At 36.6% G+C, this 57,671-nt stretch carries 54 protein-coding genes and 1 riboswitch (1 of these 55 running past the window's edge); of the genes, 51 read left to right on the plus strand and 3 right to left on the minus strand.

The annotated features are described in order from the left end of the window. Nucleotides 1-272: 272 nt before the first annotated feature. Nucleotides 273-1,571 (plus strand): HD domain-containing protein, encoded by a 1,299-nt coding sequence (locus CW357_RS04780; RefSeq protein ID WP_124217474.1) that lies wholly within the window; start codon nt 273-275, stop codon nt 1,569-1,571. A gap of 22 nt (nt 1,572-1,593) precedes the next feature. Beyond that, complete coding sequence (locus CW357_RS04785; protein WP_119414047.1) at nt 1,594-2,100, plus strand: YwgA family protein; 507 nt, start codon at nt 1,594-1,596, stop codon at nt 2,098-2,100. 53 nt (nt 2,101-2,153) lie between these two features. On the opposite strand, the gene CW357_RS04790 is transcribed toward CW357_RS04785, so the two are convergent. Further along, a complete protein-coding gene (locus CW357_RS04790; RefSeq protein WP_124217475.1) occupies nt 2,154-2,339 on the minus strand; it encodes a 2-hydroxymuconate tautomerase in 186 nt (61 codons plus the stop codon). 67 nt (nt 2,340-2,406) lie between these two features. Between CW357_RS04790 and CW357_RS04795 the strand changes: the two genes are divergently transcribed. After that, nucleotides 2,407-2,919 carry a YwhD family protein gene (locus CW357_RS04795; RefSeq protein WP_119414049.1) on the plus strand — a complete coding sequence of 171 codons (513 nt, stop codon included), beginning with the start codon at nt 2,407-2,409 and terminating at the stop codon, nt 2,917-2,919. Between the two features lie 331 nt (nt 2,920-3,250). On the opposite strand, the gene CW357_RS04800 is transcribed toward CW357_RS04795, so the two are convergent. Next, entirely contained in the window at nt 3,251-5,305 is a 2,055-nt protein-coding gene (locus CW357_RS04800; protein ID WP_119414050.1) for a transglycosylase domain-containing protein, read from the minus strand. A gap of 295 nt (nt 5,306-5,600) precedes the next feature. Between CW357_RS04800 and CW357_RS04805 the strand changes: the two genes are divergently transcribed. From CW357_RS04805 to CW357_RS04915, 23 genes are all read left to right on the plus strand, one after another. Next, nucleotides 5,601-6,041 carry a YwiB family protein gene (locus CW357_RS04805; protein WP_119414051.1) on the plus strand — a complete coding sequence of 147 codons (441 nt, stop codon included), beginning with the start codon at nt 5,601-5,603 and terminating at the stop codon, nt 6,039-6,041. Beyond that, on the plus strand, nt 6,038-7,705 hold the full coding sequence (argS, locus tag CW357_RS04810) for an arginine--tRNA ligase (RefSeq protein ID WP_119414052.1): 1,668 nt from the start codon (nt 6,038-6,040) through the stop codon (nt 7,703-7,705). The genes CW357_RS04805 and argS overlap by 4 nt, the downstream gene beginning before the upstream one ends. A gap of 837 nt (nt 7,706-8,542) precedes the next feature. Then, nucleotides 8,543-8,733, plus strand: a riboswitch (cobalamin riboswitch). Between the two features lie 111 nt (nt 8,734-8,844). Next, entirely contained in the window at nt 8,845-9,804 is a 960-nt protein-coding gene (locus tag CW357_RS04815; protein WP_119414055.1) for an ABC transporter substrate-binding protein, read from the plus strand. Beyond that, nucleotides 9,801-10,796, plus strand: a complete 996-nt coding sequence (locus CW357_RS04820) for a FecCD family ABC transporter permease (protein ID WP_119414056.1) — start codon at nt 9,801-9,803, stop codon at nt 10,794-10,796. Before CW357_RS04815 ends, CW357_RS04820 begins: the two co-directional genes overlap by 4 nt. A 2-nt stretch (nt 10,797-10,798) precedes the next feature. After that, a complete protein-coding gene (locus tag CW357_RS04825) occupies nt 10,799-12,274 on the plus strand; it encodes an adenosylcobinamide amidohydrolase (RefSeq protein WP_119414057.1) in 1,476 nt (491 codons plus the stop codon). A gap of 1 nt (nt 12,275) precedes the next feature. Beyond that, entirely contained in the window at nt 12,276-13,232 is a 957-nt protein-coding gene (cbiB, locus tag CW357_RS04830; RefSeq protein WP_119414058.1) for an adenosylcobinamide-phosphate synthase CbiB, read from the plus strand. After that, nucleotides 13,219-14,298: a pyridoxal phosphate-dependent aminotransferase gene (locus CW357_RS04835; protein ID WP_124217477.1), complete on the plus strand. Its 1,080-nt coding sequence runs from the start codon at nt 13,219-13,221 to the stop codon at nt 14,296-14,298. The genes cbiB and CW357_RS04835 overlap by 14 nt, the downstream gene beginning before the upstream one ends. Next, on the plus strand, nt 14,280-14,858 hold the full coding sequence (locus CW357_RS04840; protein WP_119414065.1) for a bifunctional adenosylcobinamide kinase/adenosylcobinamide-phosphate guanylyltransferase: 579 nt from the start codon (nt 14,280-14,282) through the stop codon (nt 14,856-14,858). The genes CW357_RS04835 and CW357_RS04840 overlap by 19 nt, the downstream gene beginning before the upstream one ends. A 14-nt stretch (nt 14,859-14,872) precedes the next feature. Further along, complete coding sequence (gene cobS, locus CW357_RS04845; RefSeq protein ID WP_119414066.1) at nt 14,873-15,646, plus strand: adenosylcobinamide-GDP ribazoletransferase; 774 nt, start codon at nt 14,873-14,875, stop codon at nt 15,644-15,646. After that, nucleotides 15,619-16,218 carry a histidine phosphatase family protein gene (locus CW357_RS04850; protein WP_119414067.1) on the plus strand — a complete coding sequence of 200 codons (600 nt, stop codon included), beginning with the start codon at nt 15,619-15,621 and terminating at the stop codon, nt 16,216-16,218. Before cobS ends, CW357_RS04850 begins: the two co-directional genes overlap by 28 nt. Further along, nucleotides 16,170-16,568: a bifunctional adenosylcobinamide kinase/adenosylcobinamide-phosphate guanylyltransferase gene (locus CW357_RS04855; RefSeq protein ID WP_119414142.1), complete on the plus strand. Its 399-nt coding sequence runs from the start codon at nt 16,170-16,172 to the stop codon at nt 16,566-16,568. The genes CW357_RS04850 and CW357_RS04855 overlap by 49 nt, the downstream gene beginning before the upstream one ends. A 94-nt stretch (nt 16,569-16,662) precedes the next feature. Beyond that, nucleotides 16,663-17,256, plus strand: coding sequence for a cob(I)yrinic acid a,c-diamide adenosyltransferase (locus CW357_RS04860; protein ID WP_124217478.1), 594 nt, complete (start codon nt 16,663-16,665; stop codon nt 17,254-17,256). A 53-nt stretch (nt 17,257-17,309) separates the two neighbouring features. Further along, entirely contained in the window at nt 17,310-17,987 is a 678-nt protein-coding gene (locus CW357_RS04865; protein WP_124217479.1) for an alpha-ribazole-5-phosphate synthase, read from the plus strand. Nucleotides 17,988-18,661: 674 nt separating this feature from the next. Beyond that, the gene (locus tag CW357_RS04870) at nt 18,662-19,225 is read left to right on the plus strand and encodes a GNAT family N-acetyltransferase (RefSeq protein WP_124217480.1); all 564 of its coding nucleotides are present in this window, start codon (nt 18,662-18,664) and stop codon (nt 19,223-19,225) included. 309 nt (nt 19,226-19,534) lie between these two features. After that, complete coding sequence (locus CW357_RS04875; RefSeq protein WP_124217481.1) at nt 19,535-21,682, plus strand: (Fe-S)-binding protein; 2,148 nt, start codon at nt 19,535-19,537, stop codon at nt 21,680-21,682. A gap of 198 nt (nt 21,683-21,880) precedes the next feature. Continuing rightward, nucleotides 21,881-23,089: an acetyl-CoA C-acetyltransferase gene (locus tag CW357_RS04880; RefSeq protein ID WP_119414072.1), complete on the plus strand. Its 1,209-nt coding sequence runs from the start codon at nt 21,881-21,883 to the stop codon at nt 23,087-23,089. Further along, on the plus strand, nt 23,086-23,946 hold the full coding sequence (locus CW357_RS04885) for a 3-hydroxybutyryl-CoA dehydrogenase (protein WP_119414073.1): 861 nt from the start codon (nt 23,086-23,088) through the stop codon (nt 23,944-23,946). The genes CW357_RS04880 and CW357_RS04885 overlap by 4 nt, the downstream gene beginning before the upstream one ends. Nucleotides 23,947-24,079: 133 nt before the next feature. Next, nucleotides 24,080-25,210, plus strand: coding sequence for an acyl-CoA dehydrogenase (locus tag CW357_RS04890; protein WP_119414074.1), 1,131 nt, complete (start codon nt 24,080-24,082; stop codon nt 25,208-25,210). Between the two features lie 78 nt (nt 25,211-25,288). Beyond that, entirely contained in the window at nt 25,289-26,425 is a 1,137-nt protein-coding gene (locus CW357_RS04895; protein WP_119414075.1) for an acyl-CoA dehydrogenase, read from the plus strand. A 2-nt stretch (nt 26,426-26,427) separates the two neighbouring features. Further along, on the plus strand, nt 26,428-27,054 hold the full coding sequence (locus CW357_RS04900) for a TetR/AcrR family transcriptional regulator (RefSeq protein WP_119414076.1): 627 nt from the start codon (nt 26,428-26,430) through the stop codon (nt 27,052-27,054). A 141-nt stretch (nt 27,055-27,195) separates the two neighbouring features. After that, nucleotides 27,196-30,447: a fused isobutyryl-CoA mutase/GTPase IcmF gene (gene icmF / locus CW357_RS04905; RefSeq protein ID WP_119414077.1), complete on the plus strand. Its 3,252-nt coding sequence runs from the start codon at nt 27,196-27,198 to the stop codon at nt 30,445-30,447. A gap of 1,302 nt (nt 30,448-31,749) precedes the next feature. Next, nucleotides 31,750-32,313, plus strand: coding sequence for a DNA-directed RNA polymerase subunit delta (gene rpoE / locus CW357_RS04910; RefSeq protein WP_119414078.1), 564 nt, complete (start codon nt 31,750-31,752; stop codon nt 32,311-32,313). Between the two features lie 170 nt (nt 32,314-32,483). Then, a complete protein-coding gene (locus tag CW357_RS04915) occupies nt 32,484-34,076 on the plus strand; it encodes a CTP synthase (RefSeq protein ID WP_119414079.1) in 1,593 nt (530 codons plus the stop codon). 158 nt (nt 34,077-34,234) lie between these two features. Here CW357_RS04915 and CW357_RS04920 read toward each other — a convergent pair whose 3' ends face one another. After that, nucleotides 34,235-34,753: a DUF2529 family protein gene (locus CW357_RS04920; protein WP_119414080.1), complete on the minus strand. Its 519-nt coding sequence runs from the start codon at nt 34,751-34,753 to the stop codon at nt 34,235-34,237. A 139-nt stretch (nt 34,754-34,892) separates the two neighbouring features. Here CW357_RS04920 and CW357_RS04925 point away from each other — a divergent pair, with 139 nt between their 5' ends. The 25 genes from CW357_RS04925 to atpE all read left to right on the plus strand — a co-directional run. Beyond that, nucleotides 34,893-35,252: a response regulator gene (locus CW357_RS04925; RefSeq protein ID WP_119414081.1), complete on the plus strand. Its 360-nt coding sequence runs from the start codon at nt 34,893-34,895 to the stop codon at nt 35,250-35,252. Between the two features lie 94 nt (nt 35,253-35,346). Beyond that, nucleotides 35,347-36,201 (plus strand): class II fructose-bisphosphate aldolase, encoded by an 855-nt coding sequence (locus CW357_RS04930; protein WP_119414082.1) that lies wholly within the window; start codon nt 35,347-35,349, stop codon nt 36,199-36,201. Nucleotides 36,202-36,290: 89 nt separating this feature from the next. Continuing rightward, a complete protein-coding gene (gene fsa, locus CW357_RS04935; RefSeq protein WP_119414083.1) occupies nt 36,291-36,938 on the plus strand; it encodes a fructose-6-phosphate aldolase in 648 nt (215 codons plus the stop codon). A gap of 15 nt (nt 36,939-36,953) precedes the next feature. Continuing rightward, nucleotides 36,954-38,240, plus strand: a complete 1,287-nt coding sequence (locus CW357_RS04940) for a UDP-N-acetylglucosamine 1-carboxyvinyltransferase (RefSeq protein WP_119414084.1) — start codon at nt 36,954-36,956, stop codon at nt 38,238-38,240. Between the two features lie 147 nt (nt 38,241-38,387). After that, nucleotides 38,388-39,356 carry a class II fructose-bisphosphatase gene (gene glpX, locus CW357_RS04945; protein WP_119414085.1) on the plus strand — a complete coding sequence of 323 codons (969 nt, stop codon included), beginning with the start codon at nt 38,388-38,390 and terminating at the stop codon, nt 39,354-39,356. Between the two features lie 132 nt (nt 39,357-39,488). Beyond that, nucleotides 39,489-40,772, plus strand: coding sequence for a transcription termination factor Rho (rho, locus tag CW357_RS04950; RefSeq protein ID WP_119414143.1), 1,284 nt, complete (start codon nt 39,489-39,491; stop codon nt 40,770-40,772). A gap of 187 nt (nt 40,773-40,959) precedes the next feature. Then, nucleotides 40,960-41,160 carry a 50S ribosomal protein L31 gene (gene rpmE / locus CW357_RS04955; RefSeq protein WP_119414086.1) on the plus strand — a complete coding sequence of 67 codons (201 nt, stop codon included), beginning with the start codon at nt 40,960-40,962 and terminating at the stop codon, nt 41,158-41,160. Nucleotides 41,161-41,355: 195 nt separating this feature from the next. Then, nucleotides 41,356-41,952: a thymidine kinase gene (locus tag CW357_RS04960; protein ID WP_119414087.1), complete on the plus strand. Its 597-nt coding sequence runs from the start codon at nt 41,356-41,358 to the stop codon at nt 41,950-41,952. A 517-nt stretch (nt 41,953-42,469) separates the two neighbouring features. Further along, complete coding sequence (prfA, locus tag CW357_RS04965) at nt 42,470-43,549, plus strand: peptide chain release factor 1 (RefSeq protein ID WP_124217482.1); 1,080 nt, start codon at nt 42,470-42,472, stop codon at nt 43,547-43,549. Further along, nucleotides 43,533-44,399 (plus strand): peptide chain release factor N(5)-glutamine methyltransferase, encoded by an 867-nt coding sequence (gene prmC / locus CW357_RS04970; protein ID WP_124217483.1) that lies wholly within the window; start codon nt 43,533-43,535, stop codon nt 44,397-44,399. Before prfA ends, prmC begins: the two co-directional genes overlap by 17 nt. 44 nt (nt 44,400-44,443) lie before the next feature. Then, nucleotides 44,444-45,049: a stage II sporulation protein R gene (locus CW357_RS04975; protein WP_164489541.1), complete on the plus strand. Its 606-nt coding sequence runs from the start codon at nt 44,444-44,446 to the stop codon at nt 45,047-45,049. Nucleotides 45,050-45,150: 101 nt separating this feature from the next. Further along, complete coding sequence (locus tag CW357_RS04980) at nt 45,151-46,179, plus strand: L-threonylcarbamoyladenylate synthase (RefSeq protein ID WP_124217485.1); 1,029 nt, start codon at nt 45,151-45,153, stop codon at nt 46,177-46,179. Between the two features lie 94 nt (nt 46,180-46,273). Further along, the gene (locus tag CW357_RS18170) at nt 46,274-46,444 is read left to right on the plus strand and encodes a hypothetical protein (RefSeq protein ID WP_164489542.1); all 171 of its coding nucleotides are present in this window, start codon (nt 46,274-46,276) and stop codon (nt 46,442-46,444) included. Between the two features lie 230 nt (nt 46,445-46,674). Continuing rightward, nucleotides 46,675-47,172 (plus strand): manganese efflux pump, encoded by a 498-nt coding sequence (locus tag CW357_RS04985; protein WP_124217486.1) that lies wholly within the window; start codon nt 46,675-46,677, stop codon nt 47,170-47,172. A gap of 53 nt (nt 47,173-47,225) precedes the next feature. After that, complete coding sequence (locus tag CW357_RS04990) at nt 47,226-47,666, plus strand: low molecular weight protein arginine phosphatase (RefSeq protein ID WP_119414093.1); 441 nt, start codon at nt 47,226-47,228, stop codon at nt 47,664-47,666. Between the two features lie 2 nt (nt 47,667-47,668). Then, nucleotides 47,669-48,961 carry a methyl-accepting chemotaxis protein gene (locus CW357_RS04995; RefSeq protein ID WP_119414094.1) on the plus strand — a complete coding sequence of 431 codons (1,293 nt, stop codon included), beginning with the start codon at nt 47,669-47,671 and terminating at the stop codon, nt 48,959-48,961. A 419-nt stretch (nt 48,962-49,380) separates the two neighbouring features. Next, complete coding sequence (rpiB, locus tag CW357_RS05000) at nt 49,381-49,827, plus strand: ribose 5-phosphate isomerase B (protein WP_124217487.1); 447 nt, start codon at nt 49,381-49,383, stop codon at nt 49,825-49,827. A gap of 21 nt (nt 49,828-49,848) precedes the next feature. Next, nucleotides 49,849-50,397: a TIGR01440 family protein gene (locus tag CW357_RS05005; protein WP_119414096.1), complete on the plus strand. Its 549-nt coding sequence runs from the start codon at nt 49,849-49,851 to the stop codon at nt 50,395-50,397. A gap of 21 nt (nt 50,398-50,418) precedes the next feature. Continuing rightward, on the plus strand, nt 50,419-51,681 hold the full coding sequence (glyA, locus tag CW357_RS05010; RefSeq protein ID WP_124217488.1) for a serine hydroxymethyltransferase: 1,263 nt from the start codon (nt 50,419-50,421) through the stop codon (nt 51,679-51,681). A 97-nt stretch (nt 51,682-51,778) separates the two neighbouring features. Then, nucleotides 51,779-53,941, plus strand: coding sequence for an EAL domain-containing protein (locus CW357_RS05015; RefSeq protein ID WP_119414098.1), 2,163 nt, complete (start codon nt 51,779-51,781; stop codon nt 53,939-53,941). A gap of 75 nt (nt 53,942-54,016) precedes the next feature. After that, nucleotides 54,017-54,646 carry a uracil phosphoribosyltransferase gene (upp, locus tag CW357_RS05020; protein ID WP_119414099.1) on the plus strand — a complete coding sequence of 210 codons (630 nt, stop codon included), beginning with the start codon at nt 54,017-54,019 and terminating at the stop codon, nt 54,644-54,646. A 24-nt stretch (nt 54,647-54,670) separates the two neighbouring features. After that, nucleotides 54,671-55,795: a non-hydrolyzing UDP-N-acetylglucosamine 2-epimerase gene (wecB, locus tag CW357_RS05025; protein ID WP_119414100.1), complete on the plus strand. Its 1,125-nt coding sequence runs from the start codon at nt 54,671-54,673 to the stop codon at nt 55,793-55,795. A gap of 492 nt (nt 55,796-56,287) precedes the next feature. Further along, nucleotides 56,288-56,659 (plus strand): ATP synthase subunit I, encoded by a 372-nt coding sequence (locus CW357_RS05030; RefSeq protein ID WP_119414101.1) that lies wholly within the window; start codon nt 56,288-56,290, stop codon nt 56,657-56,659. Between the two features lie 28 nt (nt 56,660-56,687). Continuing rightward, nucleotides 56,688-57,401, plus strand: a complete 714-nt coding sequence (atpB, locus tag CW357_RS05035; protein WP_119414102.1) for a F0F1 ATP synthase subunit A — start codon at nt 56,688-56,690, stop codon at nt 57,399-57,401. 82 nt (nt 57,402-57,483) lie between these two features. Beyond that, nucleotides 57,484-57,671, plus strand: partial view of a F0F1 ATP synthase subunit C gene (atpE, locus tag CW357_RS05040; protein ID WP_066791746.1) — the 5' portion only. It continues 25 nt past the right edge of the window; only the first 188 of its 213 coding nucleotides appear in the window; its start codon is at nt 57,484-57,486; the stop codon falls past the right edge of the window.

Genomic DNA, 57,671 nt, shown 5'->3' on the forward strand with positions numbered 1-57,671 from the left:
TGTAACCAAAACCAAAAAGATTTATACAAAGTTACCTCACAACAGGTAGCTCTGCTTTCTTATTGGCTTTTTTAGGTCAATTAAAGGATTACCATAACTAATCAAGAATATTCACATACCGCAGGGATTATATATTTTCACAGAAAAAGTATCATAAATTTTTCTTTTATACGACTTTTTCCACCTTTTAATAAGGTGGTTTTTTCGTTTATAATGTTGAAATATAAAAGGTATGCAAGAACTTTAAAACAGGGTTAGTGGAGGTGCTTAAATTGAGTTATGCGACAAAAAAGTTAGCTGAAGAGAAAGTATTCAAAGACCCGGTGCATCGCTATATACATGTACGAGATCAAGTGATTTGGGATTTAATCGGTACTAGGGAGTTCCAACGGTTACGCCGTATTAAACAGCTAGGAACGACGTATTTGGTGTTTCACGGTGCAGAGCATAGCCGCTTTAGCCACTCTTTAGGAGTTTATGAAATTGTACGTCGGATGGTCGATGATGTGTTCAAGGGTAGACCAGAATGGGATGAAGGCGAACGCCTCGTTGTACTTTGTGCAGCTTTATTGCACGATTTGGGTCACGGCCCATTTTCGCATGCATTTGAACATGTTTTTGACTTAGACCATGAAGCATTTACTAGAGCTATTATCAAAGGTGACACAGAAGTAAACGAAGTATTAACTCGCGTGGCACCAGACTTTCCTCAGAAAGTTTCGGATGTTATAGCTAAAACGTATGTAAACAAACAAGTGGTTAGTATGATTTCAAGCCAAATCGATGCAGATCGCATGGATTACTTACAAAGAGATGCGTATTTTACAGGTGTTAGTTATGGGCACTTCGATATGGAAAGAATACTTCGCGTTATGAGGCCTCAAGAAGACCAAGTAGTGATTAAATCTAGTGGTATGCATGCAGTAGAAGACTATATTATGAGTCGCTATCAAATGTATTGGCAAGTCTATTTCCACCCTGTTTCCAGAAGTGCTGAAGTTATTTTAACGAAAATCTTGCATCGCGCAAAAGAGTTAAGTAAAGAAAACTATCAATTTTTACAAGAACCTACGCCATTTATCGCGTTTTTCAATAACCAGATAGAGTTGGAAGATTATATATCTTTAGATGAAAGTATATTGTTAACGTATTTTCAAATGTGGACAAAAGAAAAGGATCCTATATTAAGTGATTTGAGTCGCCGCTTTATTAATAGAAAGTTATTCAAATATATCGAATTTGATCCGGCAAATGAGTATCAAAAACTAAGAGATTTAGAGGACTTGTTTATCCAAGTAGGGATTAACCCAAAATATTACTTAGTACATGATTCTATTTCTGACTTACCATATGATTTCTATCGCCCTGGTGAAGAAGAGGAACGTGTACCGATTCAATTATTAATGCCAAATGGAGAGATAAAAGAATTATCACGTTGTTCTCAAATAGTAGATGCTATATCAGGTAAACGTAGATCAGATCACAAACTGTATTTTCCTGAAGATGCATTATTGCAAAACGGGAAACAAAAAACATTACGAAAACAAATACTAAATGTGTTGAGAGGATAAGCCTTCTCGAAAGGAGAAAATCGTGCTAGAAGAACATGCTAAAGTCGTACAATTCGTGTCATTAGCAGGACAAGTCACTGGTCGCAAAAAGTTACAGAAGATGGTTTATATAGCTAAGAAGATGCAATTTCCATTCCATGAAAAATATCATTTCCATATTTATGGACCGTATTCAGAAGAACTTACATTACGTGTTGAGGAACTATGTACAATGGGCTTTTTAACTGAACAAATGGAAGACAAGGGATCCTATGTTCAATATTGTTATGAAGTAACAGATAAGGGGATAGATTTTTCAAAAGCTTTATGTGAAGAACAACAAAATTTAAACGAAGTTGTTCATATTTTGAATAGTAAAAGTGCGAGATTTTTGGAATTGGTATCAACACTATTATACTTTGGAGAATTATCAAGAGAAGAGCAAATCGAGAAAGTCCATGTTGTAAAGGGAAAACTGAATTTTACAGAACAAGAAATAAAGGACGCCTTCGAACTAATTGACATGCTCTCAACATTTAAAGTGAACTAATATTAAATCACAAAAAGTGTATTCGACTTTTCTACCGAATACACTTTTTTATATTACTGTTCGCTTTTACGAACGCCACCGATTGCATAATGTTCTTTTTTCATTTCTTCAATAATAATTGTAATATTTTCTTTAGGGGCATTAACCGTTTCTGAAATAGCACCGGTCACTTTTTCGACTAGATTGTGTTTTTGTTCGTCAGTACGTCCTTCAATCATTTTAATCGTTACTACAGGCATTCTAAGTCCTCCTCATGTAAAATATAGTGTATATTCGTTATAATAACAGAACGGAGGGATTTAGCGTATGACAAATGAAGAAAAACCAAAAAAAATGGAATTTACCATTATAAAAAACAATCCGACTGACGGTCACAAAGGGTTTGGTATTGGAACTCTATCACTTGAAAATGTATCACCTGTTATTATTGATATTGAAGAAAAAACGGCTGAAGTTGATATTGGGGCCATGCATGCTCGAAGTGCAGTAGAAAAGGGCATAAAATTCACCACTGATCGAGCTGATTCAGAGGGCGGAAAACCATATTGGTTAGTTTGGGTGACAATTGAGCAAAAACCAGAAGGCGCATATTATGCAGGTGTAACAGCATGTGAAATGGTTGTTAATCGTGAAAAACGCCGTGGTTATAAAATTCTTGCAGACCATGTCAATAAAATGGACAAATCGATGAAAAGACATATCATTGTAGAACATATGGATGATTCATCAAAACACGTTTTAGGGGAATTCTTGAAGAATTTCAATAAAGAAATGTGGGAAAACAGTGATACTCAATTACACACTGATTTAGGATTTTAGGAAACCAAAAATTGAAAAATCTGTGACATTTCCTAAGTGTTTTCAGAAACATAGTTGAAACTGACATGGAAAGACGATAAACTGAAGGTAAAGCTTACAAAAGTAAAGTAAGCTAGGACAAATGCTTATTGACTTTTAAATGAGTATTATTTGGCATTTTGTATGGACCAAGCTTAATGCTTAATAATTCTTATACTTTAGTAAGCGAAGAGGCTTTCATTCCAATGGATAACGGACTTCATTGGAATGAAAGTTTTTTAGTGCATAAAAAAACTCGCATTGTTTTAGGTTTAACAAACCTTAAAAACAATGCGAGTCAGTTTAAAATATATTATTCAAAAAGAGAAAAAGGGAAAAGGCTCCACGAATCGTCTGTTTCTCTTGTCAAATCTTTTACAATAGAAGGATCTGTACATTTTTTCTTGGGTACATCCTTTTTCTTTACATAAACAAGACGTTGTCTGCTACAGCTTTTTGTTGCTATACCACCAGTTTCAACATCAACGATAGCTGCTTCTACTCCATTAGGTGCTATGAACGGTTCACTAGGTAAATCTTTGTGAGCACTTTCCATAAAGTCTATCCAAATTTGTTTAGTCGCACGGCTATCCGCTTCACTTGTCATTTGCTTTCCTTGATCGTAACCATTCCAAACACCAGCAGTTAATGTAGGGGAGAATCCTATCATCATTTGATCGGTGAGAGTGGTACCTGATTTTGCTGCATACGGGCGTGTTTGTTTGTTTCTAATGCTAATACCTGTTGCCGGTGCATAATCATTAAATACTGGGTCGAACATACCTGTCATTAGTTGAGTCAAGATAAAATTATCGTCTTTCTTCAATACTCTCTTAGATCCTCTTTGTTTTTTCACTTTGTAAAGAACTTTTCCATCTGAATCTTTTATAGAGAGTACTGAAATAGGTGTTCTCTTAACACCACCTGCAGCAATCGTATTATAAGCTGATGTTATATTTTTTAGTGTTACTTCAGTTGTACCTAATGCTACAGAAGGTGTATTTTGTAAAGTTTCACCTATACCAAAACGATCTAACATTTGTTTGAATTTACGATAACCGATTTCTTCATATGTTTTTACAGCATATATATTATCGGATATCGCAAGTGCTTGTGCCAATGATAGTGGATGGTTAGCATACTTTCCATTCACATTTTTAGGTTCATATTCAGAACGTCCACCATCATAAGTGAAAATTGTTTTTTCTGCATCCATAAATGTTAAAGGCGAAAAATTATCCTCTAATGCAGTTGCATATAAGAATGGTTTAATGGCTGAGCCTGGTTGTCTCTTAGCTTGGGTCACACGGTTAAATGGACTTTTTGCATACTGACTACCACCGACTAATGCTGTAATGTATCCAGTCTTTGGATCCATACTAATAAAGCCAACTTGTAAACCTGAATTAGGTAAATTCTTTTCAATTGCTTCTTCTGCAGCTTTTTGATGGGAAGTATTTAACGTTGTTTGAATTGTCCATCCTCCCTCTTCAATACTACGTCCATTCTTTTCTAATATTTTCTGTGCTTCTGCCCATACTGTATCGATAAAGTACGGTGCGCTTGTTTTTCCACTATCCCATTCATCATATTTGAAGGAGAGTCTTGTTTGTTGTGCTCGTTCTTTAGCCTCTTTAGTAATTATATTTTGTTTCTGCATAAGTGCTAGAATAAGTTGCTGTCTATCATGATTTTTTTCTTCATTTGCAAGAGGCGAATAGATACTTGGACCTTTTGGAATTGCTATTAACGATGCAGCCTCTGGAAGAGTTAGATCTTTTGCTGATTTTGCAAAATAATATCTACTTGCAGCCTCTACACCATACATTCCGTGACCAAAATATACGGTATTTAAATAGCCTTCTAATATTTGATCTTTACTATAAAAAGTTTCTAAGCGATAGGCATATAATGCTTCATTTATTTTTCTTAACCATGTTTTATCATGTGATAGATATAAGTTTCTAGCATATTGTTGTGTAATTGTGCTAGCACCCTCGACTTTTTTCATTGCCTTTATATCCTTAAATAAGGCACCGGCAATTCGTGTATAGTCAAATCCGTTATGGCTATAAAAGTCTTGGTCCTCCGTGGCAATAAGCGCCTTCGTTACAAAAGGAGAAATCTCATCTAGATCTACCCAATATCGACGCTGTTGTGCAAATTTATCTCCTAATTGTGCTCCATCTGCATCTAAGAAAACAGTTGCTTTTGGAACCGTCAAGGAAGGCGCACCTGTAATTTGTGCATATATTCGAAGTGATAACAGGGCAGATGCAACTGCTGAGCCACATACGATAACCCAAATGACGATTTTCTTTAGACGTTGTTTTCTTTTCCGTTGCCGTTGATGTTCAGCTCGGTTCATCTAATCGCTTCCTTTCACATTGATGAATCTAGTATGTGAAGTCTTTAGATAAACTAAACGAAGGAAAAACACTAATTTTGTCGAAAAATTAGAAGTTTGCATCCATATCAATATTTGAGAGAAGAGGGTCCATGTAACGGTTGTCTACTAGAATAGTATTTGGGGTGAACGGATGAGTTCGTTTCAATCTTATTATCAGAAAAATATTCTATATTCATGTTGTATCTTGAAAATAGGTATATTCCTATCCTATAATAAGAAGGTTATATTAAACGGAAAACGGAGGCGTCTTAAAATGTCAGATGTATTGACAGCACCCGTAAAATTAAAAATCATAACAACGATTACCCAACCAGGCACAGAAACTGAGAAATTTGAACTGTGGTCTGAAGGGGAAATTATGCAAAAGAATGATCAAATCTATTTGCAATACGAGGAAATACAAGAAGATCAACGTATGAATACGACTCTTAGATTTGGCCAAGAAGATGCCATTATCATGCGCAATGGTGATGTGAAAATGCGAATGCCATTTGTACTTGGACAAGTAAGAAGAGGTCATTATAATAGTGAATATGGTCAATTGCCTATTGTAACAAAAACGAAAGAAATGAAATTTGAACCGTCCGAAACTATTCAAAACGGTCGATTTTATTTGCAATATGAACTAATAATCGGTGAACAATCTGTCGGAGACTATTGTTTAGAACTGAACTATACGGAGGGAAACAAATGAACGCAGTAGAACAAGTTCAACAATCTATTAAAGAAGCACTTGTTGCAGCAATCCAAAAAGCAAATCTTGTAGAAGATACAACTGCTTTGAACATTCATTTAGAAACACCAAGAAACAAAGAAAACGGCGACTACGCAACTAATATCGCTATGCAGCTAACAAAATTAGCAAAAAAACCACCTCGTGCAATTGCTGAAACGATTTTAGAAAATCTTGAAACTGAAGGCACAAATATTGAAAAAATTGATATTGCAGGACCTGGTTTTATGAATATTATTTTACGCAAAGATTACTTAGCTGAAGTAGTGACAACAGTTCTTGAACAAGGTTCTAACTATGGACGTACAGATGCCGGTAAAGGTGAAAAAGTTCAAGTAGAATTCGTCTCTGCTAACCCAACTGGTGACCTTCACTTAGGTCACGCTCGTGGTGCTTCTGTTGGTGATTCTTTATGTAATGTTTTAGATTTCGCAGGATTCAATGTATCACGTGAATATTACATTAATGATGCAGGTAACCAAATCACAAAATTAGCAAAATCTCTAGAAGCGCGTTATCGTGAAGCGCTAGGTTTAGATTTTGATATGCCTGAAGATGGCTACCATGGTAAAGATATCATTATCATTGCAAAAGAACTTTCTGCTGAATACGGTAAAGACGTATTAGAAAAATCTGATGAAGAACGTTTTGAATTCTTCCGTGAACATGGATTGAAACATGAATTCGGTAAACTTCAAAAAGACTTAAAAGACTTCCGTGTAGATTTTGATGTTTGGTTCTCTGAAACTTCTTTATACAAAGAAGGAAAAGTTCAAACTGCATTACAAAAACTAAAAGAAAACGGTCATGTATTTGAACAAGACGGCGCAACATGGTTCCGTTCTACTACATTTGGTGATGACAAAGACCGCGTATTGATCAAAACTGATGGTTCTTACACATATTTAACTCCTGATATCGCATATCACGAAGATAAATTACGTCGTGGTTTCGATAAGCTTATCAACATTTGGGGAGCTGACCACCACGGTTACATTCCACGTATGAAAGCGGCTATCGAAGCACTTGGTTATGATCGTGATACATTAGAAGTAGAAGTAATTCAAATGGTAAACCTTCTACGTGATGGTGAAAAAGTTAAAATGTCTAAACGTACTGGTAACGCAGTAACTCTTCGCGAACTTGTAGAAGAAGTAGGTTTAGATGCTGTTCGTTATAACTTTGCAATGCGTGCAGGCGATACTCATTTAGACTTTGATTTAGACTTAGCTGTAAAACAATCAAACGAAAACCCAGTGTACTATGCACAATATGCACATGCACGTATTTGCTCAATCTTACGTCAAGCATCAGAAAAAGGCTTTGCAGCTTCAACTGAACATCTTGATACATTATCATCTGAAAAAGACATTGAAGTATTGAAAAAAGTTGGAGACTTCCCACAAGTCGTAGCGGATGCTGCTCGTGTACGTGCGCCACACCGTATCGCTAACTACATCCAAGAACTTGCTGCAACATTCCACAGTTTCTATAATGCAGAAAAAGTTTTAGATGAAGAAAACAAAGAACGCTCTGAAGCACGTATCGCATTAATCACAGCAGTACGTACAACATTAGCAAACGCACTAAAACTAATAGGCGTATCAGCACCAGAAAAAATGTAATATTAAGTGCTGAGGGCGCTCGTTCAGCTGCGACAAGCGCTGGAGGGCTCGAATCGAAAGCGTGTTTTCAGCTTTCGACCGAGAGACCGAAGCGACTCGAGCAGCTAGCGCCCGAAGCCGGATAAAGTTAAATGCTGAACGCGTCCGTTTAGCCCCGACAAGCGCTGGAAGGCCCGAATCAAAAGCATGTTTTCAGCTTTTGACCGAGGGACTGAAGCGACCTCGAGGGGCTGGCGCGAGAAGCTGGATAAAATTAAATGCTGAGGCGGCTTGCTCAGACCCGAAAATCACAAAAGCTTTCGAATCGAAAACGTCATTTCAGTTTTCGACCGAGAAAGCGTTGTGACTCGAGGGACTAGCCGCAGAAGCTGGATAATTTAATTGCTGAACGCGCTCGCTAAGAGGAAGATAGCCTAAAAGCGCAACATCGTGTCGCAACGGCTATCTGACCCATATCCTGTGGGCTCCCGACAAGCGCTGGAAGGCCCGAATCTCAAAAAATAAGCAAGGGCATCGTATATTTTGTGTGAAAATATGCGATGTCCTTTTATTTTGCTTAGCTTTTTTACGTAGGAAAGAATTAGGGGACATGTAAGCTCCATCGACTAAAATTACTCAATCGAAAGAAAAAATAAGAGATACATAGCTTCAAGTATAAAATTACCGAGAGTATAAAGTTAGGAAACTCGCGCCCTGTTTAGCACAACTCAGGCACCAATTAGCACAACTCATAAGAATTATACCCCCACTCAATAGGTCAAAACTATTCCGTAAAACTTTAATTATTTTAAGGTACCTTCCATAAAAACAAAATATTCGGTATAATGATAGACAATTCAATAGTTAAAAAAGTACGGTTCTTAACATTCGGTAAAATGTTAAGTGAAAAGGGAAATCGGTGAAAATCCGATGCGGTCCCGCCACTGTAAGTGTGAGTAACTCGTATAATTGCCACTGAAAAATTTTCGGGAAGGCACGAGAAGCGTTGAACACAAGCCAGGATACCTGCCGTATTTAAAGACACCAGTTTAACTACGAGGATAGGATGGGTGCCAGTATATTTAATATTTACTGGATTCATGATGCCTCTCGAAAAAATAGAGAGGCTTTTTATTTTGCTGAAGGAGGCACTTCGATCAATGAAAAGAATATGGCAATTAGCAATAATGCTCACAATGGTATTTGCTTTACTTGTAGGATGTGGACAAGGAGATTCGCAAAAATCATCTAGTGACAAAACAAATTCTACGCAAACAACAAAAAATACGTCTACATATCCAATGATGGTAAAAGATGCACTCGGTAACAATGTGGAATTTAAAGAAGCCCCTAAAAAGATAGTTTCTTTAGTCCCTAGTAATACAGAAATATTATTTGCGCTAGGTTTAGACGACAAAATTGTAGGTGTAACTGATAACGATAACTATCCAGAAGCTGCTACTAAAAAGGAAAAAGTGGGCGGCATGGAATATGATATTGAGAAAATACTAAGTTTAAAACCAGATGTAGTGTTTGCGCATGAATCCAATGCCAAATCAGTAGAGGCAGGATTACAACAACTAAAAGATGCAGGAATTACTGTTTTTGTAGTAAAAAATGCAACAAACTTTGAAGAAACATATAACACGATCGAACAAATTGGCCAAATTACAGACAAAGGGCAAAAAGCAGATCAAATTGTTGAAGATATGAAAGCAAAAGTACAAGAAGTTCAAGATAAAGTAGCAAATGTGAAACAACGTTCTGTTTTTGTAGAAACTTCAGATGAACCGGAAATTTATACAGCAGGTAAGGATACATTTATGCAAGAAATCTTAGACCTAGCAAATATCAAAAATGTTGTAGATGATCAATCAGGTTGGTTTAAAATCGATTCAGAGCAAATTGTTAAACGTAATCCAGATACAATGATTGTAATGGAAGATGTTCCGAATATCGTAGAAAAAGTAAAAAAACGTCAAGGATTTAATAGTATTACAGCAGTCAAAAATGACGCAGTTGTACAAGTGAATCAAGATTTAACAGCTCGGACAGGCCCTCGCCTTGCTGATGGTCTAGAAGAAATAGCAAAAGCAGTTTATCCAGAGGTATTCAAATGAGGAAAATAGTAGTGGGGTATATTGTAGCCATATTCATCTTGTTACTGAGTATATGGCTCGGTATATCTGTAGGTTCTGTAAAGGTACCACTAAGTACGTTATGGGATACAGAAGCTGATGAAATGGCAACAAATATTTTATGGAATATTCGTATGCCACGTGTTTTATTGGCTGGACTTGTTGGAGCAGCATTAGCAATTGCAGGTGCTGCTTTTCAAGGCTTATTAAAAAATCCACTTGCTGATCCATATACGTTAGGAGTGTCATCAGGTGCCTCAGTAGGTGCAGTGATGACGCTTTTTTTCAATATTTCAGCCCCTATTTTAGGGATATTCACTTTACCTACATTTAGCATGGTAGGAGCAATGCTATCTCTATTTGCAGTGATTGGATTTGCTAAATTAGTTGATCGTACGATGAAGATGGAAACACTTATTTTAACAGGAATAATCATGAGTTCATTTTTAAGCGCTGTTATATCATTAATGATTGCGCTAACAGGAGAAGAACTTCGACAAATAATTAGCTGGTTGATGGGAAGCGTATCGATGCGTGGGTGGCCTTATGTGAAGATGGTATGGCCATTCATCCTTATAGGGGCATTGATGTTATGGTTTAATCGCCGTGAGCTAAATGCTATGTTGTTTGGAGAAGAAAGGGCAAAGTATTTAGGTGTTAATGTGAAAAGAAGTAAACTTATGCTTCTACTTGGGGGTTCAATGTTAACTGGTTCGGCGGTCGCGGTTTCAGGAACGATTGGCTTTATCGGACTAGTTGTCCCACATATGACTAGATTACTATTTGGTGCAGATCATCGTCATCTATTACCATTATCTTTTATCAATGGAGCATCATTACTGATTGTATGTGACTTGGTCGCCCGTATAATCATTGCACCAACAGAATTACCTATCGGTGTTATAACATCCTTTATTGGCGCGCCGGTTTTTGCTTATATTTTCTTCCGTCAACGTAGAACGAAGGGAGCATAGGAATGCTTAATGTAAAACAACTTAGTGGTGGATATGATCCTAAAAAACCTATTATAAAGGATATTTCATTTAAAGTAGAAAAAGGGCAATTTGTTGGCATTTTAGGCCCTAATGGAAGCGGGAAATCTACACTTATAAAAGTAATTAGTGGAATACTTGCTGAAACAAGTGGTTCAGTTCTGATTGATGGAAAGAATCGTAAAGACTATTCAACGAAAGAATTAGCACGCAAAATGGCTGTTTTACCTCAGTTACATGCACATGCCTTCTCACATTCAGTTCGTGAGACTGTATCAATTGGCCGTTATCCTCATCAAAATAGTTGGTTTCAAACATGGTCAAAAGATGATGAAGAGGCAGTTGCTACTGCAATGGATCAAACAGGGATTACACAATACACAGATCAACAATTGGATTTTCTTTCCGGTGGGGAGCAACAAAGGGCGTTTGTTGCACAAGCTTTAGCGCAGCAAGCCGATTTACTACTATTAGATGAACCAACTAATCATTTAGATATCGAACATCAACGGAAACTGATGGATATGATTCGACATGAGGTTGTGTATCATGATTTAACGGTGATTTCGATTTTTCATGATATGAATTTAGCTTCACTATATTGTGATCAATTGATTTTACTCGAAAATGGACAAATTAGCTCTATTGGTGAACCACATGAAGTGTTAAAAGAGAAGCATGTGATGGAGGTCTACCATACAAAAGTTTCAAGCTATCCACACCCTGTGATGCCGAAGCCACAGGTAACGTTAATCCCTGATTTTCAAGAAGAAGGGCAAGCATCAATGACCATCACATCAAAGCAAATAAAGGTTAAAGATGAATTTGTGGAGTTACAAACAATGTTTCCGTTAAAAACAATTTCTTCAGCTGTTCATAACGCAGGTTTTGGATGGTTTCAATCATTTATCAATCGTTCAGTTGATAAGAATTATATGTGTGAGAATGCGCATGAAGAACTAAAACAGTATCTTGAAAAACACGGCTTTTCACCATCTAATACAGTAGCCATGATGACTGCAGTTGCATCAAAACACGTCGTAATCAGGGAGTATTCGTCTCAAGTAGGCAGTATTGTAGTAGCGGTTACAGCAGGTGTAGGGAACGCAGTAGATGTTTCACAAGCTTATAAACGTGTTGAAACAACTCATGTTGGGACGATTAATACATGGGTGTTCGTCAATGGCACTTTAACAGATGAGTCCTTTATGCAAGCAATGATTACTGCAACAGAAGCGAAAGTAAAGGCATTAGCAGTAGAGAATATTCAAGATAATATATCTAATACAACTGCAACCGGCACATCTACAGATAGTGTTCTTATTGCTGCTACACAAAACGGTCCCTTTTTTGAATATGCAGGAACTATTACAGGGATAGGTAAACTAATTGGCCGTGGGGTATTTGAAACAACTCGCATTGCACTACAAGACTATAAACGTGCAAAAGGGGTGTTGTAAGATGCTGGCACATTTAATCGCCTGTACGCTTGGGGTAGTACTAGATCGTTTTATCGGTGATCCGCCCAAAATGCCGCATCCTGTAAGATGGATAGGTAATCTAATTCAATGGCTTACTATTCACTTGAATAAGGGCAAATTTCGAAAGTTAAAAGGATTACTTCTTGTTATGATAGTTGTTGGAATATCAACTGTTGTAAGCTACGCCATTGTTATTGCTGCTTATACGGTGGGAACGATCTTCGGCATATTAGTGGAAGGCATAATGATTGCCGTAGCTCTAGCACAAAAGAGTCTCCAACAAGCTGCGATGGACGTTTATACGCCACTCGTTGGAGGAGACTTAAAAGAAGCACGCGTAAAGCTTTCATGGATTGTCGGTCGAGACACTGAAAAGTTATCTGTACCAGAAGTGACGAGGGGTGTAGTAGAAACGGTATCTGAAAATACAAGCGATGGCGTTACAGCTCCGTTATTCTGGGCATTCCTATTTGGTGCAACAGGAGCCTGGATGTACAAGGCTGTCAATACACTTGACTCAATGGTTGCTTATAAGAATGAAGAATATGGAGATTTCGGATATGTTGCTGCACATACAGATGATGTTTTTAATTACATACCGAGCAGAATAACTGGATTTCTTATGTTAATCGGGACAAAAAAAGAGTCTTTGCATTCATTTTCATATCGTCTTAAAGGATGGTTAAGAGATGCTAAACAACATCCAAGTCCTAATAGTGGATTTTTAGAAGCAGCAACAGCCTATCAACTTGGTATTCAACTAGGCGGAACAAATCGTTATAAAGGAATTATTTCTGAACGAGCAAAAATGGGAGAACCAGAAACAGAACTTGCACCAAAACATATTAAACTAGCAATTGAACAAATGCACACAGTGACAACTTGGTTTTGGCTAATAGGTGTAGTAATAGGAGGAATTTATATTGTCATTACCTAATCATGGCGCTAATCCACATCGTTTATATGAACAATTATCCATAAAAAAACCTATGGAAATGATTGATTTTAGTGAAAATGTAAATCCTGCTGGACCACCATCTTTCATTCGAGAAAAGTGGGATGACTTATTTCCACTAATTTCACGTTATCCAGATCCACAAGGACAACCTTTTTTGGCTGCTATAGCAAAGTTTCATAATGTTGATGAGGAACAAGTGTTATTGGGAAACGGAGCTGCAGAGATATTCTCATTATTGGCAACCATATTTCAACGCAAAAGGGCTATCATTATTCATCCAACATTTTCTGAATATGAAGCAACTTTGGCAGCTAATCATGTTGAAATGGTTCATATCGAGGTCGATGACATAACAACTTGGAAGTTACCGATTGTTCAAATTATTAAAGACATGCAACAAGCTGATATTTTATATCTTTGTACACCCAACAATCCTACAGGTGTGTTGCCACCGAGAGAAGAGCTGCAACTACTGATTGATGAGGGGGAAAAGGCCAATTGTCATATTGTGTTGGATGAAGCCTTTATCGATTGGATTGGCGAAGAAGCGTCAATGATTCCTTATATAAATGAACATCCACATATTATGATTGTCAGGTCGATGACGAAGATGTATGCAATAGCTGGTGTTCGATTAGGATATATGATTGCAGCACCCGAAATGATTCAAACATTACAAAGAAAAGCTTCACACTGGCATATTAATGGGTTGGCCGCTGAGATTGGTGCATCTTGTTTAGAAGAAACTGAATTTCGAAATCAGTCTATTCAATACGCACAAAAATGTAGGGAACTTTTTACGGCATTCTTGCATCAATCTGGGTGCAAGACAACGAAAAGTATTACGAATTATATCTGTTTTCAATTACCCAAACCGCAACAATCCAAAGCATTTTTCCATGCGATGTTAGAGAAAGGTATGGTACTTCGACATACAGAAAACTTTAAGGGAATGAATGGCGAATGGTTTCGAGTAGGGATGAAAGATGAAAAATCTATGAAGTCATTGCAAAAGGAGATGACTTTATGGCTGAAACGGAACTAATTTTCATCACTGGTGGTGTGAGAAGTGGCAAAAGTGCTTTTGCAGAGCAGCAACTACAATCATTAGCTAAAGCATATCAAGCACAAAGACTCATTTACGTAGCTACTGGAGTCGCATTTGATGATGAGATGAAAAAACGGATAGCTCGACATAAGCTAGATCGAAAAAAGCAAAAACAAAATTGGGTTACAGTGGAACAACCAACAAATTTACAGCAACTTCTTTTAATGATCCAAAAAGGAGATGTTGTACTTTGGGATTGTGTTACAACATGGCTGACGAACGAATTTTATGAAGGATTTGAAACAGGTATTTGTAATTGGCAACAGCCTTTAAAACTTACTGAACGAATCGCTGAAATGAAAAAGACCATTCTTACATTACGCGCAATGCAAATTCCTCTTGTAATTGTTTCTAACGAAGTATTAGATGAGCCTATATCTAAATTTACTGAAGTTAAGTTATATCAAAAATATTTAGGACAACTTCATCAATGGTTTGTACAGCAGGCAACAACCGCGATTGAGATGGAATACGGCTATGCACATAGATGGAAGTAGAGGAGGATGTTGCGATGAAAACGGTCTTAAATGGGATACTACTAGCATTTCAGTTTTTTACAGTAGTACCGATTAATAAAGAATTACCATTAACAAAGAAAACAATTACTGCCATGTTCTCCTTTTTACCATGGCTTGGAGCGATTATGGGTGCTGTGATGACAGCTATATTTTACTTGCTCCAAACATATACCGATTTAAGCTCAATACTTACAGGTTTTCTCCTTGTGTTTGGCTATGTGATTTGGACAGGGGGATTACACTTAGATGGCTTTGTAGATATGGGTGACGCTTATTTTTCATATCGTGATATAGATAAGCGTATAGAGATATTGGACGATCCACGTATAGGTGCTTTTGGTGCAATGTCTTTAGTTTTTTTAGTGTTAACAAAAATCTTTTTCCTTTCAGAATTAGTAGGACAACAAGATTTTAATTGGATCTGGTTAATAGCCGTACCATTCTATTCTCGTCTAGGGATGTCTGTGTATTTTATTCAGACCAAAAGTTCAAAGGAAAAAGGGTTAGGGTTTTTCTTTAAACAACATCTGAATCTTAAATATTGGCTAATAAGTACAATCATTTCGACGATTATTGGGACTACGTTTTTGTTCTGGTTAAGTGGTCAATGGCAGTTAATTATCTTACTTCTAATAGTAATTGTTACTGCATTCTTTTATAAATGGTGGACAATTCGTAATTTCCGTGGGAGCTCTGGCGATTTGCTAGGTGCATTTATCGAAGGTATGGAGGGAGTATTATGGATTGCTCTATTACTATTTACTTAATGCGTCATGCAAGAACAAAAAGCAATATTGAGCATCGTTATTTGGGCTGGACAGATGAAGACATTTTACCAAATCAAAATTTACCTGTTGTAAATAAGAAGTGTAAAGTGGCTTTTGGAAGTGATTTGAAGCGCTGTGAGCAAACGGCAAAAAGCTATTTTCCTAATGCTACATATTACGGAGATATTGGGTTTAGAGAAAGTAACTTTGGCGAGTTTGAAGGGAAAACGTATGATGACTTAAAAGAATGTCCTCTGTATCGAAAGTGGATTGACAATCCTAATCATATAGCACCTCCAGCTGGTGAAACTTTAATAGAAGTGACCAATCGTTGTATAGATGCTTTTAGAAGATTACCAAAAAACCTTCGTGAGTATCCTCTTATTTTACATGGTGGTACGATTCGGGCATTACTTGTTCGATTGTCTCCTGAACCTAGTGACTTTTGGGATTGGCATGTATCACATGATGAATTATTCAAGCTTCAATGGGATACGTCAGAAGCGTTTAAGGAGGGGAAACGATGCACACTTTTATCGGTGGTGCCTATAACGGAAAGCATGAATATGTAAGACGTTGGTTAAAGGAACGAGGGATTGAAGATGTCGAATGGTATGTAGGGCAACTTCCGAAAACCCCAACTAGCCACACGGTAGTAGTATCCAAACTTGAGGAAGTGATTAAACCATTTCTTGAGGAGGATGAAGTAACACTAGCAATTAAAATTGTTGAACAGCTACAGTTATTAGAAAAGCAACATCAGGTGATTATCATTGCAACAGAAATGGGAAGAGGTATCGTACCAATCGAACAACAAGACCGACAATTAAGGGACACTCTTGGAAGATTATATCAACAATTATTTGCTATAAGTGACCACGTCACAAGAATTTGGTATGGGATAGCTGAAGAGATAAAGTAAATTCCTATTAATGAGAAAAGGGAAAAGTAGATTTATATTGAAAAGTAATTATAGATAAAGTGTAACCAAATATAAAAGGAAAGAAGGAAGAAAGATGAATTTATACACACGTACAGGTGACAAAGGGAAAACAAGTATTATTGGCGGCAGAGTAGACAAAGACGACTTCCGAGTAGAAGCCTATGGCACAATCGACGAACTTAACTCATTTATAGGTAAAGCTGTGACAGAATTAGATAAAGAAATATTCAAAGACATCTTACAAGACTTAGAAAATATTCAAAATGAGTTATTTGATTGTGGTGGCGATTTAGCAAATGTCATGAAAGACCGCCATTATAAAATGACAGATGAGCCAATTGAAGCAATGGAAAAACGAATTGATCTATTAATGGATGAACCACCTTTACTTGAGAAGTTTATCTTACCTGGAGGATCACCCGCTGCTGCAACATTGCATATTGCTCGTACCATTGCAAGAAGAGCAGAACGCCAAACAGTCACATTATTGAAAAACGCAGAAGAAGGGGATGTCCCAACAGTAGTCCAACGTTATTTAAATCGTTTATCGGATTATTTATTTGCTGCAGCTCGTGTTGTAAATGCACGTTTAAATGTATCAGATATTGAATATATTCGCAGTGCAAAAGTATTCAGAAACGGTGGTAGAAAAAAGGAAAAGGACTAGGTGTGCAGTATGAAATTAAAGATATTAACACTAACAGGAGAGGCACATGAATAATGAGAAATGCACTATCCTTATCGAAGGGTTTGATCGTAACAACTGATAATTCAGGTGCAATTGGTCAAAAGGAACAAGATGTAGTGAACGTCCCAGATGATATGACAAGTTATTTTTCTGGGCGTGTCACATTACTCGAACAATGGGCAGCCGGCGCTGAACCAGAAGCAATCATTTTACATAATTTTAGTGGAGAAGAAGCTTGGAATCGATATGTAGCAGGCATACAAAGGTTATTTGATGAAATCGGAATAGAAACCCCAAAAATTACTGGGAGCACAGAGACCAATATAAAAACATTACAATCATGCATTGGAATAACGATAATAGGAAATTTCGTTAAAGAACTCCCTTCTGCAACAGATCTTCAATGGTTTACGTATGGTAAACCTTTGGTTGGAGATCAAGTTGTAGCAGAACCAGAAAAGATAGCTAATCTAACAATGATTTATAGAGCCATGCAACAGAAATTGATTGAACGTATTTGGCCAGTAGGGTCAAAAGGTATTGCAAAAGAAATCAGAGTTTTACTTGGAGATAGATCATTTAAATGCGATTGGGATATGCAAGCATCTGCAGGCCCTTCAACAGTTATTCTAATTGGAATATACAAAGAAAAAATTCAACAAGCCCAAAATCTATTTGGAGAATTACTAAAAACAATAGAAATCATTTGATAACTTGTATAATAAAAAACAATAGTCCGGACAATGTGAAATTTAAAATTCCACATTATAGTTCGGATTTTTCATTAGCTAAAATTTTTCCGTCCCAGTTTTTGTGTATAAATCAATTTTCGTAGTTAAAATTCCATTTTAAACACCTGATGTTACTGGAGTTATTTCTACTATTGAATTACTTTGCTTTCTCTTAAAAAGTATAAAATTGACACCATCTTTCTTGGCCCATTTATTTATATTTATGAATCTGTATGTTGATTGGAGTGGATGGCGGCGACTCCTGCGGGAAAGCGAGACAGGTGAGACCCCGGAACGAAGTGAGGAGGCTCACCGCTCGCCCGCGGAAAGCGTCCGCCAGTAACGGAAATCAACAGATTAGTACCGGATAAAATTTATAGTATTTCGGATATAGAACAAAACATCTTATGCTTTTTGTACATCACCTTCTTAAAACATCGTGAATCTAAAAGTCAAATGGATAGTTAGATGACAGCTATACTTAGCTGTAAGGAGATACCTAAATATTTATGGTGCTAAAATTGAGTGTATTAAAAATAAATTAACACCTGTTTTAGTAGAAAGGAAATAGAAAGGGAAAATCACGATTAAAAAGGAATTTGTTAAATCTCTCTAGAATAATATTAGGAAAAGGTAGGAAGGTGTTGTGATATATGACAAAAATTTTATCAGAAGTACCAACACATATTTATACAGATCGATTATTATTAAGAATTCCACAACGCAATGACGGAAAAGTAATGAATTTAGCAATCAGAGAATCCATTCAAGAATTGAAACCGTGGTTACCATTTGTCCAAACACTTCCTTTGCAAGAAGAAACAGAACTTAATTTAGAAAGCGCTCATGATAAATTTTTAAAAAATGAGAGTTTTCGTTTTCTCATATTTACTAAAGAAACAGGAGAATTTGTTGGGGTAACAAGCCTTCAGTCTATCGATTGGGATATTCCTAAATGTGAAATTGGATATTGGGCAAATAGCAAATATGTTGGAAATGGTTATATGACAGAAGCTGTTGATGCTATTACTAAATTAGGGATACATACTTTACGTTTTAAACGTATTGAAATTCGTTGTGAAAGTGAAAATATAAAAAGTCGTGCAATTCCTGAAAGACTCCATTTTACATTAGAAGGTATTTTAAAGAATGAAGATTTATCAGCAGATGGAAAACATGTAACTGATACGTGTATTTATGCAGTTACTCAACATTAAGTGTGTTTGTATGAATGTACATTTTTAAACTCAAAAGCAATTTTAAAAATTTTACCAAGAAATATATTTAAAATGGTTATAATAATATATCAGTTGAATATATTAAATTAATAGAATTTTAAAGCAACTTTTAATATTGTTTTCTAAACAGAAATATTAATGTTTTTAGAGAAAATATTATGTTTTTATTAGAAAACAGATTGACTGAATGCTCATTCATATTTTACAATGATAGCAACAAAAGTATTTTCTAAGAAAATACCAATGATCAAAACAAAGGGAAAGAAGCAGCTAAGAGGGGGGAAAGAAATGAACGTACTATTAATTATTAATTGGATTTTATTTTTAGCTGTAGTAGCTTATGCATTAGGATTATTCACGTATTTAGTGAAGACACGTTATCAATTTATCAAGATGGGGAAAAAAGTTGAGTTTGATAATGATGTCAAAGCAAGGTTACAGAAAATTTGGGTGTATGTTTTTGGACAAAAGAAGTTATTGAAGGATAAAAAGAGTGGTGCCATCCATGTAATGTTCTTTTATGGATTTATATTAGTTCAGTTTGGCGCGATTGATTTTATCTGGAAAGGTCTAAAACCGGGGTCACATCTACCGCTTGGACCATTGTATCCTTACTTTACATTCTTCCAGGAAATTGTAACATTAGTAATTTTGGTTGCTGTAGTATGGGCATTTTATCGACGGTATATTGAAAAACTTGTACGCCTAAAACGTGGCTTGAAGTCTGGGCTTGTTCTTATCTTTATCGGAGGTTTAATGGTTTCTGTACTTGTAGGCAATGGTATGGGAATGATTTGGCATGGTGAAGAAGCAACTTGGTCAGAACCTGTTGCATCTATAATTGGCACAGCATTTGGTTTCTTACCGCCTGTTGCTGCTATAACAGTATTCTTTATCATGTGGTGGATTCATCTACTGATTCTTTTAACGTTCCTAGTATATGTTCCACAATCTAAGCATGCACACTTAATCGCTGGCCCTGTAAACGTTTACTTTAATCGTCTATCATCAGTTGGAAAACTGACACCAATCGATTTTGAAACATTAGAAAGCGAAGATGAAGAATCCGAAGAAGTACCATCCTTTGGCGTTGGTAAGATTGAAGATTTCACACAACTTCAACTAATTGATCTCTATGCGTGCGTAGAGTGTGGTCGTTGTACGAATATGTGTCCTGCGAGTGGAACAGGCAAAATGTTATCACCAATGGATTTAATGACAAAACTTCGAGATCATTTAACGTTTACTGGGGCTGTACAAACACATCAACAGCCTTGGGTACCGAAAATGTTCTTTAAAAACACACAAGGAAACAAATTAGCACTTGCTGCAGGGGCAGAAGGGGCAATTATTGAAGATGTTTATAGTCCTTCACTAATTGGAGATGTTATTACAGAAGAAGAGATTTGGGCTTGTACTACTTGTCGTAACTGTGAAGACCAATGTCCTGTGATGAATGAGCATGTAGAGAAAATTATTGATCTTCGTCGTTATTTAACAATGACAGAAGGACGTGTAAATCCAGATGCGCAACGTGCAATGACAAACATCGAACGTCAAGGAAATCCTTGGGGGATTAATCGTAAAGAAAAGGAAAATTGGAGAGATGCACGACCAGATGTGCGAATTCCAACTGTAAAAGAAGCTTCAAAAGCAGGTGAGGAAATTGAATACCTCTTCTGGGTTGGCTCTATGGGATCTTTTGATAATCGTTCACAAAAAATTGCGCTAGCATTTGCACATTTGTTGAACGAGGCAGGTGTGAAATTTGCGATTTTAGGCAATAAAGAAAAGAACTCTGGTGATACGCCTCGCCGTTTAGGAAACGAGTTTTTATTCCAAGAACTTGCAGAGGCAAATATTAAAGAGTTTGAAAAAGCTGGCGTAACAAAAATTGTAACGATTGATCCACATGCATATAATATTTTCAAAAATGAGTATAGTGACTTTGGATGGAGTGGAGAAGTATATCACCATACAGAATTATTGTATGATCTAGTTCAACAAGGACGTTTAAAACCTCAGTATGAAGTAAATGAGACCATTACATTCCATGATTCTTGTTACTTAGGAAGATACAATGATGTCTACGATGCTCCTCGTGAGATTTTAAAATCAATTCCAGGAGTTAAACTAGTTGAGATGGAACGTAATCGTGATACTGCAATGTGCTGTGGAGCTGGCGGGGGGTTAATGTGGATGGAAGAACATGTAGGAAACCGTATTAATGTAGCTCGTACAGAGCAAGCATTAGCAGTAAATCCTACAATCATATCTTCAGGATGCCCTTATTGCTTAACAATGTTATCAGATGGAACAAAAGCGAAAGAAGTAGAAGAACAAATAGGAACATATGACATTGCAGAGTTATTAGAGAAATCTGTATGTGGAGAAGTACAAGTTTCACAAGGTGCGGAAGAAGAAACGGTACAATAAACAGAAAAAAATAGGGTATTGCATAATAATTGATACTTTTATACAATATTTACAAGTGAAAAAGAGAGAGCAAGTGCCCTCTCTTTTTTTCAAAAGTTTTGTTGAGCGAGCGTTCAGTCACCATGAGTATTTGAGCACTCGCTTTCTATAAATAATCTATGTAAGCGTATCCAATGACAATTTAAAGGGGTGTCCAACTTGCAAAAGGCGGTAATTATTGATGGAGCACGAACAGCCTTTGGAAAACTAGGCGGAAAACTTAGCAGTTTATCTGCCAGTGATCTAGGTAGTGTGGCGATAAAAGAAGCATTAAAGCGTTCTAACATAGGAACGGAGCAAGTAGATGAAGTCATCATGGGAACAGTTTTACAGGCAGGACAAGGGCAAATACCTTCAAGACAAGCGGCTACAAAAGCGGGTATTCCTTACTCTGTTAAAACAGAAACGATTAACAAAGTATGTGCATCTGGGTTACGAAGTGTCACTCTTGCAGATCAACTTATTAGACTTGGGGAGGAACAAGTCATTGTAGCTGGTGGGATGGAATCGATGTCTAATGCCCCTTATCTATTACCAAAAGGGCGATTTGGCTTGCGAATGGGAGACGCAACACTAGTCGACGGTATGGTTTATGATGGTCTTTCGTGTGCATTTCATGCCAAACATGTTCATATGGGCACATATGGTGATGAAACTGCAGATAAATTCTTAGTTTCAAGAAAAACACAGGATGAATGGGCGATTCGCAGTCATCAAAAGGCAATTGCTGCAATTGAAGAAGGAAAATTTAGTGAAGAAATTGCATCTGTAACAATCCCTCAAAGAAAAGGCGATGATGTGATAGTAAATACAGATGAGGCTCCACGAAAAGATACATCAATTGAAGCACTATCAAAATTGAAATCAGCATTCAGTCAGGATGGGACAATTACTGCTGGAAATGCCCCAGGTGTTAATGATGGAGCATGTGCAATTGTTGTTACAAGCGAACAATATGCAGAAGAACATCAACTATCACCGCTCGCGTATATTATCGGTCATGCAGAAGTAGGGGTAGAGCCAAATGATTTCCCACAAACACCAGGACTCGTCATCAACAAAATTTTAGAAAAGACAGGTAAAACGGTAGAAGATATTGATTTGTTTGAAATCAATGAAGCATTTGCGGTCGTTGCTCTTGCAAGTAGTCAAATCGCAGGACTGGACTTAGAAAAAGTAAATGTTAATGGTGGAGCTGTAGCATTAGGCCATCCGATTGGCGCTTCGGGGGCAAGAATTATTTTAACGTTAGCTTATGAGTTAAAACGTCGAGGTGGTGGCATTGGAATTGCCGCAATTTGTTCAGGTGGCGGTCAAGGCGATGCAATCATGATTGAAGTTCCAATACAAGGAGGGGTAAAAAAATGACTATTCAACAAGTTATGGTAATTGGTGCAGGTCAAATGGGTTCAGGTATTGCTCAAGTCTGTGCTCAAGCGGGATTAGCGGTAAAACTAAATGATATTAGTGAAGAATCTTTCGAAAAAGGGATTCGCACAATCACACAAAACCTTTCTCGGAATGTTGTAAAAGGTCGTATGACAGAAACTGAAAAAGAAGCGGTTTTAAAAAGAATTGACAAATCTTTATCTCTTGAAGATGCAAGTGGTGTCGATCTTGTTATAGAAGCAGCCGTTGAAAATATGAAAGTCAAGCAATCTATTTTTAAACAACTAGATGAAATTACTCCTCCGCATACGATTCTTGCATCCAATACGTCATCATTACCCATTACGGAAATTGCAGCCGTAACAAAACGTCCTGAACAAGTCATCGGCATGCACTTTATGAATCCAGTTCCAGTGATGAAACTTGTAGAAATCATTCGAGGGTTAGCTACATCAGATGAAGTATATACAGAGATTGAGCAGTTAACGAAGAAATTTGAAAAGGTCCCTGTAGAAGTAAATGACTTTCCAGGTTTTGTTGCTAATCGCGTTCTTATGCCAATGATCAATGAAGCCATCTACACATTGTATGAAGGCGTTGCATCAAAAGAAGCAATAGATGATGTGATGAAACTTGGTATGAATCATCCGATGGGTCCGTTAACTTTAGCAGATTTTATAGGACTTGATACTTGCCTTTACATTATGGAAACACTATATGAAGGATTCGGAGATAGCAAATATCGTCCTTGCCCATTATTACGGAAATACGTAAAGGCAGGATGGCTAGGAAGGAAAACAGGTAGAGGCTTTTATGATTATGAATTAGAGAATTAGTAAAATCATTTCTACTGAAAGATGGGATTTATAGATAAATAGTGTTGTCACTCGTTTAAAATAAAGCTCCATTTCAGAAAGAAATAGCCTTTTGCTTATACTGTCCTACATGCATGATAAAGGGGAGAACATCATGGATCTACAGTTCACAGAAGAACAAATGATGATGCGCGATATGGTTCGGGATTTTGCAAAGAATGTTATTGCACCACAAGTGAAATATATGGAAGATGGGGGGTTCCCACGTGATATCCTAGCGGAGATGGGACAGCTAGGGCTTATGGGGATTACAACACCAGCAAAATATGGCGGTTCTGAAATGGATTTTACATCCTATATTATCGCTATCAATGAAATAGCAAAAGTAAGTGCAGTCATCGGGGTGATTTTGTCTGTGCATACATCGGTCGGAACCAATCCAATACTCTATTTTGGAAATGAACAACAAAAACAACGCTTCGTTCCCAAATTAGCTTCTGGAGAATATTTAGGAGCCTTTTGCTTAACAGAACCTTCATCAGGATCAGATGCTGGCTCCTTAAAAACTAAGGCAGTTAAATCAGGCGATTATTATGAACTAAACGGTTCCAAAGTTTTTATCACAAATGGTGGTGAGGCAGATGTCTACATCGTTTTTGCAACAACAAATCCTTCTAAAGGGCCAAGGGGAATATCAGCATTTATCGTTGAAAAGGGTACACCAGGTCTTATCATAGGAAAAGATGAAAGAAAAATGGGATTACATGGTTCAAGAACTGTACAACTTACATTTGAACAGATGAAAGTCCCAGTAGAAAACCTACTTGGAGAAGAAGGAAAAGGATTCCAAATTGCAATGGCGAATTTAGATATAGGACGTATAGGGATAGCTGCACAAAGTTTAGGAATCGCAGAAGCTGCTTTAGAAGCAGCAACTCAATATGCATCAGAACGAAACCAATTTGGTAAGCCAATTCTTGCAAATCAAGGGATTTCATTTAAATTAGCGGATATGGCAACCTCTATTGAAGCTGCGAGATTACTAGTTTATAGAGCAGCTAATTTACAGGCTATGGGGGAATCTTGCCGAAAAGAAGCTTCTATGGCAAAACTTTTTGCATCAAAAACAGCAGTTGAAGTCACTACAGAAGCCATTCAAATATTCGGAGGCTATGGATATACCGAAGATTATCCAGTAGAACGGTATTTCCGAGATGCAAAAGTAACAGAAATTTACGAAGGCACGAGTGAGATTCAAAGAATAGTTATTTCAAGAAGTTTATAAAGATTTGTAACTTACTATACTCATAGTAACTAACAAATATTATTTATATAAAAATTTAAAACAAAGGGGATATAAATAATGAACTTTACACTATCAGAAGAACACGAAATGATTCGAAAAATGGTTAGAGATTTTGCAATAAATGAAGTTGCTCCAACTGCAGCAGAACGTGATGAAAACGAAACATTCGATCGTGCTATTTTTGACCAAATGGCTGAACTAGGCTTAACAGGAATTCCTTGGCCTGAAGAATATGGTGGGATTGGTTCTGATTATTTAGCTTATGTTATTGCAATTGAAGAATTAGCACGCGTTTGTGGCTCTACAGCAGTAACACTATCAGCGCATACATCTCTTGCAGGCTGGCCTGTTTATAAATTTGGAACAGAAGAACAAAAACAAAAATATTTACGCCCGATGGCTGAAGGTAAAAAAATTGGTGCTTATGGTTTAACAGAGCCAGGTTCAGGTTCAGACGCTGGTGGTATGAAAACAACAGCAAAATTAGACGGCGATCATTACGTGTTGAATGGCTCTAAAATTTTCATCACTAATGGTGGAATCGCAGATATTTATGTAGTATTTGCAGTAACAGATCCAGAAATTAAAAACAGCACATCGGCATTTATCGTGGAAGCCGATTTTGAAGGCTTTTCAGTAGGGAAAAAAGAAAAGAAAATGGGGATACGTTCATCACCTACAACAGAAATCATTTTCGATAACTGTCGTGTACCAAAAGAAAATTTACTTGGTGCAGAGGGAGAAGGTTTCAAAATTGCCATGAAAACTTTAGATGGTGGTCGAAATGGAATTGCAGCGCAAGCGGTTGGTATTGCTCAAGGAGCACTAGATGCAGCTGTAGCTTATTCGAAAGAACGAGTTCAATTTGGTAAACCAATTTCTGCAAACCAAGGGATATCATTTAAATTAGCAGATATGGCGACGGCTACAGAAGCTTCAAGATTACTAACTTATCAAGCTGCTTGGCTAGAATCGAATAATCTGCCATATGGCAAACAATCTGCAATGGCTAAACTAATGGCTGGTGATACAGCGATGAAAGTAACGACTGAAGCTGTTCAAGTATATGGAGGCTATGGTTATACAAAAGAATACCCAGTGGAACGCTTTATGCGTGATGCAAAAATCACTCAAATTTACGAGGGCACACAAGAAATACAACGTCTCGTAATCTCTCGTATGCTTTTAAAATAATTATGGTCAAAGAAAGAAAAAGACTAATCCAAACCTCCATAAAAGATGAAAGTTTAATAGAAAAAAGAAGAACAGAAATGATACTTGCAGCAGTTCGTCTTTTTAAAGAAAAAGGGTTTCATCGAACCACAACGAGGGAAATTGCGAAAGAAGCGGGTTTCAGTATTGGCACACTCTATGAATATATTCGTACAAAAGAAGATATATTGTATCTAGTTTGCGATAATATCTATCTAGAAGTCCGAAAAAGATTAGAGCCTATAGAGAAGCAAGAAGCAACTCTGGAAGGACTAATCTATGCGATTGATCAATATTATCATCTTGTAGATGACATGCAAGATGAAATGCTTGTTATGTATCAAGAATCAAAGTCTTTGCCAAAAGATGCGTTGGAGTATGTCTTATCGAAAGAAATTGAGATGGTTGGCCATTTTAAAAATTTGTTAATTGGTTGTGAGAAAAAGGGAGAACTTCATATGCCATTAACAGAGATTAAACTTCTCGCACACCAAATAGTCTTACAAGGGCAAGCATGGGCTTTTCGCCGATGGGCTTGGCGGAAGAACTTGAAAATAGAAGACTACATTCAAATGCAAACGAAGATTTTACTAAACGGAATTTTAAGATAGTCGTATATTTTTGTTGGTATACACTTCACTATATACGTTTCAGAAGTGCAAGGCAGAAAAACACAAACAGAAGTGATTGTGATTTCTCGCCTTGCATTTTCTATCTATAGAAATTGTTCATGTACAAAGGGGGACATTATAATGACAACGAAGTTGGAAGTATATAAGCCGCAACATCATGTTCGATTTGTGACAGCATCCAGCCTTTTTGACGGCCATGATGCGTCTGTTAATATCATGAGACGTATTCTTCAATCGAGTGGGGTTGAAGTAATACATCTTGGGCATAATCGCTCTGTGGAAGAAGTAGTAAATGCCGCTATACAAGAGGATGCTCAAGGAATCGCTGTATCTTCTTATCAAGGGGGGCATATGGAGTATTTTAAATATATGTATGATCTTTTAAAAGAAAAAGGGGCACCTCATATCGGGATATTTGGCGGTGGCGGTGGCGTTATATTACCAAGGGAGATTAAAGAACTTCATGATTATGGTATAAAAAATCTATTTTCGCCGGAAGATGGTCTAGCTCTAGGACTACAAGGCATGATCAATAAGATGATTGAAAAAAGTGACTTTTCGACAGTACAGAGTGATCTATTAGAAAAACTTTATAGGGTTTCAACGGAAAGTCCTGAAATTCTTGCACAACTTATTACGGCGGTTGAAGAGGGGCAACATCCTGATGTTGAAGAGTTGTTACGAAATGCAAGAGAACAATCCAAAAATACACCTGTACTAGGGATTACAGGAACAGGTGGAGCAGGGAAGAGTTCGTTGACAGATGAACTCATCCGTCGTTTCTTACATGAGTTTCCAGATAAGAAGATTGCCATCGTATCGATTGATCCAACAAAACAAAAGACAGGTGGCGCTTTATTAGGGGATAGAATTCGGATGAATGCAATTTTCAACAATCGTGTATATATGAGAAGTTTAGCGACACGTAACTCACATACCGAATTATCAGCAGCAATTGGTGATGTCCTAGATATTATAAAAGTAGCTGGATTTGACCTTATTGTTGTAGAAACAAGCGGGATAGGACAAGGAGATGCAGCAATAACAAATATATCAGACCTATCTATGTATGTGATGACTAGTGAGTTTGGAGCGCCAACACAACTAGAGAAAATAGACATGATTGACTTCGCAGATATAATTGTCATCAATAAATTCGAGAGAAAAGGATCTGAAGATGCACTTCGACAAGTACAAAAACAATATCAACGAAGTCATGAATTATGGGAGCAAAATTTAGATGAAATGCCGGTTTACGGCACAATTGCTAGCCAATTTAACGATAAAGGCACAAATTCTTTATTTGCGGCATTAATTCATACTATTAATAAGAAATTTGGTTATACTTGGAGAACGTCCTATGAACAATTTGTCAAAACACAAAAGCAAAATGTAATAATCCCAAATGATCGTAGGTACTATTTAAGAGAAATAAGTGACACGGTTAGAGGTTATCACAAAAAATCGGAACAACAAGTAGAAATAGCTAGAAAGCTCTTCCAACTAGAAGGTACATTAAAACAAGTTCAAGAGAAAGCACCAGAAGACGCCCTTGTTCAGTCCTTACAACTGCTAATCGAAGATGTGGAAAACCAACTCTCTTTAGAATCAAAACAAATATTGAAAAATTGGAATACGTTAAAAGAAAGTTATCAAGGTGATGAACTTGTTACGAAAGTTCGTGATAAAGAAATTCGCACACTATTAAAAACGACTAGTTTATCAGGCCTTAAAATCCCAAAAGTTGTTTTACCAAAATTCGTAGACTATGGTGAAATTCTTCGCTGGGTTTATGCAGAAAATGTACCAGGAGCATTCCCATATACCGCAGGTGTATTCCCGTTTAAAAGACAAGGAGAAGATCCGAAACGTCAATTTGCTGGGGAGGGTACACCAGAACAGACAAATCGTCGTTTTCATTATTTATCAAAAGATGATGTTGCAAAACGTTTATCAACTGCATTCGATTCTGTAACACTATATGGTGAAGATCCTGATGAGCGTCCTGATATTTATGGGAAAATTGGTGAATCTGGTGTTAATGTGTGTACTTTAGATGATATGAAGAAACTTTATGAAGGATTTGATCTTTGTGCACCATCTACATCTGTTTCTATGACGATTAATGGACCAGCTCCTATTATTTTGGCGATGTTCATGAATACAGCTATTGATCAACAAGTAAAAAGACGTGAAAAAGAACTTGGACGGAATTTAACTGTAGAAGAGTTTATCGAAACAAGAGCAACAACATTAAATATTGTTCGAGGCACTGTACAAGCTGATATTCTTAAAGAAGATCAAGGACAAAATACGTGTATTTTCTCAACTGAATTTGCTCTTCGAATGATGGGTGATATTCAACAATTCTTTATTGATGAAAAAGTGCGAAATTACTATTCAGTATCTATTTCTGGATATCATATTGCAGAGGCAGGAGCTAATCCAATTTCACAACTTGCTTTTACCTTGGCAAATGGTTTCACATATGTGGAGTATTATTTGAGTAGAGGTATGAATATAGATGATTTCGCACCAAATCTTTCGTTCTTCTTTTCAAATGGTCTTGATCCAGAATATAGCGTTATTGGTCGTGTTGCACGTCGAATTTGGGCTGTGACAATGCGCGATTTATATGATGCAAATGAGAGAAGCCAAAAGTTAAAGTATCATGTCCAAACTTCCGGAAGAAGTCTGCATGCACAAGAAATTGACTTTAATGATATTCGCACGACACTACAAGCTTTGATGGCTTTACATGATAATTGTAATTCACTGCATACTAACGCATATGATGAAGCTATTACAACGCCAACCGAAGAATCTGTTCGAAGAGCAATGGCTATTCAAATGATTATTACAAAAGAACACGGATTGACTAAAAATGAAAATCCCTTACAAGGTTCGTTTATTATTGAAGAACTAACAGATCTCGTAGAAGAAGCAGTACTTACAGAATTTGACCGTATGAATGATAGAGGCGGCGTTCTCGGTGCCATGGAAACACAATATCAACGTGGTAAAATTCAAGAAGAATCCATGTACTATGAATCTTTAAAACATTCAGGGGAACTACCAATTGTTGGTGTGAATACGTATTTAAATCCGAATCCGCCATCACAAGAGACCATTAATAGTATGGAAATAGCGCGCGCAACGAAAGAACAAAAAAACACCCAAATTGAAAATTTACGTAAATTCCAACAACAACATAAAGAAGAAACAGCTATAGCACTTGAAAAACTAAAAGAAACAGCCAAAAAAGGCGATAACATCTTCAAAGAACTAATGGAAACCGTAAAAGTAGCAAGCCTAGGCCAAATAACCAACGCACTCTACGAAGTAGGTGGACAATACAGAAGAAATATGTGATATTAAAATAAAAGCGGAGCCGGCTCGAACTGCCCCGAAATGCATTGGAAGGCCCGAATCGAAAGCGTCATTTCAGCTTTCGACCGAGGGACTGAAATGACACGAGGGGCAAGCCGGCGGAGCTGGATAGAAATAAAAGCGGATCGCGCCCGAAAGCCCTGACAAGCGCTGGAGAGCCCGAATCGAAAGTGTCTTTCCAACTTTCGACCGAGGGATCGAAGCGACTCGAAGGGCTGGCGCGAGTAGCTAGATAGGATTAAAAGCGGATCGCGCCTGATAGTCCCGACATGCATTGGAGGGCCCGAATCGAAAGTATCTTCTCAACTTTCGACCGAGGGACTGAAATGACACGAGGGGCAAGCCGGCGGAGCTGGATAGAAATAAAAGCGGATCGCGCCCGAAAGCCCTGACAAGCGCTGGAGAGCCCGAATCGAAAGTGTCTTTCCAACTTTCGACCGAGGGATCGAAGCGACTCGAAGGGCTGGCGCGAGTAGCTAGATAGGATTAAAAGCGGATCGCGCCTGATAGTCCCGACATGCATTGGAGGGCCCGAATCGAAAGTATCTTCTCAACTTTCGACCGAGGGACTGAAATGACACGAGGGGCAAGCCGGCGGAGCTGGATAGAAATAAAAGCGGATCGCGCCCGAAAGCCCTGACAAGCGCTGGAGAGCCCGAATCGAAAGTGTCTTTCCAACTTTCGACCGAGGGATCGAAGCGACTCGAAGGGCTGGCGCGAGTAGCTAGATAGGATTAAAAGCGGATCGCGCCTGATAGTCCCGACATGCATTGGAGGGCCCGAATCGAAAGTATCTTCTCAACTTTCGACCGAGGGACCGAAATGACACGAGGGGCAAGCCGGCGGAGATAGAAGGCTAAAAAAGCGAAACGTACTAAACGTCACTTCAAATTAGTTTTCCAATACTTCTACTTTACGAATAGGAAATAGAGGAGTATGCTTATTCAACAGAGTAATTTATGACATATGTATTATAACTATGGAGTGTCTAGTCAATCGATTAGGCCTTCTTTTTCGCATTTATTAAAATTACTGATTAGACTATTTGAAGGAGTGACGGTACAGTGAAAATCGTGATGCATTTCATGATTATTATATTGTGCTTAGTACTAACCTATTATATATACGATAAGCAATTAGGCGCTATCTCATTCCTTCTTCTTGCGCTTTACTTGTTTATCTATGGCTATTCTCGATTGAGAATTGAAAAAAAGAAGAATTGATTGTAGCAAAAATTAAGTATAATTGTTTATAATGGATATTATGTTTATGTAGAGAAAGGACGTGCACGAATTGAACCTTCGTGATTTAACTCAAGAACAACTAACAGAAGAATCATTAATTAACCTAGCATATGCTATTTTAGAAGAAAAACATCAACCAATGGCGTTTGCTGAAATTATGGAAGCTATTATTGAATTAGGTGCTCGCACTTCAGAACAAATGAAAGCTGCAGCTATCCAATTCTACACAGATATCAATATTGATGGCCGCTTTCTTGTATTAGGGGAAAATCGCTGGGGTATCCGTGAATGGTATGCCATCGAACAAGTCGAAGAAGAAACTGCTCCAACAGTCAAAGTTCGTAAGAAAAAAGCGAAAGCTGCAATTGTCGATGATGTTCATGAAGATGAAGAAATCGAATTTGATGAAGATTTCGATGAATTCGTTGATGACGATGATGACGATGATGATGATGATACAGAAGACTTTGATACTACTGATATCGATGAAATTGAAGACGATGATTTAGATGAAGAAATCGAAATCGAAGATGAAGAAATCGAGATTGAAGACGAAGACTTTGAAATTGAAGACGATGATGATTTAGCAGATAAAGAAAAATAATAACTTCTTGACAATTTAGGTTATATCATATACCCTTTTACTTGGGCTCCTTAAAAAAGGAGATTGACCGTATAAATAATACGCTCCCCCTGCAAGTTACTTGCGGGAGGAGCGTTTTTTGTATTTTTTACAAGTGTTTTAGGAACACTACCTATAAGGAGGAATTTGCAGTGACTAAATATATTTTTGTAACTGGCGGCGTAGTCTCATCACTAGGCAAAGGTATTACAGCAGCATCATTAGGACGATTATTAAAAAATCGTGGTTTAGAAGTAACAATCCAAAAGTTTGACCCATATATCAACATTGACCCAGGAACAATGAGCCCATATCAACACGGTGAAGTATTCGTAACAGATGATGGTGCAGAAACAGACTTAGACCTTGGTCACTATGAACGTTTTATCGATATCAATTTAGGTAAACATTCAACTGTAACATCAGGTAAAGTTTACTCAACTGTATTGAAAAAAGAACGTCGTGGTGATTATAACGGTGGTACAGTTCAAGTTATTCCACACATCACTAACGAAATTAAAGACCGTATTCAACGCGCAGGTCGCGAAACAAATGCAGATATTGTTATTACTGAAGTAGGTGGTACTGTCGGTGATATCGAATCATTACCATTCCTTGAAGCAATTCGCCAAATGAAACGTGATCTTGGAAATGACAATGTCTTATATCTTCACTGTACACTAATCCCTTACATTGCAGCAGCTGGTGAGTTAAAAACAAAACCAACTCAACACTCTGTAAAAGAACTACGTTCACTTGGTATTCAACCAAACATCCTTGTTGTACGTACAGATCGTCCGGTTCCTCAAGAAATGAAAGAAAAACTAGCACTATTCTGTGACGTAAAACCTCACGAAGTAATCGAATGTGTAGATGCGGATCATTTATATGAAATCCCACTAAATCTACAATCTCAAGATTTAGATGACATCGTGCTTGAACACTTTGGCATCCAAGCACCAGAAGCAGATATGACAGATTGGAAAGAACTTGTAGATAAAGTGAAAAACCTTAAAAAATCAACAAAAATCGCCCTTGTTGGTAAATATGTTGAATTACAAGATGCTTACATTTCTGTTGTCGAAGCTCTTAAACATGCAGGCTATGCTTTTGATACTGACATCGAAGTTAATGCGATCAACGCTGAACACGTTACAGCTGAAAATGTCAAAGAATTACTAAACGATGCGGATGGTATCCTTGTACCAGGTGGATTTGGAGATCGTGGTGTAGAAGGTAAAATCTTGGCAATCCAATATGCTCGTGAAAATGACGTACCATTCTTAGGCATTTGTTTAGGTATGCAACTTGCAACAGTTGAATTTGCACGTAATGTACTAGGCTTAAAAGGTGCTCATTCTACTGAACTAAATCCAAAAACAAAATACCCAATTATCGATTTACTTCCAGAACAAATCGATGTAGAAGACCTAGGCGGTACACTTCGTCTTGGCTTATATCCATGTAAACTAAAAGATGGTTCTCGTGCAGCACAAATTTACAATGATGAATTAGTATATGAACGTCATCGTCACCGTTATGAATTTAACAACGAATATCGCGAAGCAATGGAAGCAGAAGGATTAGTATTCTCAGGTACTTCACCAGATGAACGCTTAGTTGAAATCATCGAATTACCAAACAATAAGTTCTTCGTGGCATCTCAATTCCACCCAGAATTTAAATCTCGTCCAAACCGTCCACAACCATTATTCCGTGATTTCATCGGCGCAGCAGTTAAATAATAATTTTTTATACTTGCCAGATTCTTGAATAGAGTCTGGCATTATTATTAGGATGAAAGTTTTCTAAAAGAAAAAACGCTCTTTAATTGATCACGACAAATTAGAAAGCAAAAACTAATCGTGATCAATAGGAGCGTTTTGTACATAATAATTTAGTTTTATAAACCACCTAGCATTTCATCATATGCTATTTTAATTGCTTCATAGATAAATAATGCTGTCAAAGTGTGTGGCATAACAATTCGTTCACCTAATTCGTTTGGTAACAAGCCTTTTTTAATGCCCATTGAAATATATGTGTATGCTAAGTCACCCATTTCGCCAGCATCTTCTTCTTTTTCATTTGCAACAACAGCAAAAGGGATAAAAGAATCATATAATCTGTGAGCTAGCGCTAATGCATCAGGATGATTTGCACTGTGTGTGAAAATACATACGCGATCTAAATCACTTATTTCGACACTACTTGTCCATGGACGTAATTTTCTAAAAGGTTCAGTTGCGTTTAAAGCATTTATCTCAATAGCTTGTAATTCGTCAAAGCATGCAAAGTAAACAGTACCTTCAAAAGCACCTGCTTGTGCAAGTAAGCGCGCGGTTTCTTCGATTGCATCTTCTTTATCAGAAGCAATTTTAGATAATAAACCGCCGACTTGGGTCGATAACATTTTTAACATTTTATTCACCTCATGACATTAATTATAAAGAGGGTAGATTTCAATTGCAAAATCTAAAAAAAGTAGATATCTTAAGAGGAAAAAATAGGGATGGGCACGAATACAATATAAGGATGATAAAATAAGGAGTAGAGGTTTTGTGAAAAAATTATTAATCGTAGATGACCAACAAGGAATACGCCTTTTACTTAACGAAGTTTTTAAAAGAGAAGGGCATGAGCCGTTACTAGCTTCTAACGGATTAGAGGCAATTCAAATTCTAGAAAATGGAGCAGTCGACGCTGTTTTACTTGATATGAAAATTCCTGGCATGAATGGATTGGAAATTTTAAACTATATTAAAAATTTACATAAACAATTACCAGTTGTAATGATGACAGGTAATGGAGATGCTAGTTTAATTAGCAAAGCAAAAGAACTTGGAGCACAGCATTTTTTTATGAAGCCTTTTGATATTTTTGAAGTGAAGGACACGATTAACAAATTATTGAAAGAATAAGTATAGACGGTGGTCAATGCTTATTCTTTTTGTTATTATGATAGTGTTATTATTCAATTTTATACCATGCTATATCCTAAAGGAGGATTTACTGATGGCTTTGGTTTCAATGAAAGAAATGTTAATTACTGCAAAAGAAAACGGTTATGCTGTTGGTCAATTCAACATCAATAACCTTGAATGGACTCAAGCGATTCTACAAGCAGCAGAGGAAGAAAAATCACCTGTAATTTTAGGCGTATCTGAAGGCGCTGGTAAATACATGGGTGGCTTTGTTGCTGTTGTTAATATGGTAAAAGGACTTATGGAAAGCTACAAAACGACAGTTCCAGTAGCAATTCACTTAGATCATGGTTCAAGTTTTGAAAAATGTAAAGAAGCGGTAGATGCCGGTTTTACATCTGTTATGATTGATGCTTCTCATCATCCATTTGAAGAAAATATTGAAATTACTTCAAAAGTAGTAGATTATGCACATGCACATGGTGTTTCTGTCGAAGCAGAACTAGGAACAGTTGGTGGCAATGAGGATGGCGTAATCGGTGGTATCATGTACGCTGATCCTGAAGAATGCCGCAAGATGGTTGAAGCAACTTCAATTGATTGCTTAGCACCAGCACTTGGTTCAGTACACGGACCTTACCATGGCGAACCAAATCTTGGTTTTAAAGAAATGGAAGAAATCTCAAATTTAGCTGGACTTCCATTAGTGCTACATGGTGGTACGGGTATTCCTACAAAAGATATTCAACGTTCTATTTCTTTAGGAACAGCGAAGATCAATGTAAATACTGAGAACCAAATTGCTGCTACAAAAGTAATTCGTGAAATTTTGGACAACGATAAAGAAGTTTACGATCCACGTAAATTCTTAGGACCAGCACGTGAAGCAATCAAGGCAACTGTCATTGGCAAAATGCGTGAATTTGGTAGCTCACAAAAAGCTTAAGCATATATTTTTAGTAAGGGAATCGGAGAAGACATCGGTAAGAAAATCGAATCTTCTCCATTTTTTCCATCATTCAGGAGGAATATAAATTGAAATTTTTTATTGATACAGCAAATTTTGAAGAAATAAAAGAAGCACATGCATGGGGAATCATTTCTGGTGTAACTACCAACCCTTCTTTAGTTGCAAAAGAAAAAAACATTTCATTTCATGATCGTTTAAAAGAAATCGCAGAATTAGTTGATGGTTCAGTAAGTGGAGAAGTTATCTCATTAGATGCTGAAGGTATGATCAAAGAAGGTCATGAATTAGCTAAAATCGCTCCTAATATCACAGTTAAACTTCCAATGACACCAGATGGATTAACTGCATGTTCAACTCTTTCAAAAGAGGGTATCAAAACAAATGTAACGTTAATCTTCAGCGCAAACCAAGCATTATTAGCTGCACGTGCTGGCGCAACATATGTTTCTCCATTCTTAGGTCGCTTAGATGATATTGGTCAAGATGGAACAGAACTAGTACGTGAAATTGCTGAAATTTTTGCAATTCACGAAATTTCAACTCAAATCATTGCCGCTTCTATTCGTCATCCACAACATATTACAGAAGCTGCTTTAGCAGGTGCGCATATTGCTACAACACCTTTTAAAGTTTTAAAACAATTATTTAAACATCCTTTAACTGATAAAGGTATCGAAGGATTTATGAAAGATTGGGCAAACAAAGATAAATAATATAAGGAGATTCACATGGACGTATATAAAATTACAGGGGAAAAGCATCTAAAAGGAACGATTAAAGTAAGTGGTGCTAAAAACAGTGCAGTAGCTTTAATTCCAGCTTCTATTTTGGCAAATTCTCCTGTAACGATTGAAGGATTACCAGAAATCTTAGACGTTTGGACATTAAAAGCATTGCTTGAGGAAATTGGTGGCGAAGTAGAATTTAAAGATGGCCATATGATAATCGATCCTCGTTCAATGATTGATATGCCATTACCTAATGGCAATGTGAAAAAATTACGAGCTTCTTATTATTTGATGGGTGCAATGTTGGGGCGTTTTAAAAAAGCAGTCATTGGTTTACCAGGTGGATGTCATTTAGGCCCTCGACCAATTGACCAACATATTAAAGGTTTCCAAGCATTAGGAGCTCAAGTGACTAATGAACATGGTGCCATTTATCTACGTGCTGAAGAGCTACATGGTGCGAAGATTTATTTAGATGTTAGCAGTGTCGGCGCTACGATTAATATTATGCTGGCAGCAGTATTGGCTAAAGGTAAAACAGTTATTGAAAATGCCGCAAAAGAGCCAGAGATTATTGATGTTGCCACTCTTTTAACGAATATGGGTGCCAAGATAAAAGGTGCTGGTACGAATGTGATTCGTATCGAAGGCGTTGAAGAATTACATGGTACAAACCATACAATTATTCCTGACCGTATTGAAGCAGGAACATATATGATTATGGCTGCTGCCGTAGGTGATGGTGTCATAATTGATAATGTTATTCCATTACACTTGGAAGCAGTGACTGCCAAATTACGGGAAATGGGCGTAAAGGTTATTGAAGAAGAAGAACGGATTCTTATTCCAAAAACAGATGCTTTAAAATCAGTTGATATTAAAACCCTTGTTTATCCAGGATTCCCAACAGATTTACAACAACCATTTACAGTTCTTCTAACACAGGCAACAGGTTCTTCTATTGTAACGGATACGATTTATTCTGCTAGATTTAAACACATTGATGAAATCATTAGAATGAATGCAAACGCAAAAGTAGAAGGACGTTCTGCCATTATCACAGGTCCTAGCAACTTAGAAGCTGCAACAGTTACTGCAACAGATTTGCGTGCAGGGGCTGCGCTAATTATAGCAGGGCTACTAGCAAAAGGTGAGACTGAAATCCACGATATTTATCACATAGAGCGTGGTTATAGTGATATTATCACTAAACTACAAGCCATAGGTGCTGATATACGTAGGGAATCAATCGAACCGAACAACAAGAGCAGCGTGACCAATAGATAATGTAGATTTCCTGTAGTAGTTCTTATTACATTGTTAATAAGCGATGAAGCTGAAAAAAATCTGCAGAAAATATTCTGTGTGCTATAATAGATTTAGTTTGAAACGATTCCGGTCAAAAAGGCTGGAAAACGGGAGGAACAGTAAAAAATGAAACGCAGTTTATCAATGGAAGTAGTACGTGTAACAGAAGCGGCAGCAATCGCCTCAGCAAGATGGATGGGCCGTGGGTTGAAAATGGAAGCAGATGACGCAGCTACAACAGCAATGCGCCAAGTATTTGATTCAATTCCAATGGATGCAGTTGTTGTAATTGGTGAAGGCGAAATGGATGAAGCGCCTATGCTTTACATCGGTGAAAAACTAGGCTCAGACCCTAATGGTCCACAAGTTGACATCGCAGTTGATCCACTAGAAGGTACTAACATCGTAGCAGCTGGAAGCGGTAATGCTTTAACAGTATTAGCTATTGCTGATCGTGGTAACTTACTCCATGCCCCTGATATGTATATGGAAAAAATTGCAGTTGGTCCAGAAGCAGCAGGTAAAATCGATATTGAAGCCCCTGTTATTGACAACTTACGTGCAGTAGCAGAAGCAAAACATAAAAATATCGAGGATGTCGTAGCTACATTATTAAACCGTGAACGCCATCAACCAATCGTAGATCAAATTCGTGCTGCTGGTGCACGTATTAAATTTATCTCAGATGGTGATGTAGCGGCAGCTATCAACACAGCATTTGATGAAACAGGTGTAGATATTCTATTTGGTACAGGTGGTGCACCAGAGGGTGTAATCGCAGCAGTTGCCTTAAAATGTCTTGGCGGAGAGTTCCAAGGTAAATTAGTTCCTTCAAATGATGAAGAAATTGAACGTTGCCATAAAATGGGGATTGAAGTCAACAAAGTGTTGAAAATGGATGATTTAGTAAAAGGCGATGATGCCATCTTCGCAGCTACTGGAGTAACAGATGGAGAGTTGTTAAAAGGAGTTCAATTTAAAGGAAGCTTCTGCACAACTGAATCCGTTGTAATGCGTGCAAAATCAGGTACTGTTCGTTTTATCGAAGGCAGACATAGTTTAACTAAAAAACCAAAACTATATATGCAAGACTAAACTTCAATTTTTTACTGCCCGGTGTCATGCCGGGCTTCTTCTTAAAAATTCATTCCATTCAAAACTCGTAAAACTCACATACCAAAATTCAAATTTGTAAAACAATATTATATAAGAGTGGTGTTATTGCCTATGACGACAAAAACTATTTCTCAACTAGAAGATATGAAATTAAAGGACCTGTATGCGCTTGCACGTGAATACAAGATTTCATATTATGGTAAGTTGACAAAAAAAGAATTGATTTTTGCTATTTTAAAATCACGTGCTGAAAGTGAAGGCTATTTCTTCATGGAAGGTGTATTAGAAATTATTCAACAAGAAGGTTTCGGATTCTTACGTCCTATTAACTATTCACCAAGTTCAGAAGATATCTATATTTCTGCATCGCAAATCCGTCGATTTAGTCTTCGTAATGGCGACAAAGTAACTGGTAAAGTTCGTCCTCCTAAGGAAAACGAACGATACTATGGACTTTTACATGTTGAAGCTGTTAATGGAGAAGATCCTGAAACAGCAAAAGAACGTGTACATTTCCCAGCGCTCACTCCACTATACCCAGATCGACAAATCAAACTAGAAACAACTCCTACGAAACTATCTACTCGTATCATGGACTTAGTTGCGCCAGTTGGATTTGGACAACGTGGATTAATAGTTGCTCCTCCAAAAGCAGGTAAAACATTATTATTAAAAGAAATCGCCAATGTAATTACAGAAAAATATCCAGAATCAGAACTAATTGTCTTGTTAATCGATGAACGTCCAGAAGAAGTAACTGATATAGAACGTTCTGTTAAAGCAGATGTTGTAAGCTCAACCTTTGATGAATTACCAGAAAATCATGTAAAAGTGGCAGAACTTGTTTTAGAACGAGCAATGCGTCTTGTAGAACATAAACGGGATGTAATCATCTTAATGGATTCTATCACACGACTTGCACGTGCATATAATCTAGTAATTCCACCAAGTGGTCGTACATTATCAGGTGGGATTGATCCAGCAGCTTTTCATAGACCAAAACGATTCTTTGGAGCTGCACGTAATATAGAAGAGGGCGGAAGCTTAACAATCCTAGCAACAGCTCTTATCGATACGGGATCACGTATGGATGAAGTAATTTATGAAGAGTTTAAAGGTACAGGTAACTTAGAACTACACTTAGATCGTAATCTTGCAGAACGTCGTATCTTCCCAGCAATTGATATTAGACGTTCAGGAACGCGTAAAGAAGAGTTACTAATACCAAAAGCTCAATTAGATAAGTTATGGGCGATTCGCAAGACATTTTCAGATTCACCAGACTTTGCAGAGCGCTTTTTGAAAAAATTACGCAATACAAAGACAAATACAGAATTCTTCGATACACTGAATTCTGATATGAAAGCTGCTAGAAATGGTAAAGGTTTAATCTAATACATTATAGAATGTATGCTATTTTTCCAGCCTAATTTTGTGTTGCACCTTTTTAAATTTCTTGTTATACTATGGACAATGCATTTCATATGCGTTGCATATGCGACAAACTAATCTGGGTCGTGTAAGGCAACAGTTCTTATAATACTCTGTTCCGGATGGTTCAGGGCGAGAGGAGATACCAAACATGAAACCAGGAATTCACCCAGAATACAAAGAAGCAACAGTAACTTGCTCTTGTGGTAATTCATTTAAAACAGGTTCAGTAAAAGAAAACATCACTGTTGAATTTTGCAGCGAATGTCACCCATTCTATACTGGCCGTCAAAAATTCGCGTCTGCTGATGGACGTGTGGATCGTTTCAACAAAAAATACGGTCTTAAATAATTTCTTTAGAAATTTAAAATACCTGCCTAGCACTTTACCGCAAGGCAGGTATTTTTCTTGCGATAAAAAGTATTTTCATGTAGTATAAAGAAATTGATTCTACCTATAACACATTATTTTGTCGAAAAAAAGAGAGGTATTTTGGCTTTTTTTCGGTATGATGTTGAATATATGTTTTTGAAAGGAGTCTGGTCAATGTACGTAATGACTCAAAACGGCTGGATTGAAGTAATTTGTGGCAGTATGTTTTCAGGAAAATCTGAAGAATTGATTCGACGAGTGCGCAGAGCACAATTTGCGAAACAAAAAATTGCTGTCTTTAAGCCTAAAATTGATAATCGCTATAGTGAAGAAGCTGTTGTAAGTCATAATGGCTCGACAGTAATTGCTCATCCAATCGAACAATCAAAAGAAATGTGGAATTACCTTACAGATGATTTTGATTTAATCGCGATTGATGAAGCACAGTTTTTTGGTGAAGATATTATAGATACTGTTCAAGAATTAGCTAATCACGGATACCGTGTAATTTTAGCAGGACTTGATCAGGATTTTAAAGGTGTTCCATTCGGTCCGATGCCAAAACTTATGGCAATTGCTGAGCAAGTAACAAAACTACAAGCTGTTTGTAGTGTATGTGGTTCACCTGCAAGTAGAACGCAAAGACTTATTAATGGACAACCTGCAAAAGTAGACGATCCCGTAATTTTAGTTGGTGCTGCAGAAGCATACGAACCTCGTTGCCGTCACCACCATTTAGTACCAGCAGGCCAAACAAATATGGTGAAATAATAAAATAGAAAAGAGGAGTGGCAATAGCTGCTCCTTTTTTGAATGGAAGTAAAGTTCGGGGTTAATATATGAATAAAGTAATGCCAAAACACAAGTGAAATACACCTAAATGATTGAAAAAACATAAAATAACAATCTTCTCCGTTCTAAAAGAGTAGCGATAGTGGCTTTTTTTCATTATACTATTAAAGGAACATCAAAAATGAGCGACTCGTCTAACCCTAACGAACAAAAGAGAGCGCCGTAGCTGTACAGATATAAATGATATATCAGTAACTTATGTCAGCAACTGAATTAATTTCATAACTCAAGTTTTTTCAAATGGAATGTGACTCATTTGATACTAATTTCTATTAAATAGTTTCTATAAAATGTTGTCTATAGCTGAAAATCTGTAAATGGATATCGTATATATTCAACCATTCATATTTATAAACAAAAAATAGATTTATGAAATTGATTCACATATATAATACAAATAAATAAATTGTAAATAGAAAGGTATCGGTGAAAAATAATGTTTGATCGCCTACAAGCTGTTGAAGATCGTTATGAAAAGCTAAATGAACTTCTAAGCGATCCAGATATCGTATCTGACTCAAAAAAATTAGCTAAATACTCAAAGGAACAATCTGATATTCAAGAAACTGTAGAAGTTTATCGTGAATATAAATCAGCAAAAGAACAACTAGCTGATGCAAAAGAAATGCTAGAAGAAAAACTAGACCCAGACATGAAAGAAATGGTCAAAGAAGAAGTTAGCGATTTAGAAAAACAAATTCGTGACTTTGAAGAACGTCTTCGAATTTTATTGATTCCTAAAGACCCTAATGATAATAAAAACGTTATTATGGAAATTCGCGGTGCTGCAGGTGGGGACGAAGCAGCATTATTCGCAAACTCACTATTCCGTATGTACAGTAAATACGCTGAAACACAAGGTTGGAAAATTGAAGTAATGAATGCAAACCCAACAGAACTTGGTGGTTATAAAGAAATCGTCTTTATGATTAACGGTCAAGGTGCGTATTCTAAATTTAAATATGAAAGTGGCGCACACCGTGTTCAACGTGTACCAGAAACAGAATCTCAAGGCCGTGTCCATACATCAACATCGACAGTTGTTGTAATGCCAGAAGCAGAAGAAGTAGAACTTGATCTTCAAGACAAAGATATCCGAGTAGATATTTATCATTCATCAGGTGCTGGTGGTCAGCACGTCAACAAAACTGCATCTGCTGTACGTATGACACATATCCCAACAGGTATCGTAGTAGCTATGCAAGATGAACGTTCACAACTTAAAAACCGCGAAAAAGCAATGAAAGTACTTCGTGCTCGTGTTTATGATAAATTACAACAAGATGCACAAAGTGAAATCGATGCAGAACGTAAATCTGCAGTTGGTACAGGGGACCGTTCTGAACGTATCCGTACTTACAACTACCCACAAAACCGTGTAACAGATCACCGTATTGGCTTAACAATTCAAAAACTCGACCAAATTATCGAAGGTAAATTAGATGAAATTATCGATGCATTGATTTTAGAAGAACAAGCCAAAAAATTGGATGCACTAAATGACACAGCACTTTAATTTTATATATGAGGCCCTGAATGGGGCTTCTTCTTTTTTACGGGATAAAGGTCGAGAGGAAATTGCTGCAAGACTTCTTTTACAACATGTATTAAAAAAATCGTACACAGAATTATTAGTAAGTATGCATGATGAGATTGAAGAAGAGGATTGCCGAACTTATTGGCAAATGGTTGAATCTCATGCACAGGGAATGCCTATCCAATATATCATTGGTGAGGAAGAGTTTTATGGCCGTACTTTTCAAGTGAACGAATCAGTTCTCATTCCTAGACCTGAAACGGAAGAACTCATTCTAGAAGCAACCAAAAGGATAAAGCGACTTTTTGGTGCACAACCAACGATTCAGTTAGCGGATATAGGGACAGGTAGTGGTGCCATTGCCATTACAATGAAAAAAGAAATCCCCACTTTACAAGTAACGGCAACAGATATTTCATCCGATGCGTTAAAAGTAGCAAAAAAAAATGCGAAGCTGCTCAATGCAGAAATCCATTTTGAAGAGGGCGATTTAACAGTACCAATCTCTCAACAAAAATGGCAAGTTGTCTTATCTAATCCCCCTTACATTGCCTATGAAGAAGCGGCTGAAATGTCTGAAGTTGTACTAGAGCATGAACCACATACGGCACTTTTTGCAGAAGATGATGGACTAGCACTTTATAAAAGACTAGCAAAAAATCTTCCAAGTCTAATGACCAAACCAAGTTTTATAGGTGTGGAAATCGGGTATGCGCAGGGCCCAGCAGTTGCCGCACTATTTAAAGAAAACTTTCCACAAGCCAATGTTGAAATCATAAAAGATATCAATGGAAAAAATCGTATGGTTTTTTGTGAAATAGATGAATAAATAGTAATCTATTTGTCCATGATAGTTTCATGGAGGGGATACAAATGATAGAAGATTACTATAATATCAAACAACCACAAGAATTATCATATTACACGATTAAACAACCAAAACAACCATCTCAAGTGACAATACTTTTGCAATTTATAACTGCACTTTTACTTATACAATTAATCCTTATGGTCGTTCAAAGCTATTTAACGGAGCAATATAGCGTTGAACTAGAGCAACCAAGATTTCGGATTATCGCCAATAGCAATTCATCTGCAGATCAACAATATAAACACCAATTAGTAAATGAAATCAAACCAATCTTAGATAAAGCAGTATTGAATTCTACTGGTCAAGTAAATCTATCAACAATTGAAGCTGAGATCAAAAATAAATTAGCTACAAAATTAGAAACAGACAATATTAAAGTCACAACAAAAGATGCATTATTTCCACCAAAGCGTTATCAAGATAAGATATATGCACAAGATAAGTATCAAGCAATTGTTGTGACAATCGGTGCAGGAAAGGGAGATAATTGGTGGTGTGGATTATTTCCGAAAGTTTGCTACCGTGATGAGGTAGAAGAAAAGAAAGAAGAAAAACCTAAATTTTTTATAATAGAATGGTTTAAGAGTCTATTTTCAGACAAAGATTAGAGTTACCCACAATATTTGGTAAATTGTCCACAATCTAACCAACGTTATCAACAAATTGTGCATAACTTTCTGAAAACTCTTTAATATCGGGAGGTAACAACATGGAAACACAACGTCTAATTGTGGATAATAATGTGGATTCCGAAAAAAGTTATTCACAAGCTGTGGATTTGTTAAATGCTGGAGAATTAGTCGCATTTCCGACAGAAACTGTATATGGACTTGGAGCGATTGCAACAAATAACACAGCAGTTAAAAAAATCTATGCAGCAAAGGGAAGACCATCGGACAATCCATTAATCGTACATATTGGTACTTTCGATGAGCTTGAAAACTATGTAGCGGATATTTCAGACAAGGCAAGAAAATGTATGGATGCATTTTGGCCTGGCCCATTAACGATGATTTTTAAAGTTAAGCCCAATGTGCTTGCAGAAAGCGTAACAGCTGGATTGGATACAGTAGGAATTCGTATGCCAAACCATCCAGTTGCTTTAAAGCTATTGCAAAAACTAGGAAAGCCGGTAGCTGCTCCAAGCGCTAATCGCAGTGGCAAACCGAGTCCTACTGAAGGAATTCATGTTGAACAAGATTTAACAGGCAAAATCCCATTGATTTTGGATGGTGGAGCAACTGGAGTTGGCGTAGAATCTACTGTTATTGATCTTACATTAGAAACACCAGTTATTTTACGGCCAGGAGCAATTACAAAGGAAATGTTCGAAAAAGTAATCGGTCCAGTAAAACAACCTACTCATATTGAACAAAAACAAGGTGCTCCTCGTGCTCCAGGTATGAAGTACAAGCATTATGCACCAAATGCACCGGTTTTGTTAATTGAAAAAGACAAAAACCAAGTTGCGTCTGCCATACAGCAACTGCAACAACAAGGACACAAAGTTGCTCTATTAGCACCACAAGATTTTGAGCAACTAACGCCAGAATGGTTTTTCACTTTAGGAGAAACACAAGAAGATATGGCGGCCAACCTTTTTCATGCATTACGAGCATGTGATTTAACAACAGCCGATGTAGTACTTGCAACAGTTACAACTACTCAAGGAGTAGGAGCTGCCATTATGAATCGCCTCGAAAAATCCGCAGGCGGTAAATGGTATAAACTAAAATAACTCTATATTATAGAAGGAATTTTTAACAAGCAGCTGGAAAACAGCTGCTTTATTTTTTTTAACTGCCTGAGTTGTGCAAAAAGAGTAGCGAGTTGTGCAAAAGAAGCTGAGTTGTGCAAAAGGGTCTGTGAGTTGTGCAAAAGAAGCTGTGAGTTGTGCAAGAGAAGCAGCGAGTTGTGCAAAAGAAGCTGTGAGTTGTGCAAAAGGAGCCATGAGTTGTGCAAAAGACCCCACGAGTTGTGCTAATCAGCAAACAAAATTATAACCAATTACCAATTTACCAATTACCAATAAAATCCCTATCCCAAAAGCAACGACAACCTCCAAAAGAAAAATGCTCTTAATTGTCCGCGCCAAAGAAAAGGAAAGAATTAAAATCCTCCCGCGAATAATAGAAAAATATAATCCACCCCGAGCATCATTTTAAAATTTCAGCATATGAATGTTTCAGCATTCATAGGATAAAAGACGATTCCTATTGAATGGAGGAGCTTTGTGAAAGAAATTATTGCTGCTATTATTACAGCTATGGATGTGTTGACGATTTATATACTAATACCCCAAGTGAAATATCGCTTTTGGCTATCACTTTGGACAGGTGTTCTCCATATGATTTTCCCCTATATTGGTTTTCTCTTTGGTGAATGGCTTGCCGCTTATATATCAAACCTTGCACAAAATATTTCAGGTATATTATTAAGTATGATAGGTGTACAACTATTACTAGCAGTAAAAGATCATAAAGCTGCTCAAATTCCTGTAACCATATTAGCCATCACTACTAGTTTAGATACCTTTTCAGTTAGTGTATCTTTTGGTATGCTTCAATTAAAAGAAACATTACTCGTTTGTAGTATGGGAGTATTTGCTTTTCTATTTTCATATATTGCGCTAGTTTTACATAAAAAAATCCCATCAAAAATAGGAATATACATGCAATTAATAGCAGGAGTAGTGTTACTTTTGATGGGTATTTTTTCATTTAATTTGTAAAAATAGATTACTAATTAAGTGTTTTACTATATAATGAAAGGTAAGGATATCAGATGAATATTTATTTTGTATGTACAGGAAATACTTGTAGAAGCCCAATGGCAGCAGCTATTTTAAAATCAAAAAAACTACCAGAAATCAGTGTGAAGTCAGCAGGAATCTATGCAATGCCTGGAAGCCCCATGTCACATAACTCGGAAATTGTGTTACAGGAGAAGCAAATTTCCTACGACCATACTTCACAACCAATTACATTGGAAGACCTTCAATGGGCCAATTTAATCTTAACCATGACTTCTGGACATAAAGAATCACTTTTACAAGTGTTTCCACAAGTAGCGGATAAGACATTTACATTAAAAGAATATGTCACTGAATCGAGTGACTTAGATGTATTAGATCCGTTTGGTGGCGATATTGAGACATATCGCAAGACGTTCCAAGAACTTAGTACATTGATGGATGGACTTGAAAAGAAAATATTGGAGGAGTAAGCATGGCAAAAAAAAGTGTGCAACATTCTTTTGGACTAAAAAAGAAACTTATCCTATTTGTAACTATCTTAGCAGTTATAACTTATAGTGTTAGTTACTTCTTTATCGAGTATTTACAACCTCAATTTTTCCCAAACGTAAAAGACGGGGTATTTCAAATCATTACATATTCTTTGGGAATCATTTGGTCCGGCATTTTAGCTGGATTATTCAGTTCACTATTAGTAAAACCTTTGCAAAAACTAGAACATGTAGCAATTGAAGCTGCAGATGGGAAACTTAGCAAAGATGTAGAAATGCCAAATAGCTCAGATGAAATTCGTTCATTATCAGAAGCATTTCAAACAATGCTTGTAAGTCTACGTAAAATAGTCGCAAGTATCAATCAAAATTTCCAAACAACGAACAAAACCGTATTAAATTTGTCTGAAGAGACTGAACAAGCTTCCAAACAAACGGAATCGATTGCTGAAACGATTTCAAATATTTCAGAAGGTGCTACAAGCTCTGCAATTGCTATTCAAGAAACAGCGGAAGCACTAGAAGATGTTCGTATATTGGCAGAAGAGGTCAATCAACGTGCCATCACATCATCAAACCAATCAACAAAAATGATGAGTGAGCTAAATTATACAACAAATGCTATTAACCAATTAGTAGAAGGTATTGAAAAAATAACATCTGGTAACCAATTAGCTCTTAAAGATATTCACCAACTTGAAAAAAACGCGTTAAAAGTAGAACAAATTATTCAGTTAGTTGGTGACATTGCTGAACAAACTAACTTGCTTGCACTAAATGCCTCTATCGAAGCGGCAAGAGCAGGAGAACAAGGTAAAGGATTTGCAGTAGTAGCAGAAGAAGTACGTAAACTTGCAGATGAAAGTGCAGAAGCTGTAAAAGGTATTACGGAATTAATCCAAACAATTCAATTAGATGTTCAAACAGTCGTTGGGAAAATGACTGAGCAAGTTAATATTGCGGAAGGTGAAGTAGCACGTATTTCCGAAACAACATCTGCTGTTGATGGAATGTCTGCAATGGTTAAAGAAATGGCAGATTCAATTGTGGAAATTTCAGAATTTGTAGGGAAACAATTACATAACATTGAAAAAACGGCCCATCAATCTCAAGAGGTAGCAGCTATTGCTGAACAAACTTCTGCAGGAGCAATGGAAGTACAAACAGCAACAGATGATCAAGTAAGATCCATTGAACAAATCGACCAACTATCTCATATATTAAAACAACAATCTGAAGAGCTATACCAAATGATTCAAAAATTTGAAAACTAATATTGAAGCTAGCTTCTATAGCTAACCGGTTAGGACATAGGAATAGCCTAATCATACAAGGCAAATTGTCGTCTTATTTTGATGGCAATTTGCCTTTTTCTTCCGCTCTTTTTTATCTTTTCACCCAGCAATTTTATGAAATCTTCTCCTAGTCGCATTCAAACTAGCGTTGGATTCTCTCCATAATCACATAGATTTGATCTAAAACTTAATCAATTAGAGTTAAATCACGAATTAATATATTGAAATTTAAAAATATATTCGTGATTTACTTATAATATCATGATAAATTTATGATAAAAAATAATATTATTCGTATTTTTAAAAATTGCCTCTCGCAATTGAGTAGAAAATATGTCATTATACATATAGAAGTGGTAAACTGATGATGAAAAGAACAATTGAAAAGAGGGAACCCATTGAAAATTGCAATTTCATCAGATCATGGTGGTAATAATTTAAGAAAAGAAATCATAGCTTTGCTAGAAGAACTTGGTATTAGTTATGAAGACTTTGGTCCAAAAACATCTGATTCAGTAGATTACCCAGACTATGCCTTACCAGTTGCTAATGGAGTAGCTAGTGGTCAGTTTGATCGCGGTATTTTAATTTGTGGAACTGGTATTGGAATGTCCATTACTGCAAACAAAGTAAAAGGTGTTCGTTGTGCATTAGTACATGATGTATTCAGTGCTAAAGCAACACGTTGCCACAATGATTCAAATGTGTTGGCAATGGGAGAAAGAGTCATTGGACCAGGACTTGCACGTGAAATCGTTCAAACGTGGTTATCAACAGACTTTGAAGGTGGTCGTCATGAACGTCGCATCAACAAAATTTCAGAAATAGAAGCACAAGAACAATAATTAGATTAGAGGTCTTAAACGATGAACTTACATCAAATTGAAGAACAGCTCGAATCATTGCTATTTCAGTTTGAACAACAAGTGACTTTCCGTAATGGGCAAATTTTCGTTATAGGATGCTCAACATCAGAAGTAAAAGGTCAAAAGATTGGTACAGCTGGTGGTTTAGAAATAGCAGAAGCTCTGTATAAACCATTAAAGTCTTTTGCTGAAAAACACCAACTTTATTTAGCGTTTCAAGGTTGCGAACATATAAATCGCGCCTTAACTATAGAAAGAGCTGCAGCAGAACAATATGGATTAGAACCTGTTTCTGTTATCCCTGTTCAAAAAGCTGGTGGTTCGATGTCAACGTATGCTTATAGCCAATTTAAAGATCCTGTAGTAGTTGAAGAAATTCAAGCTCATGCAGGAATTGATATTGGTCAAACATTAATTGGTATGCACTTAAAAAAAGTGGCAATTCCTGTCCGCACTTCTATCTCAAAAATTGGAGAGGCAGTCGTGACAGTTGCAAAAACTCGTCCAAAACTAATAGGTGGCGAGAGATCAGTATACAACAAAGAGTAGAAATTAGGGGGAATAGGTGTAATGGAAAATCTAGCAGCACTAGATCAGTCAACTATTGCGTCACAAGACAAAGCAGTATTTGAAGCAATTGAAAAAGAATTTGCTCGTCAACAAGCGAATATTGAGTTAATCGCTTCTGAAAATATTGTTTCTAAAGCAGTTTTAGAAGCACAAGGCTCTGTATTAACAAACAAATATGCTGAGGGCTATCCTGGTAAACGTTATTATGGCGGTTGTGAACATGTGGATGTTGTTGAAGATATTGCACGTGATCGCCTAAAAGAAATCTTTGGCGCTGAATATGCAAATGTACAACCACATTCAGGTGCACAAGCCAATATGGCCGTATACTTTACTATCTTAGAACCAGGCGATACTGTTTTAGGTATGAACTTATCTCATGGTGGTCACTTAACACACGGTAGTCCTGTCAATTTCTCAGGTAAACAATATAACTTTGTTGAATATGGTGTGACAGAAGATACAAACGTAATCGACTATGAAGATGTTCGTCAAAAAGCACTTCAACATAAACCAAAATTGATCGTGGCAGGTGCATCTGCATATCCACGCATTATTGATTTTGCTAAATTCCGTGAAATCGCTGACGAAGTAGGAGCGTATTTCATGGTCGACATGGCTCATATTGCAGGTCTTGTTGCTGCAGGTGTTCATCCAAACCCTGTACCATATGCTGACTTTGTAACATCTACTACTCACAAAACTTTACGTGGCCCACGTGGTGGACTAATTCTTTGCAAAGAAGAATGGGGTAAGAAAATTGATAAATCCATCTTCCCAGGTATTCAAGGTGGTCCATTAATGCATGTTATCGCAGGTAAAGCTGTTGCATTTGGCGAAGCACTTCAACCTGAATTTAAAGAATATATCCACCAAGTTGTGAAAAACGCAAAAGTATTTGGCGAAGCATTACAAGCAGAAGGTATTAAACTTGTATCAGATGGTACAGATAATCACCTATTATTATTAGATGTACGTTCTCTAGGCCTAACAGGTAAAGTAGCAGAAAAACTTCTAGATGATGTGAACATCACTGCAAACAAAAATACAATTCCTTACGATCCAGAAAGTCCATTTATCACATCTGGTGTTCGAATTGGTACACCTGCTATTACATCTCGCGGTTTCAAAGAAGAAGATGTGAAAGAAGTTGCCTCTATTATTGCTAATGTTTTAAAAAATCCAGAAGACGAAGCAGTTAAACAAGATGCAATTACACGTGTTAAAGTCCTAACAGATAAACACCCAATTTATACGAAATAAGTGTAAAAAAAAGCTACTTTTGGTATAATCCAAAAGTAGCTTTTTTTATTTAGTAAAATAGTATTGTTTTGTGCGTTTATAGGGGAGGATAATTTAAGTGGAAAACGATTTGCCTCAATTGTCCAATGATTTAATCGAGTGGTTTCAAAATTTTGATGATAAGATAGATAGCAAAATTCTTGGTGGTTTTGTAGTATTTGATACAGAAAATGATGATTTTCCTATACTGTTTTCAAGTAGAAGCTTTGAAACTATGACCAAATACGAAAAGCAAGAAGTAAAAGGGTTGTCCTTTTTTTCAATGATAAAAGAAGAATTACATAAAGCTATTTCAAAAACAAAACGGTTAAGCAAGGAAATGTTCATAACCACAAAAGATAATGCTATCGTTCATTGCAAAGTATTATTTCATCCACTGCAATTTAGTGGAACTTCTCGAAAGCTATATATGGCAACTTTTTATAATAGAACAGAACAAAAGAAAAATAAATTAATTTCAGATATTCAAAATTGGGTTTTAGAAAAGTATAACGATGAAGAAAACCCAGAAATAATATTACAGGGATTCTTCAAAAAAATTGAACAATACACGTCCAATAATATTACTTGTAGTGTAATGATTTATAATGAAGATGATAGTGCGAAAATATTTCTATCAGAAAGTTTTACGAACAAAACGATAAACGCATTTAACAAAGATGATATCATCCCTTATAATAAATATTTTAAAAAACTACTAAGTAAGAATTCACAATATATCATAAAAAATGTATTACTAGAACCTAATATGTACTTACCATCACATGATATATGTTCTCGATACAATAAAGCGGTTTTATTTGCATTAAAAGATGATGAAAATAAAGTAAGAGGCGTATTCATTGTTGCATGTTCTAACAAATGGCCATTAGAGAGTATTAATCTTGCACTTTTTCAACAATTAACAACAGTGATTAGATCAATTGTTAAATATGATAGTTATCAAAAAATAATGCTTGAGCAAATTACGAAAGATCCAAACTCAGGATTATATAACCTGGCATATTTTAAAAAGAAAGTACAAGAAAAATTTCCAGAATGTTCGAAAGGTTATGTTTGCATAATATCTCCTAAAGAATATGAAGATATAGTTAATCTTTATGAACGTAAAGCAGGTTATGATTTATTGACTCAAATTGCGGATAGGATGAGTAGTTATAAAGAAAACAGAAACTTAGTAGTAGCTTCATTCGCTACAAACGCATTGATTGTTTTTGTTGATTTTAACTATAAGCAATATGAAAAACATGTCTTAGAACAACTTGTAGAAAGGCCATTTATAATAGATGGTTTTGAAGTTTTTGTCTCATTAAGTGTAGGGCTATCTCCAATTGAAAGTTATCAGCAACTAGATGAAAGTATTAGAAGGGCAGATCAAGCTTTTTCAAAAGCAAAGCTTGAGCCTGGAAATAATATTCAATTTTTCGATGATGAAGATAATAATAGAATTAAACACGAAAGAAGAATGTACAATTTAATCATTCATGGCATAAAAGAAAAGCAATTCATACCATATCTTCAACCAAAAGTATCTCTACAAACTAATGAAATCATTGGTTTTGAAGCATTAGCTCGGTGGCAAACGAAAACTGGTAAGATGATTTACCCAGATCAATTCATACCACTTGCTGAAAGTACTGGGAAAATAATTGATATTGAAAATATGATTTTAGATAATGTGTTAGATTGGCTCTGTGAACGGAAAAGTAGAGGATTACCATTGTATCAAGTGTCTATTAATATATCTCCACAGCATTTTTATGAACAAGATTTTGTATGTAATCTCGTCGACAAACTAGATATATATCGTGTGAATCCAAAATATATCAAAATAGAAATAACAGAAAGTATTGGGTTAGTCGATTTGAAAAAAGCGAGTACAATTATTAATCATTTAAAATCTTATGGATTTGCAACATCTATGGACGACTTTGGAAAAGGTTTTTCTTCTCTGAATTACTTAACTCAATTAGATTTTGCGGAGATTAAAATTGATAAAAGTTTTATTGACAATATGAATGATCCGAAAACATTTGCCATTATTCGAACCATGTTACAACTAGCGGACAATTTAAATGTTAAAGCTGTAGTTGAGGGAATCGAAGATAAAAGTCAAGTTGAAAAGCTAGGAGAAATTGGCTGTGATGTAGGTCAGGGTTATTACTTTTATAAACCTTTATCTATAGGACAAGTAAATGAAATTTTGAACGAAATACGATAATTTCAAAAAAATACATAAGAATGAATCTTTTCTGTTATAATAAGCAAGATAAATATTAAATAGGGAGAGATCTTCTTGGGTAAAGTATTCGTTTTTGACCATCCATTAATTCAACACAAACTAACATATATTCGTGATAAACACACAGGAACAAAAGAATTCCGTGAATTAGTTGATGAAGTGGCAACACTTATGGCATTTGAAATTACTCGTGATATGCCAACTGAAGAAATTGAAATTGAAACACCAATTACAACAACAAAAACAAAAGTATTATCAGGTAAGAAAATTGCAGTTGTGCCAATTCTACGTGCTGGATTAGGTATGGTCGATGGAGTATTAAAACTAATCCCAGCTGCTAAAGTAGCTCATATTGGTTTATATCGCGATCCAGAAACACTAAAACCAGTTGAATATTATGCAAAATTCCCAGCTGATTTAGAAGAACGTGATTATATTATTGTTGACCCAATGTTAGCAACAGGAGGTTCAGCAATTGAAGCCATTAACTCACTAAAAAAACGCGGTGCAAAAAATATTAAATTCATGTGCTTAATTGCAGCTCCAGAAGGTGTAAAAGCAATTCAAAAAGAACATCCAGATATCGATATCTTTATTGCAGCATTGGATGAACAACTAAATGATCACGGATATATCGTACCGGGTCTAGGAGATGCCGGCGACCGTTTATTTGGAACAAAATAATGAATAATATAGGTGGTGCTTCGGTTGTCTAAAAAGTGGAAAGTAATGACAGTATTCGGTACGCGTCCAGAAGCGATTAAAATGGCTCCGCTCGTATTAGAGCTGAAAAAGCATTCGGACGAAATTCAAACAATAGTAACCGTAACAGCTCAACATCGACAAATGTTAGACCAAGTTCTAGACACATTTAAGATCACACCTGATTATGATTTGAACATCATGAAGAATCGACAAACGCTTCTAGATGTCACTACTAGAGGTCTTGAAGGACTTGATGAGGTTATGAAAGAAGCGAAGCCAGACATCGTACTTGTTCACGGTGATACAACTACAACATTTGTAGCGAGCTTAGCTGCATTTTATAACCAAATTGCTATTGGACATGTAGAAGCTGGGTTAAGAACGGGTAACAAGTATTCTCCGTTTCCAGAAGAGATGAACCGTCAGCTTACAGGAACGATGGCAGACATTCATTTTGCGCCTACTGAACAAGCAAAACAAAATTTGCTGATTGAAAATAAAAAAGAAAATAGTATTGTAGTAACCGGGAATACAGCTATTGATGCTCTGAAAACGACAGTTAGCGATCATTATGATCATCCTGTATTAAAACAATTAGGACAAGATCGTATGATTCTATTAACTGCTCATCGTCGAGAAAACTTAGGTGAACCTATGCGCCATATGTTTAAGGCTATTAAACGTTTGTTAACAGAATTCAATGATGTTCAAGTTGTATATCCCGTGCACTTAAATCCAGTTGTTCGAGAAATTGCTAACGAAATTTTGGGGGATGAACCAAAAGTACATTTGATTGAACCACTTGAAGTATTTGATTTTCATAATTTTGCTTCAAGATCTTTTATGATTTTAACAGATTCAGGTGGTGTTCAAGAAGAGGCACCTTCTCTCGGTAAACCAGTACTTGTATTAAGAGATACCACGGAAAGACCAGAAGGTATTAAAGCAGGTACATTAAAATTAGCAGGAACAAATGAGGATACAATATATCATTTGGCAAAAGAATTGTTAACCAATCATCATGAATATGAAAGAATGGCGCATGCATCCAATCCTTACGGCGATGGACATGCTTCTGAAAGAATAGTAGAATCATTACTCTCATTTTTATCAACAAATAGTTTGTAATAATATCCCCACAAATTATTCCATTTAATTTGTGGGGTTTTTATAATATTCTAAAAACAGATACAAAATTGAAATATTTTGTTCAAAATTTGTCTACAATTTGACAAAGTAATATTGCTTGTGAAGTTTTTCACTCTAACCAATTGACATGAAATATTCACTATTGTATGCTTACAAAGGGTAAGAATGATAAGGGTTTCATGCTCAAAAATCATAATGGAAACTCTTTAGATACCAAGTTTCTACTAATTTTACAGTTAAAACTATTTTCTGTAAAATTTTAGCGGTTTTTGTACGTCTATTAGATGTCCTTATGAGGCGGTGGTTTATCATAAAAGCTTATCTCTCACCATTTGGATCCGATTCAACTCAAATGTGAGTTTAAACGGCTTCCACCCCAGTGTAGTTTTACACTACTTATCAGACATCCATTCGGTGGTCAGCTATACTTCCATCATTCGAAGAAAATAAGATTCAGGAGATTAAAGACCAATGCTAGAATTGCATCAAATTTTTGCTATGCAGAAGAAAGCCTTCTTTTTTTTGCTTGCATTTTTTGCGTTAGGCTGGGGATTTACATCATTCAAAACTGTATTTGCTGGTCTCGCAGTAGGTGTGCTTTTTGGTCAATATAACTTTTGGATTCTCGTCCGAAGAATGGAACGCTTTGACCGAGCATTAAGTGAAGGGAAAAAAGCACCGTCTCTAGGGATGGGCTTACGCTTTGCATCTGGTGTTGCAGCTGCCGCAGTAGCGATTACTTGGCCAAAGTATTTTCACTTAGTGAGTGTGGTCATTGGGCTAATGATTCCGTACGTTCTGCTTTTAGTAGACAGGATCGTATTTCATGTAAAAAACCAATAAGCACATTTGAAAGTGAGGTGAATGCAAAGTGCAACATGAAAATCCGCATTTTGAGTTATGGGGATTAGGATTTAACCCAGCGAATATTTTAGTATTACTGGTTACAGCTGTAATTGTTTTCTTAATTGCTTTCATTTCTACTAGAAATCTGAAGTTAAAACCAACAGGTATGCAAAACTTTATGGAGTGGATCATGGACTTCGTAAAGAATATCGTCAACAGCAATATGGACTGGAAAACAGGTGGTAGATTCCATGTATTAGGAATCACATTGATAATGTTCATCTTTGTTGCGAACATGCTTGGTCTTCCTTTCTCAGTTCAAGTAAATGGAGAACTATGGTGGAAATCACCAACAGCTGATCCGACAATCACAATGACTCTAGCCGTAATGATTCTAGTATTATCAAACTACTATGGTGTTAAACTACGTGGTATGAACCATTATATCGGTACGTTTACAAAACCAATGCTTTTCTTATTCCCACTGAAAATCATTGAAGAGTTTGCGAATACATTGACATTAGGTCTACGACTTTACGGTAACATTTATGCAGGTGAAATTCTTTTAGGATTACTTGCAGGTTTAGGAACAAGCTGGCATTTTATGGGCTTTTTTGCAGCCGCAGTTCCAACATTAGTATGGCAAGGATTCTCCATATTCATTGGTTCAATCCAAGCATTTATTTTCGTTATGTTAACAATGGTTTATATCTCTCACAAAGTGAGTGAAGACCATTAAGTATAAATTGTTTAGCAGTAGCATTAGCTAAACAGCTGACAACCACAAAAAAATATAACATTTCCAAGGAGGAAAATTTACAATGGGTTTATTAGCAGCAGCAATCGCAGTTGGTTTAGGTGCACTTGGTGCAGGTATTGGTAATGGTTTAATCGTTTCTAGAACAGTAGAAGGTATCGCTCGTCAACCAGAAGCTCGTGGCGTTCTTCAAACAACTATGTTCATCGGGGTAGCATTAGTCGAAGCCCTTCCAATCATCGCGGTAGTTAT

Source organism: Rummeliibacillus sp. TYF005, assembly GCF_003844195.1.
Classification (GTDB): domain Bacteria; phylum Bacillota; class Bacilli; order Bacillales_A; family Planococcaceae; genus Rummeliibacillus.

Coding starts and splice junctions, on each gene's coding strand:
- CW357_RS04855 (WP_119414142.1), top strand. CDS start 16,170: ATGCACACTTTTATCGGTGGTGCCTATAACGGAAAGCATGAATATGTA.
- CW357_RS04930 (WP_119414082.1), top strand. CDS start 35,347: ATGGCTTTGGTTTCAATGAAAGAAATGTTAATTACTGCAAAAGAAAAC.
- CW357_RS04820 (WP_119414056.1), top strand. CDS start 9,801: ATGAGGAAAATAGTAGTGGGGTATATTGTAGCCATATTCATCTTGTTA.
- CW357_RS04980 (WP_124217485.1), top strand. CDS start 45,151: ATGGAAACACAACGTCTAATTGTGGATAATAATGTGGATTCCGAAAAA.
- CW357_RS04840 (WP_119414065.1), top strand. CDS start 14,280: ATGGCTGAAACGGAACTAATTTTCATCACTGGTGGTGTGAGAAGTGGC.
- CW357_RS04795 (WP_119414049.1), top strand. CDS start 2,407: ATGACAAATGAAGAAAAACCAAAAAAAATGGAATTTACCATTATAAAA.
- CW357_RS04895 (WP_119414075.1), top strand. CDS start 25,289: ATGAACTTTACACTATCAGAAGAACACGAAATGATTCGAAAAATGGTT.
- CW357_RS04995 (WP_119414094.1), top strand. CDS start 47,669: ATGGCAAAAAAAAGTGTGCAACATTCTTTTGGACTAAAAAAGAAACTT.
- CW357_RS05005 (WP_119414096.1), top strand. CDS start 49,849: ATGAACTTACATCAAATTGAAGAACAGCTCGAATCATTGCTATTTCAG.
- argS (WP_119414052.1), top strand. CDS start 6,038: ATGAACGCAGTAGAACAAGTTCAACAATCTATTAAAGAAGCACTTGTT.
- prfA (WP_124217482.1), top strand. CDS start 42,470: ATGTTTGATCGCCTACAAGCTGTTGAAGATCGTTATGAAAAGCTAAAT.
- CW357_RS04960 (WP_119414087.1), top strand. CDS start 41,356: ATGTACGTAATGACTCAAAACGGCTGGATTGAAGTAATTTGTGGCAGT.
- prmC (WP_124217483.1), top strand. CDS start 43,533: ATGACACAGCACTTTAATTTTATATATGAGGCCCTGAATGGGGCTTCT.
- CW357_RS04815 (WP_119414055.1), top strand. CDS start 8,845: ATGAAAAGAATATGGCAATTAGCAATAATGCTCACAATGGTATTTGCT.
- glyA (WP_124217488.1), top strand. CDS start 50,419: ATGGAAAATCTAGCAGCACTAGATCAGTCAACTATTGCGTCACAAGAC.
- CW357_RS04870 (WP_124217480.1), top strand. CDS start 18,662: ATGACAAAAATTTTATCAGAAGTACCAACACATATTTATACAGATCGA.
- CW357_RS04800 (WP_119414050.1), bottom strand. CDS start 5,305: ATGAACCGAGCTGAACATCAACGGCAACGGAAAAGAAAACAACGTCTA.
- cobS (WP_119414066.1), top strand. CDS start 14,873: ATGAAAACGGTCTTAAATGGGATACTACTAGCATTTCAGTTTTTTACA.
- cbiB (WP_119414058.1), top strand. CDS start 12,276: ATGCTGGCACATTTAATCGCCTGTACGCTTGGGGTAGTACTAGATCGT.
- CW357_RS04975 (WP_164489541.1), top strand. CDS start 44,444: ATGATAGAAGATTACTATAATATCAAACAACCACAAGAATTATCATAT.
- CW357_RS04900 (WP_119414076.1), top strand. CDS start 26,428: ATGGTCAAAGAAAGAAAAAGACTAATCCAAACCTCCATAAAAGATGAA.
- CW357_RS04825 (WP_119414057.1), top strand. CDS start 10,799: ATGCTTAATGTAAAACAACTTAGTGGTGGATATGATCCTAAAAAACCT.
- CW357_RS04890 (WP_119414074.1), top strand. CDS start 24,080: ATGGATCTACAGTTCACAGAAGAACAAATGATGATGCGCGATATGGTT.
- CW357_RS05030 (WP_119414101.1), top strand. CDS start 56,288: ATGCTAGAATTGCATCAAATTTTTGCTATGCAGAAGAAAGCCTTCTTT.
- CW357_RS04865 (WP_124217479.1), top strand. CDS start 17,310: ATGAGAAATGCACTATCCTTATCGAAGGGTTTGATCGTAACAACTGAT.
- CW357_RS04885 (WP_119414073.1), top strand. CDS start 23,086: ATGACTATTCAACAAGTTATGGTAATTGGTGCAGGTCAAATGGGTTCA.
- CW357_RS04850 (WP_119414067.1), top strand. CDS start 15,619: ATGGATTGCTCTATTACTATTTACTTAATGCGTCATGCAAGAACAAAA.
- CW357_RS04920 (WP_119414080.1), bottom strand. CDS start 34,753: ATGTTAAAAATGTTATCGACCCAAGTCGGCGGTTTATTATCTAAAATT.
- icmF (WP_119414077.1), top strand. CDS start 27,196: ATGACAACGAAGTTGGAAGTATATAAGCCGCAACATCATGTTCGATTT.
- CW357_RS04875 (WP_124217481.1), top strand. CDS start 19,535: ATGAACGTACTATTAATTATTAATTGGATTTTATTTTTAGCTGTAGTA.
- rho (WP_119414143.1), top strand. CDS start 39,489: ATGACGACAAAAACTATTTCTCAACTAGAAGATATGAAATTAAAGGAC.
- CW357_RS04790 (WP_124217475.1), bottom strand. CDS start 2,339: ATGCCTGTAGTAACGATTAAAATGATTGAAGGACGTACTGACGAACAA.
- CW357_RS04860 (WP_124217478.1), top strand. CDS start 16,663: ATGAATTTATACACACGTACAGGTGACAAAGGGAAAACAAGTATTATT.
- CW357_RS04805 (WP_119414051.1), top strand. CDS start 5,601: ATGTCAGATGTATTGACAGCACCCGTAAAATTAAAAATCATAACAACG.
- glpX (WP_119414085.1), top strand. CDS start 38,388: ATGAAACGCAGTTTATCAATGGAAGTAGTACGTGTAACAGAAGCGGCA.
- CW357_RS04990 (WP_119414093.1), top strand. CDS start 47,226: ATGAATATTTATTTTGTATGTACAGGAAATACTTGTAGAAGCCCAATG.
- rpmE (WP_119414086.1), top strand. CDS start 40,960: ATGAAACCAGGAATTCACCCAGAATACAAAGAAGCAACAGTAACTTGC.
- CW357_RS04940 (WP_119414084.1), top strand. CDS start 36,954: ATGGACGTATATAAAATTACAGGGGAAAAGCATCTAAAAGGAACGATT.